The organism is Sphingomonas colocasiae (assembly GCF_019880585.1).
Taxonomy (GTDB): Bacteria; Pseudomonadota; Alphaproteobacteria; order Sphingomonadales; family Sphingomonadaceae; genus Sphingobium_A; species Sphingobium_A colocasiae.
Window position 1 is genome coordinate 57216 of the sequence record NZ_JAINVV010000012.1, and the last position, 55115, is coordinate 112330.

A 55115-nucleotide genomic window follows, 5' to 3' on the forward strand; every position below is an offset into this window, starting at 1 on the left:
CCTCAATCGTCAACCCGGTTTATCTATCGCGAAATATCGCTTCGATTTCCGGGCCTTGGATCAGCCCCGGCCGATAAAGGGCATGGTGGTCGGCATGATCGTGAGCGCCGCGATGTTCGCCTCGACGGGAAGCGCGGCCATCTGCGCGACCGCCTGGGCGACGAGGTCCACGGGGATCGTCGGTTCGCTGGCGATGCGTCCGTCCGCCTGCATCACGCCGGACACCATCTGGCCGGTCATCGCGGTCGCCGCGTTGCCGATATCGATCTGGCCGCAGGCGATGCCGTGGCGGCGCCCTTCGAGCGCCGTTGCCTTGGTCAATCCGCTGACCGCATGCTTGCTGGCGGTATAGGCCGCCGCGTCCGGACGTGGCGAATGCGCCGAGATCGATCCGTTGTTGATGATGCGGCCGCCCTGCGGATCCTGTGCCCGCATCAGCCGCATCGCGGCGCGCGTGCACAGGAAAACGCCGGTGAGATTGGTATCCACCACCCGGCGCCAGTCCGCCGGATCCAGGTCCGCGATCGGCGTCGGCGCCATGCCGGTGCCGGCATTATTGAACAGCAGGTCGAGCCGCCCGAACCGCGCCGAGATCTCGGCGAACAGCCGGTCGACCGAGTCCGCATCCGCCACATCCGCTACGATGGCGCATGCGCCGGATATCTCCTGCGCGGCCCGATCGATCGCCTCCCGCCGCCGTCCCGCGAGTACGCATGTGAAGCCGAGTTTCGCGAGTTCCGTCGCCGATGCCCGGCCGATCCCGCTGCCGCCGCCCGTTATCAGTGCCACCTTCATCCGCCACCTCCCTGATCGATCGCGAAGCGGTGGCATCGACGGCGGCGAATGTCGATCAAAAAGACATCCGGGTTGACGAATCGATATTCGGCGACATCATTCGGGTACAAGCGAGGGGAATGACGTGAACGAAAATCAAGGCGACCGGCGTTCGTCGGCATGGTTCGGGCTCGACAGTCCGACCGGGCTGATCCACCGATCCTGGCTGCGCAACCAGGGCATTCCCGCATCGATGCTGGATGGCCGGCCGGTCGTCGGCATCTGCAACAGCTGGTCCGAACTGACGCCCTGCAACGCCCATCTTCGGGATCTTGCCGATTATGTGAAGCGCGGGGTCTATGAAGCCGGGGGGCTGCCGCTCGAATTTCCGGTCATGTCGCTCGGCGAAACGCTGATGCGGCCAACGACGATGCTGTACCGGAACCTCGTCAGCATGGATGTCGAGGAATCGATCCGCGCCAATCCGATCGACGGCGTGGTGCTGCTATGCGGCTGCGACAAGACCACGCCGGCATTGGCGATGGGGGCCGCGAGCGTCGATCTGCCGACGATCGTGGTTTCCGGCGGCCCCATGCTCAACGGCAAGTTCGAAGGCGCCACCATCGGTTCGGGCACCAGCCTGTGGAGCATGTCGGACGATGTGCGTGCGGGGCGGATGACGATGGCGGAGATGGCGGGCGTCGAAGCGGCGATCTCGCGCTCGGCGGGAAGCTGCATGACGATGGGCACCGCCTCCAGCATGGCGGCGATGATGGAAGCCATGGGGCTGGCCTTGCCGCAGAACGGCGCCATCCCGGCGGTCGATTCGCGCCGCCGCATGCTCGCGCATGAATCGGGCCGCGCGATCGTCGATCTGGTTGAACGCGATGTCCGTTTGTCGGCCCTGCTCACGCGGAGCGCCTTCGAGAACGCGTTGCGGCTGAACGCGGCGCTCGGCGGGTCGACAAATGTCGCGATCCACCTGCTCGCCATCGCCGGGCGTGTCGGCGTAGCGCTCGATCTCGACGATATCGACCACCTCAATCGCGACATACCGCTGCTCGCGGACGTGATGCCGGGCGGAGGCCGGTTGATGGAGGATTTCTATTATGCAGGCGGCGTGCCCGCGGTGATGCGCCGGCTGGGCGAATTGATCGATCGCAGCGCCCCCACCGTCACCGGCACGATCGGCGACATGATCGCGGGTGCGCCCTGCTGGGACGACACGATGATCCGGCCGATGACGGACCCGATCAAGCCCGCGGGCGGGATCGCCGTGCTGCGCGGGAACCTCGCGCCCGACGGCGCCGTCCTCAAGCTGTCGGCGGTGACGCCCGCCTTGCTGACGCATCGCGGACCCGCGCTGGTGTTCGACGGCGTCGCCGATCTCAAACGCCGGATCGACGATCCGTCGCTCGGCGCAACGGCGGACAGCGTCCTGATCCTTCGCGGCGCCGGCCCGCGAGGCTATCCCGGCATGCCGGAGGCAGGCAGCATCCCCATTCCAGCCACCCTGCTTGCGCAGGGCGTGAAGGATATGGTGCGGATCTCGGACGCCCGGATGAGCGGAACCTCCGGGGGCACCGCCATTCTCCACGTCGCGCCCGAAGCGGCCGTCGGCGGACCGCTGGCACTGGTCCGCGATGGCGACATGGTCGAGCTCGACGTCGCGGCACGACGCCTGCATCTGGACATATCGCCGGAGGAACTGGCGAAGCGCGGCGCTGAATCCTGGCAGGCCCCATCACCCGTTTATACCGGCGGCTATGCCGATCTTTACCAGATGCATGTGCAACAGGCCGATCGCGGCGCGGATTTCGATTTCCTGATCGGCTGCCGCGGTTCGGATCCGCCGCCCGCCTACTGACCGTCCGCCCCGGCCGTCCGCTGCGTCAGGACCGGCTGGCGGCGACGGCGCGCGCCTGCCCACCCGATCGCGCAGGGCCCTGCTGCGTCACCTCCTCGATATTCCACGCGTCTTTGGCGAGGTTCGGCGCGGCGGCGATCTCGACCATCACCTCCGCCCATATCTCCATCTTCTCCTGGCCGACGCGTTCGGCGACCGTCTCGAGCACGCTTTCCTGGCAACGATCCAGCGCGGCTTCGAATTTCCGGCCGGCGGGTGTGAGCTTCACCGATTTGGCGCGCCGATGCAGCGGATCGACTTCGACCTGGACCAGATTTGCGCGAAGCAGCCCGTGAATTGATTTGTGCAGCGCCTGTTTCGACGTGCCGTTGCGCACCGCCAGTTCGCTGAGCGAACGAGCAACGCCCTTGCTCAGCGAATCCAGCACGCGATGATGATTGCGCCACAATTTACGGCGCGTGAGCAGAACATCCGATTCCTTCGCGACATTCATCAGCGCGAACCAGACGAGATGCACATAACGCTTGAGATCGTCGCTACCAGCGGTGCTCGGCACGGTTCATTGTCCTGTCAGACCAATATCATGAAATGCGATAGGGCAGTCGCATGCGGTTGTCGATTGGAGCGCATGGCGAAGCAGCTTGCGGCCTCTGCCGCCGCTCTTTCCATCACATCGCTCGACGGTTCACTCAGCTCGCGAAATAGCCGTACCACAAGAGAAGCAGGACCAGCCGGGGCGCGAAGGCCGAGCGGCTGAACCCCGTCAGCATCGCGGCAACCAATGCCGCGGCCAGACCCGTGGCCAGCGCGAGCAGCAACGGCACGGCAGAGAGTTGCGCGATCGCGGCGGGCAGCGCCATCAGCACCGCCCATGCCGTTCCCGCCAGGACGAAGGCGATCCGGCGCGGCATCGGCGCCAGCATCGCCACCCCGCCAAGCGTGCGGAGACGTTCGCTGCGCGCCGCATGCGCGACCAGGCCGAAGATCAACGGCAGCAGCGCCGCCGGGCTGCCGATATGGCGATAATCGCCGAGCAGGCCGAGCATCGCCGCACCCGCCGCCAGGATCAGGAACGGGCGCCCATCGCCGATCAGACGGAACTCCGCCTTGAACAGCCCGATCAACGGATGCGCGGTGAGTGGCGCGGGCGTCGTCGAGGGCGTCGCGGGCGCGGCGGGACGAAAGGCGAAGAGACGCGCGAAAAGCCCGGGTCTCGCCGCTTTCGGCCTGGCGATATGCGGGGCGTAGATCAGGCCGGACAGCGCGGCGAGCGCGACCGCGAGCACAGCCCAGGTCGCGCGCGACGCCAGATAGCCCGGGGCGGCCAGCCCCGCCATCGCATCGAGCGGCACGCGGCCCGGCAGGATGCGCGTGACGCCGATGCTGAAATCGCCCATCGCCAGCGGCTGCGGCCCGGTCAGCGGACGGACGAAACCCGTCAGGTCGAGCATGTTGGCCGCATAGGAGGATGGCAGGCTGCTGAGCACCGCCGGCACCGAGATCATCGCCAGCCAGATGATGAAGAACATGGTCTCGCCCCACCCGCCGCGCGTGAACCGCAGCGAATCGACGAGGCTGCGGATCGCCGCGAGCGCCATCAGGCTTGGCGCCGCGACGATCCACAATGTCAGCGCGACATGCCCGATATTGAGCGGACCGCTGCCGACCAGCCAAGCCAGGAACCAGCCCGCGACCGTCAGCGCGGCAAGCACCGCGAACAGCACCGCAACGTCGGCGCCGAAACGCCCGAGCGCGATCGCCACGCGCGAGGCCGGCGTGACTTCCTCGATCTGCCAGGGCTGGATGCGCGTGACGTTCGAGCGGAGATAGAGAAAGCCGACGGGCAGCAGCAATGTCGAGACGATGATGCCCAGCGTGACGCCCAGCGTGGCGGAGGTCATCACCGGCAGATGCCCACCGATCGCGACCTGCAGCCCCGTCCCGTCATCCTGCGCGACCATATAGCGCGCGCCGATCGGCGCGATCAGCAGCAGCAGCCACAGGCCGCGACTGGACGAATAGCGCGTGAGCGTGGTCCGGAACGCGGACGCCGTGACCGCCGCGCTCATGCCGGCTGCACGCGGCCGCCTTCGACGCGCAGCACGGCCGCCGCATGCGGCGCGAGTTCGTCGGCAAGATGGGTGGTCATCACGACCGCGGCGGTCCGCGCACGCTCGACGACGAGCGCGCCGAGCAGGCGGGCGGTCTCCCGGTCGAGTTCGGCGGTCGGCTCGTCCAGCGCCAGCAGCCGTGGCGCACCAAGTAGCGCCTGGGCGAAGATCAGCCGGCGCCGCATGCCGCCCGAATAGGTCCCGATGCGATTGCCGATATCGGCCCCCAGGCCGATCGCCTCGGCAATGCCCGCGAACTGCGCATCGGCCGCAGCGAGATCGAGCCCCTTCAATGCCGCCATATGCATCGCGAAGGCGCGGGCGCTCAGATCGTCGGGCAGATCGACCGCCTGCGGCGCATAGCCGAGCGACCGGCGCAGCGCCGCACGACCGGCGGGAAGCGGCGTCCCATCCCAGATCACCCGGCCCGCGCTGGGCCGTTCGGCGCTCGCGACAAGGCGCAGCAATGTCGATTTTCCGGCCCCGCTGGGGCCGGTGAGCAAGGTCAGCCCGATGGGGAAATCGATGGTCACGCCGTCGAGAACGCATTTGCGTCCATAGGACTTGCGAACCTGATCAAGCGCGAGAATTTTCATATCAGGTGTATTATATTGGCAAGACAGTTCAGACAAGCGCTATATGGCTATTCCCGCCCCGCCCGGATCGCCGCCCCGGCGGCGAATGGCCCCATGCCGACCAGGATCAGGCTCGATGCCGCGAGCAGCTTGAGCCCGCCGCCACCGAATTCGCCGAGCGAACCGGCGCCGAAGATGATCAACGGCACGGCGAGCGGCAGCAGCAGCAGCCCGGCAAGCGCGCCCGCGCCGCGCAGCCCGGCGGTGATCGCGCCGATCATCACGCCCAACGCGGCGAGCCCGGGCGTGCCCACCGCCAGTCCGAGTTCGAGCCGCCAGAGCGTCGCGCCGTCGAGATTGAGCAATGCGGAGGCCGGCAGCGTCGCCAGCATCAGCGGCGGGCCGAAGCTCAACCAGTGCGACAGGATCCGGGTGGCGGCGACGGCTTCGTCGCTGACGCCGCGAATCGCGATCTGGTCGAGCACGCCGGCGCGCGTATCGGGTTCGATCAGCCTTTCGATCGGCAGCAGTGCGGCGAGCAAAGCCGCGATCCAGACCACGCCGCCGCCGGTTCGCGCAAGCAGTTGCGCATCCGGGCCGACCGCGAAGGGAAACAGGGTGGCGACCAGCAGGAAAAAGGCGACGGGCAAGAGCGCCCCGCCCGCGCGATAGGCCAGGGCGACGTCGCGGCGCACGAGCAGCAGCAACAGCTTCATCGCGCCGCTCCCAGCGAAATCGTGCGCGCGCCATCCAGCTTCAGCGGCTGATGCGATGCGACGAGCAGCAGCCCACCGCCCGCGCGATGCGTGGCCATCGCGGCTTCGAGCCGGCCGATCGATTCGGCGTCGAGCCCGTTTCCGGGTTCGTCGAGCAGCCAGATCGGCGCGCCGCTCGCGATCGCGCGCGCCAGCGTCGCGCGCTTGCGCTGTCCGGTCGAGAGCATCCGCACCGGTACCGATGCGAGCCGTGCAAGCCCCATCGCGTCCAGCGCGGGCGCGACACGATCGATTCCACCATCCAATCGCGCCCAGAAAGCGAGCGCGTCACCAAGGCTCGCCTGCGGATCGAGCGCGGTATTCTCGTCGGCAAGCGCGATACCACCGTCGCGCTCCACGATGCCGGCGGCCGGCAGCAACAATCCGGCGGCCAGCCGCAGCAGGCTCGACTTGCCGATGCCGTTGGGGCCGGTCACCAGCGCCGCCTCGCCGGCGCCGAGCGCGAAGCCCAGTCCCTCGAACAGCAGCCGTCCGCCGCGCATGCAGGCGACGCCCCGGAATTCGAGCCGCGCGCCGGTCACCCGCGCTCGACCTCTCGAACCTCGTCCTCCAGCGCATGCATGTCGGCGTCCGACAGGCCGAAGTGATGGCCGACCTCATGGATCAGGACATGGGTCACCAGCGCTTCCAGCGACACGCCGGTTTCGACCCATTCATCGAGCAGCGGCCGGCGATAGAGATGGATGGTGGCGGGCATATCCCCGGTCGCGGCGGGCTGACCAACGGGACGGCCGGAATAAAGGCCGGTCAAGTCGAACGGATCCTCGATGCCCATCTCGTCGAGGATCACCTCTTCCGCGAAATCATCGACGATCAGCAGCACCCCCGAAAGATGGATGCGAAATCCCTCCGGCAATCGCTCCATCGCATCGCGCGCCAGCGCCTCGATATCCGCCGCGCTCGGCGCATGGCGCGCCTGTTGACCTGTTCCCGACATGCCGCGACATAAGCAGAATAGCCGAGAGATGCCTAGGGAGGGATGCATGGTGGATCAGCTCAGCGAAGCCGAACGTGAAGACGCACTCGACGGGCTGCCCGACTGGGATCATGACGAGGCGCGCGACGCGATCTCGCGCAGCTTCACCTTCGAGAATTTCTCCGAAGCCTTCGCGTTCATGACACGCGTCGCGCTGCTCGCCGAAGCGGCCGACCATCATCCCGAATGGTCGAACGTCTATAATCGCGTCGATATCCTGCTCACCACCCATGACGCGGGCGGACTTTCCGAACGCGATATCGAGATGGCCGAGGCGATCGACGCGCTGGTGGATTAACGCGCTCCCGCTGTTGCGCCTATTTCCTGCCCAGCCGCGTCCCAAGCTGCTTGCGCAGCACGCCCGGCATCCAGCGCGCGGCGAACGCCATCGACTTCGCGGTCTTGCCGACGACCGTATGAACGCGATCACCCTGCACGGCGTCCCAAGCCGCCTGCGCCACATCCTCGACGGGCGTGAATTCCAGCCCCGCCGCCGCGACATTCTCGCGCGCGGTGCCGTTGCTGCCCGCCGTCACCGCATCGAGCAAAGGCGTGTCGATAAAGCTGGGCATGATCGATCGCACCTTGATGCCGAACGGGCGCCATTCGATGTCGAGCGCTTCGGTGAAGCCGCGAACGCCGAACTTGCTGGCCGCATAGACGGCGAGCCCCGGCCCGCCATAGAGCCCGGCGGCCGAGCAGGTGTTGAGCATGCATGATCCCGGCGTTTGCTTGAGCAGCGGCAGCCCGGCATGCGCGCCGTTGATCACCCCTTTCAGGTTGATGTCGATCAGCCGGTCGCTGTCCGCCGGATCGCTGACATCGAACTGACCGCCCGCCGCGATGCCGGCATTGTTGAACAATATGTCGAGCCGTCCGCCGCTCGCCCTGGCGAAATCGTCAAGCGCCACCTGCCACTGATCCCGGTCGCGCACGTCCATCCGGTGCGTGCTCGACCGGTCCGCCGGCAGCATCGCCGCGGTTTCGGCGAGCCCGGCTTCGTTGATATCCGCGAGCCCCACGAACCAGCCGCGATCCGCGAACAGTTTCGCCGTCGCCCGCCCGATTCCCGATCCGCCGCCGGTGATGAAGATCGCCTTCATGCTCGCCTCCCAATCTCGCACGGCTACACGATGATGACGGTGCGATTCCGGCTATTACTTACATAATGGTCAGTTGGATCAAGCCGCGCGATGCAGGAATCGTGCGGCGCTGCCCTGCCCCTTGATATCGCTTCGCTTTGTGCGCCCAATTTTCCGTTCGATGCGTTAAACAATGGCGATGGCCGATGCCCCCGCAGTCCGTTTCGATGCCGTGACCAAGGCCTATGACGGCCGGCCGGCGGTCGATTCGCTCTCTCTTTCGATCGCGCGCGGCAGCTTCGTCGCACTGGTCGGCGGATCGGGATCGGGCAAGACGACGTTGCTCAAGACGGTCAACCGGCTGGTCCAGCCCGACAGCGGCGGTGTCTCGATCGACGGCGAAGATGTGGCCGGGCTCGAGCCGCATCTGCTGCGGCGACGGATCGGCTATGTCTTCCAGAATATCGGGCTGTTCCCGCACATGAGCGTCGCGGAGAATATCGCGATCGGCTTCCGCCTGGAACGGCGCGATCCCGGCGACCGGGTCGCGCAGCTGCTCGATCTGGTCGATCTGCCTCGCGACATGGCCGATCGCATGCCCGACGCGCTGTCCGGCGGGCAGCGCCAGCGCGTCGGCGTGGCGCGCGCGCTGGCGGCGGAACCCGCGCTGATGCTGATGGACGAACCGTTCGGCGCGCTCGATCCGGTGACGCGCGATCAGTTGGGCAACGCCTATCGCGCGCTCCATGAACGGCTGGGGCTGAGCACGATCCTCGTCACCCACGACATGGCGGAGGCGCTGCTCCTCGCCGATCGGGTGCTGGTGATGGCCAAAGGCCGGATCGTCGCCGACGCGACGCCACGCGATCTGCTGGCGGGCCAGGGTGGCACCGCCGCCGATGCATTGGTCGCGGTGCCGCGCGCGCAGGCCGAACGGCTATATCGGCTGGAGCATGGCGGATGAACGAAGCGCTCGCCCGCCTGCCCGGGCTGCTTGCCGCGCATGTCCTGCTGTCGGCGGCGGCGCTGGTGCTGGCGCTCGCGGTCAGCCTGCCGCTCGCCGTGATCGCGGCGCGGCGGCCGGCTGTCGCGCGGGTCGCGCTCGCCGCCGCCAGCCTGATCCAGACGATCCCGGCGCTGGCGCTGCTGGCGCTTTTCTATCCCATATTGCTGGGCCTCTCGGCGCTGGTCGGCGCGCATATCCCCGCGCTCGGCTTCCTGCCCTCGCTGCTGGCGCTCACCCTCTATGCGCTGCTGCCCATCCTCCGCAACGCGGTGACCGGATTGACCAGCCTCGATCCGGCGGTGATCGAGGCGGCGGACGGCGTCGGCATGACGCCGGGACAGAAATTGCGACTGGTCGAAGCCCCGCTCGCCGCGCCGGTGGTGATGGCCGGCATCCGCACGGCGGCGGTCTGGACGATCGGCGCGGCGACGCTTTCCACCACGGTCGGGCAACCCGGCCTGGGCGACCTGATCTTCGCGGGACTGCAAACGCAGGACTGGACGCTCGTGCTCACCGGCTGCCTCGCATCCGCCGCGCTGGCGCTGATCGCGGATGCACTGCTCGGCCTGATCGCGCTCGGCCTCGCGAAACGACGCCGGCTCGCGGTGTGGATCGGGTTTGCCCTGCTCGCCGGCGGCACCATCGCCGCCGCCCTGCCCCGGCTGCTCCCGGCGCCCGCGCGCGACACGGTGGTGATCGGCGCCAAGAATTTCTCCGAGCAATATATCCTCGCCCGGCTGATCGGCGAGCGCCTCACCGCGGCGGGCTACGCCGTCGAATATCGCGAAGGGCTCGGTTCGGCGGTGATCTTCCGCGCGCTCGCGGCGGGCGATATCGACGTCTATGTCGATTATTCGGGGACGCTCTGGACCAACGAGATGAAGCGCGGCGACGTGCCGGCGCGCGGCGCGATGATCGCCGCGATCGGGGATTGGGCAAGGCGCGAGCATGGCGTCGAACTGGTCGGGCCGATGGGTTTCGAGAACGCCTATGCACTGGCCGTGCGCGGCGCGGACGCCAAGCGGCTGGGCCTGCGCACGATCGACGATCTCGCACGGGTGAGCGCCGGAATGACGCTGGGCGCCGACCTCGAATTTCTCGATCGCCCCGAATGGGCGATGTTGCGCCGCGCCTATCCGCTGCACTTCGCGGCGCAGCGGGCCTATAGCCCCACCTTCATGTTCCGCGCACTCGAAAGCGGGCAGGCGGACGTGATCTCCGCCTTTTCATCGGACGGGCGGATCGCCGCGATGCAACTGACGGTGCTTGCCGATCCGAAGGGCGCGATCCCGGGCTATGACGCGCTGCTGCTCGCGGCCCCCCGGCGCGCCGGAGACGAACGCTTCCTTGCCGCGATCAGGCCGCTGGCGAACGCGATCCCAGTCGAGACGATGCGCGAGGCCAATTACCGCGTCGATCGCGATGCGGACAAGCAGAGCCCCGAAGCCGCAGCGCGCTGGCTGCAGACGCGCATCCGGCATTGACCGCAAGAAACAGGATGTTCCCCTCCTGTTCTTCTGATATATCGCGATCATGAGCACCGCACAGACCGAGCGCGCACGCGCCTTCGCCGCCCTCCACGTCAAGGGCGATCCCATCATCCTCTACAATATCTGGGATGCCGGCAGCGCAACCGTGGTCGCCAAGGCGGGCGCCAGGGCACTGGCGACCGGCAGCGCCTCGGTCGCCGGCGCCAACGGCTTCACCGACGCGCAAGGGCTGCCGATGGCTGCGGCGCTCGCCAATCTCGAACGGATCACGGCGGCGGTGGAGTTGCCGGTGACGCTCGATTTCGAGGGCGGCTACGCGACCGATCCCGCCGAAGTGGCGGCCAATGTCGCCCAAGTGGCGGCGGCCGGCGGCGTGGGCATCAATTTCGAGGATCAGGTGATCGGTGGAGAAGGCCTGCACGGCATCGCCGACCAGTCGGCGAAGATCGCCGCGATCCGCGCCGCGCTGGGTGCGGACTTCTTCATCAACGCCCGCACCGACATCTTCCTGAAGGCATCGGCCGACACGCATGACGAAGCGATGGTCGATGCCGCGCTCGAACGCGCACGCGCCTATGCCGACGCCGGGGCCAGCGGCTTCTTCGCGCCCGGCATGAAGGACGAGGCGCTGATCGCCCGGCTGACCGAGGGCACAACGCTGCCGGTCAACATCATGGACTATCCGGGCGTGCCCGCCGCCCAGCGCCTCGCCGCGCTGGGCGTGGCGCGGATCAGCCATGGCCCCTTCCCCTGGCGGCTGGCGATGAAGGCGCTGGAGGACGGCGCCAGGGCCGCTTTCGCCTGAATCTTGTCATTCCCGCGTGCGCGGGAATGACAAGGGAGGTCGCTATTTTCCGCTCACCCGCTCCAGCGGGTTGCTGTGGCTCCAGACGCGGACCGGCTTGCCGTCCTTGCCCATTTCGAAGGTGAGCGGCTCGGCGAGGGTGTCGTCCGGCCGCACGCGGCGGAAGACATTGCCTTCGACATGGCGGTAACGATCGAGATCCTCGACCGGATTGCCGGCATAGAGGCCGATGCCGACCAGTTCCTCGCCATAGGGCAGGATATAGGTGTCGTAATCATAACCCGGCCGGTTGTAGACGCCCTCATAGACCGACAGGTCGACCTTCGGCGCGGGCTTCGCCGGAGCCGGCGTCGCCGGCTTGTCGGGGAACGCCGCCTTGATGTCACCCGCGACCAGATCGTAGAGCCCGCGTGTGATCGCTTCCGGGCTGACATCGTTGACGTTGACCATCGCGATCACCGCCACCTTGTCCTGCGGACGCATCATCAGGCTGGTGCGATAGCCGGGGCAATAGCCGCCATGGCCGACCAGGGTCTTGCCCTTGTAATTATAGACCGCGAAGCCGAGCCCCCAGGTTTCGTCGGTCTTGTCGGGCGACATCCAGTGGACGCGCTGCATCTCGCGCAGCGTCGAGGATTTGATCACCGGATCGCCGCCATCGAGCACGCGGAACTGCCATGACGCGAAACGGCCGAGATCCTCGACCGTCGAGGCGAAGCCGGCCGCCGGCGCGATCGCGTTGACGGTGTAGAAGGGGAAGGTCGCACGCTCGCCCTTGCCGTTGCGCGCCTTGTAGCCGACCGCGAACGCCTTGCCGTGCAGCGCTCTCGGCAATTCGGAGGTCGTGCTCGAAAGCCCGATCGGATCGAGCAGCCGCGCCTTCACATAGGCGTGGTAATCCTGGCCCGACGCCGCCTCCACCTGCTGGCCCAGCAATGTCAGCCCCAGGTTCGAATATTGGAGATAATCGTAGGTGCGATAGAGATTGGTCTGTTCGGACAGCCGCTTCTTCACCGTATCGAGATCGGGGAAGGACGCGGTCGACCAATAGGGCGTATCCGATTCGCGCGGCAGCCCCGCGACATGCGACATGATCGCGCGCGCGGTGACCGGGCCGTCGGGCTTTTCGACGTCATGGATATTGTACCAGGGCAGGTAATCGCCGACGGGCTTGTCGATATCGAGCTTGCCCTGATCGCGCAGTTGCATCGCCGCAAGCGCGGTGAACAGCTTGGAGACCGAACAGATGCTGTAGCGCGTCTGCGGCGTCGCCGGCACTTTCGCGGCGAGATTGGCGTAACCGAAGCCTTTGGACCAGATGATCTTCTGATCATGGACGATCGCGACCGACGCGCCCGGCACCGCTTCCTGCTCCAGATAGGTTTCGAGCCATTTTTCCGCGGCGCGCAATTTCGCGTCGAGCTTCGCCTGGCCCGCCGCATCCTGCGCCTGCGCCGGAACCGCCAGGCCCAGCGCCGCCGTGGCCGACAGAAAATGCCCGAATTTCATGCCTCTTCCCCCGTTTGCCAAAGCCGGAGGCTAGGGCGGCGGGACGCCGTTGAGAAGTGGGCTTTGTTACAATTTGCGACAGAGGCTTTCGCGATGCTGACCGATCCATTCCCGGAACGTTCAGCGCGAATCGGGCATTCAGCATGCGTGCCGACGAAATCGCCCCGAAATCGGGACGCGCGCCGGCAGGAGAATGAGGAGTAAGATCATGCGTAAGTTGATCATCGGCATCCTGATGGCGGCCACCGTCATGCCCGCCACCGCAATGGCCCAGTCGCCCGGCGAACTGCGCCGCGACCGGCAGGACATCCGTCAGGAACAGCGGGAGTTGAACCGCTCGATCCGTCGCGGCGACCACCCGCGCGAGGTTCGCGAACAGGCGCGCGACGTGCGCGACGCCCGCCGCGAATATCGCGAGGACCTGCGCGACCGCGATCGCGCCTGGGGCCGCAACGACTGGCGCAACCATCGCCAGGGCAATCGCGCGCTTTATGCCCGCGGCAACTGGCGCGCTCCGTTCCGCTATCAGCAGTTCCGCACCGGCGTGCGTATCCAGCCGGTCTATTACAGCCAGCGTTACTGGATCGCCGATCCCTGGCGCTATCGCCTGCCGCGCCCCGGCATCAACCAGCGCTGGGTGCGCAACTATGACGATCTGATGCTCGTCGACGTCCGTCGCGGCATCGTGATCGACGTGATCCGCGGCTTCTACTGGTAACAGCGGAAGCACGCTGAACGGGCGGCCCCGGGGGAGCATCTCCGGGGCCGCTTGCCGTTCAAGGCCGTGGCGTTATATCCGGGCAATACACGAGTACCGGAGTTTCCCATGTCCAGTTTCCCCATCCGCGCGCTGCTGCTCGCCGCAGCGGCCGCCTTGCCCGTTCCGCTTCTCGCCCAGCCCGCCGCCCCCGCGCCGGCCGCCACCGAAACGCCGGACGCCGCGCTCAAGCGGCTGTTCGCCGAAAGCGACGAAGCCGGCCTGAAGCGCAACCCGATCTCCGCGATCTTCCGCGGCGACCTGCGCTATGCCGACCGGCTCGGCGATTTCGGTTCCGATGCCTATTTCGACGCCGAACGCGCCGCCGCGCAGCAGGATCTGAAGCGCCTGAAGGCGATCGACCGCGCCGCGCTGACCCCTGTCAACCAGATCGCCTATGACGTGTTCGAGTATAATATGCTCGACACGCTGGAGACGCTGACCCCCGAATATCTGGCGGTGACCGCGGTGCGGCCGATCGACCATTTCTTCGGCCTGCACGTCTTCTATCCCGGTTTCGCATCGGGCAAGGGCGCCGCGCCGTTCAAGACGCTGACGGACTATGAGAACAACCTGAAGCGCCACAAGGATTATATCGCGGCGCTCGACCGTTCGATCGCCCGTTTCCGCGAGGGCATGAAGAGCGGCGTCACCCAGCCCAAACTGATCGTCAACAACATGATCGATCAGTTCGACCTGCAGATCGCGCAGGGCGTGGAAGGATCGACCTTCTACGAACCGGTCAACCAGTTCCCGGCCGGCATCTCCGCCGCAGATCAGGCACGGCTGAAGCGCGATTACGCCGCCGCCATCCGCGACGGCATCCTGCCCGCCTATGTGCGGATGCGCGATTTCCTGAAGACCGAATATCTGCCCGCCGCGCGCGACGGCGTCGGCCTCGTCCATATGAAGGGCGGCGCCTGGCTCTACGAGAAGCTGATCAAGAGCAACACCACGCTGCCGATGACCGCCGAGCAGATCCATCAGCTCGGCCTGTCCGAAGTCGCGCGGATCCGGGGCGAGATGGACGCGATCAAGAACAAGGTCGGCTTCAAGGGCACGCTCGCCCAGTTCTTCGATCACATCCGAACCGATCCCAAGTTCAAGATGACGTCGCGCGACGCGATGCTCCAGCGCTATTACGATATCGGCAAGCGCGTCGACGCGCGGGTGCGCGAGCAATTCTCGACCATCCCCAAGATGCCGCTCGAGATCCGCTATTACGAAGCCTATCGCGAAAAAACCTCGGCGGGCGGTTCGTACGAGTCCGGCCTGGCGGACGGATCGCGCCCCGGCGTCTTCTATTTCAACGCCTACGACCTGCCCTCGCGCACGACGCCGGGCATGGAGACCCTGTTCCTCCACGAAGGCGTGCCGGGCCATCATTTCCAGATCGCGCTTTCGATCGAGAACACCGATCTCCCCGCCTTCATGCGCTTCGGCGGCAACACCGCGTACAACGAAGGCTGGGGGCTTTATGCCGAAACGCTGTGGAAGGAACTCGGCATGGAGACCGATCCCTATCAGCGCTTCGGCGGGCTGGACGACGAGATGCTGCGCGCGATGCGGCTGGTGGTCGATAGCGGCATCCACGCCAAGGGCTGGACCCGCGATCAGGCGATCCAGTACATGCTCGACAATTCGAGCATGGGGAAGACCGACGCCACCGCCGAGGTGGAGCGCTATATCGCCATTCCCGGCCAGGCGCTCGCCTACAAGGTCGGCCAGCTCACCATCTCGCGGCTGAAGGCCAAGGCGCGGCAGGCGCTGGGCGCGAAATTCGATCCGCGCGAATTCCATGCCGAGGTGCTGATGACCGGATCGCTGCCGATGCCGGTGCTGGAGAAGAAGATCGACGACTGGATCGCGTCTAAGAAATAAGGGCCTTCCGGACAAATCATCGTCGCTCCAGCGAAAGCTGGAGCCCATGCAATGCCTGTGGTCTCACTGAAGCCGACAGATCGCATGGGCCCCAGCTTTCGCTGGGGCGACGCGCCGTTTTCTGACCGCATTGCATTTCATCGACGCCTGTCCGCCGTCGATCGACCAGCGCTCCCGCTCTCCCGGCAACCGCACTATCCGCGCGCGATCATGAGACCGCAGCCTGCCCCGACCTCGCATCCGCTGATCCGCGCGCTGATCGCCGCGGCGTTGCTGCTGCCGATCGCCGCGCTGCCCTTGGTCTATCCGGACGATCGGCCCAGCGCGACGGTTCGCGGCTGAATCTACGCAAGCGCCGAACATGCGGCGCTTTCCCGTTCACTTCGAGCAGCATCGAGCGAAGTCGAGATGCGCCCGTCGAGAAGCGCTGCACCGGACTTCTCGACTGTGTTCTCGACAAGCTCGAACCTGCGCTCGAAGCAAACGGTGGGGGCCTCAAACCCGCTTGTAGAAGATCGTCGTCGCTTCCGGCGTGCCCGCCACGTTGAGCGCATAATCGGGAATGCCGCCGACCTCGATCCAGCCCATCCGTCGATAGATGCGTTCAGCCGCCGCGCCCGCTGTATCGAGCACGAGCAGTGTGAGCCCCATCGCGCGGGCCTGCGCCTCCGCCCCCGTCATCAGCGCCACGCCCGCCCCCTGGCCGCGTGCACCGGGATGAACGAGCAGCTTGGCGATATCGCCGCGATGCGGCTGATTGTCGGTGCCCGCGCGCACCACCATCACGGTGCCGACGGGCGCCTCGCCTTCGAAGGCGACAAGCAACGCGCATCCGCCATCCGCGACGCCGGCACGGCGCGCGCGCCAGAAATCGGCCGCGCGATCCTGAGTCAGATCGGCCAGGAAGCTGACCGAGGCCCCGTCCGCCACACAGGCGAGCAATATCGCGCCGAGCGCATCCGCATTGGCGTCGACCCATTCGGCATCGACGGCGCGGACCGCGATCACGCCGCCAGCGCCTCTGCGATCAGCTTGCGGCTGTTCTCCATGCCGTAAAGCGCGATGAAGCTGCCCATGCGCGGCCCCTGTTCGGCGCCCAGCAGCGTCTCGTACAGCGCCTTGAACCAGTCGCGCAGAGTGTCGAATCCGCCTTCCTTGCCGACGGCATAGACCTCGTTCTGGATCGTCTCCGCATCGGCATTCGCGGGCAATGCCGCCAGCCGCGCGTCGAGATCGCGCAGCGCCCCGGCCTCCAGCTCGGTCGGCGCACGGCGCTTGAGCGTCGGCGCGACGAAATCGCGGTGATAGGCGAGCGCATGGTCGATCAGCCGGTCGAGCGCCGGATATTTGGCGGGATCGGCGTCGGGCACATAGTTGCCCAGATAGCCCCAGACCTGATCCTTGCCCGCCTCTCCCATCACGCCGACCAGGTTGAGCAGCAGGCCGAAGGTGACCGGCAGCGCCTCCGCCGGCACGTCGCCATTGTGGATATGGTGAACGGGATTGCCGAGCTTCTGTTCGATCGGCTGGTTCGGCCAGTTGGCGCGGAACTGCCAATAATCGTCCACCGCGCGCGGGATCACGCCCATGTGCAGCGCCTTCGCCTTGCGCGGCTCGCGATAGATATAGAATGCCAGGCTCTCGTCGGGCCCATAGGTCAGCCATTGCTCCAGCGTCAGGCCGTTGCCCTTGGACTTGGAGATCTTCTCGCCCTTCTCGTCGAGGAACATCTCGTAGTTGAAGCCCTCGGGCGGGCGGGCGCCGAGCACGCGCGCGATCTTCGAGCTTTGCGTGACCGAATCGATCAGGTCCTTGCCCGACATCTCGTAATCGACGCCCAGCGCGACCCAGCGCATCGCCCAGTCGACCTTCCATTGCAGCTTGGCCGCGCCCGACAGGATCGATTGCTCGACGGTCTCGCCCTCATCCTCGAAGCGGACGATGCCGTTCTCCGCATCGATCACGGTGACGGGCACCTGAAGCACGATGCCCGACTTTTTCGAGACCGGCAGCACCGGCGAATAGGTCGCCTGACGTTCCTTGCCGAGCGTGGGCAGCATCACGCCCATGATCGCGTCGTAGTTCTTCAGGATCAGCTTCAGCGTCTCGTCGAAGCGGCCGGACGCATAGACCTCGGTCGAACTCATGAACTCGTAGTCGAAGCCGAACCGGTCGAGAAATTCGCGGAGCATCGCGTTGTTGTGATGCGCGAAGCTCTCATATTTGCCGAAGGGATCGGGAATCCGCGTCAGCGGCTTGCCGAGATGTTCGCGCAGCATCTCCTGATTCGGAACATTGTCCGGCACCTTGCGCAGGCCGTCCATATCGTCGCTGAACGCGATCAGCCGCGTCGGCACGTCCGAAATCGCCTGATAGGCCTGGCGCACCAGGGTGGTGCGCAGCACTTCGTTGAAGGTGCCGATATGCGGCAGGCCCGAAGGGCCATAGCCGGTTTCGAACAGGATATGGCCCTTGGCCGGCGCGCCGTCGGGATAGCGCTTGAGCAATTTGCGCGCTTCCTCGAACGGCCAGGCCTTCGAGTCCATCGCTGCGCCACGCAAGTCGCTCACTGGTGTTGCCCTTTCGTTCCTGGTCGTCATAACGGGGTGAATGGCGGCCTCTTTGCCCTATCCCGCGCTGCATGCAAGCCATGCCGGCATCTGGATCGCATCTCCCGACGGGGAGACGCGCGGCGTGAGCCGTGGCGAGGCGATCGCGCTGGCCGCGGAAACGCCGATGATCGTGCTCAACGCGCCGCTTGTCGGCCAGCGGCTGGGCTATCCCGAACTCTCCGGGCTCGACCTGCTGGAACTGTTCGCCTTCATCCATCCGGCGCGATTCGCGGTGCCGACACCCAAGGGGCTGGCGCGCGCGATCGGGCTGGCGCCACCCGAGGACGATGCAAGTGCCGCCGAATTCCTGCGCCGCGCCGCCCAGGCGCTGCTGGCGCGGTCGGACGATCCGCATTGGGCGGAGCGCGAAGGCGCCTATGGCATGGCGCAGTCGCTGCAACGGCTGCGCTGGCCTTGGGGCGGAATCCTGCTCGACACGCTGAAGCGGCCCGAGCGCAACGAACGCTGGCTGTTCGCCCGGCTTCCCGAATGGGAGGAAAAGGCGCCGCGCGCAGCACCGCGCTCCGTTTCGCTCGCCCTGCCCGACGTGATCGACCGGCTCGACCTGCTGACCGGCCACGGCGCGGAGGTTCGCCCGGGCCAGCGCGGCTATGCCGAGGTCGTGACCGAAGCGTTCGAACCGCGCGCGCGGCGCGACGAGCCCAATATGATCCTGGCCGAGGCCGGCACCGGCATCGGCAAGACGCTGGGCTATCTCGCCCCCGCCTCGCTCTGGGCCGAGCGGGCGGACGGCGCGGTCTGGATATCCACCTACACCAAGGCGTTGCAGCGCCAGCTCAATCGCGAGAGCGAAAGGCTGTTTCCCGATCCCAGGCTGCGCCGCCGCAAGGTGGTGGTGCGCAAGGGCCGCGAAAATTATCTGTGCCTGCTCAACCTGGAGGACGCGCTGCAGGGCGGGTTCGCCGGGCGCGCCGCGATCCTGGCGCAGCTTGTCGCGCGCTGGGCCGCCTATTCGGCGGATGGCGACATGGTGGGCGGCGATCTGCCCGGCTGGCTGCCCTCGCTGTTCCGCCGCAACGGATCGACCGCGCTGACCGACCGGCGCGGCGAATGCGTCTATGCCGGCTGCCCGCATTACCGGAAATGCTTCATCGAACGCGCGGCGCGCGCCAGCGCGGATGCCGATATCGTCATCGCCAACCATGCGCTGGTGATGGTCAACGCCGCGCGCGGGCGCGAGGCGGCGAACCGGCCGAGCCGAATCGTCTTCGACGAAGGCCATCATCTGTTCGACGCCGCCGACGCGATGTTCTCGACCGCGCTGTCGGGCCAGGAGGCGATCGAATTGCGGCGCTGGATCACCGGGCCCGAAGGATCGTCGCGCGGGCGCCGTCGGGGCCTTGCCGCCCGCCTGTCCGACGTCGCGAGCTATGACGACGAGGGCAGCCGTGCGATCTCCGCCGCCGTCAGCGCGGCACAGGCGCTGCCATCGGACGGCTGGCTCCAGCGGCTGAACGAAGGCGCGCCCTTCGGCGCGATCGAGGCGCTGCTCGCGGCGGTGCGCGGCACCGTGTTCGGCCGCGATGCCGGCGAGGATGCAGGCTATGGCCTGGAAACCGAGATGGCCGAACTCGACGGTGCGATCGTCGAAGCCGCGCAGCCCGCGGCGGCAGCGCTCGACGCGATCCTTCGCCCGCTCGTGGCGCTCGGGCGTCGGCTGGAAGCGGTGATGGAGGATGGCCCGGACTGGCTCGACGGCCAGGCGCGCGCGCGCGTCGAGGGCGCGATCGCCAGCCTCGGCTGGCGCGCCGACATGCTCGGCGGCTGGCTGTCGCTGCTCTCTCGCATCGGTGGCCCCGCCGATCCCGATTTCGTCGACTGGCTGGCGGTCGACCGGATCGAGGGCCGCGAGATCGATATCGGCCTGCATCGCCACTGGCTCGATCCGACGCGCCCGGTTGCGGAGATCGTGCTGAAACCGGCGCATGGCGTGCTCGTCACCTCGGCGACGCTCAAGGGCGGTGGCGACTGGGATACCGCCGAAGCACGCACGGGCGCCCCGCATCTCGCCCATCCGCCGCATCGATTCGAGGCGCCGAGCCCGTTCGACTATGCGACGCAGGCCGAAGTGCTGATCGTCACCGATGTGAAGAAGGGCGATATCGCGCAGCTCGCCGGCGCCTTCGGCAAGCTGATCGTCGCGGCCGAGGGTGGCACGCTCGGGCTGTTCACCGCAATCCGGCGGCTGCGCGCCGTCCATGCCCGCATTGCCGACCGGCTGGCGCGCGACCGGCTGCCGCTTTACGCCCAGCATGTCGATCCGATCGATACCGGCACCCTGGTCGATATCTTCCGCGACGATCCGCGCGCATCGCTGCTCGGCACCGACGCCTTGCGCGACGGCGTCGACGTACCGGGTGAATCGCTGCGGATGGTGGTGATGGAGGGGGTGCCGTGGCCGAAACCCACCGTACTTCACGCCGCGCGCCGCCTGGCCGGCGGTGGCAGCGCCTATGACGATCGGTTGATTCGTGCGCGGCTGGCCCAGGCATTCGGCCGGCTGATCCGCCGCGCCGACGATCGCGGCATCTTCGTCATGCTTTCCTCCGCCATGCCGTCGCGGCTGCTGACCGCCTTTCCCGCCGGCACCCCGATCAGCCGCGTCACGCTGGACGAAGCCGCCGCGCGCGTGCGCCAGCGACTTTCATCCGTCACGATTTCGGGGCAAGAGGCCGCGGAAAGGATCACGGAGAGGAAATGAAGACGCTCAGCCTGCTGCGCCACGCGAAATCGAGCTGGGACGATCCGGTGGCGCGCGATTTCGACCGCGCGCTCAACAAGCGCGGCATTCGCGGCGCGCGGCTGATGGGCGAATATATGCGGCGCGAGGGGCTGGAATATGACCATGTCGTCTCGTCCCCCGCCGTGCGTTGCACCGAAACGCTCGACTATCTGTGGGAAGGCATGGGCCGCACGCTGCATGCCACCTGGGACCGGCGCATCTATCTCGCATCGTGCGTCACCCTGCTCGACGTGGTCAACGACCGGCCCGATTCGGCCGATCACGTGATGATGTGCGGCCATAATCCCGGGCTGGAGGACCTGATCCTGCTGCTGGTGCCCGATCGCGCCGGCGATGCGCTGCGCGACTCGGTCGAAGAGAAATTCCCGACCGCCGCGCTCGCGGAAATCACCTTTGACGTGACGCGCTGGGCCGATGTGAAGGCGGGAACCGGCAATTTCGTCCGGCTGATGCGGCCGCGCGACCTGGATGCCGCACTGGGCCCCGAAATCGATGGCTGAGCTGCTGCTGCGCCGTGCCACAGCATCAGACGCCGACCGTCTTTCGCTGCTGGGTCAGGCGACCTTCCTTGTCGCCTTCGCGAGCGATCACCCCGGCGATGCGCTGGTCACGCATTGCCGCACCCAGCATTCGCCCGAACTCTATGCAGATTGGGCCGAACGGCGCGATCATGCGCTATGGCTGGTCGAAACCGAACTCGGCGCGCCGATCGGCTATGCGGCGCTGACCCCGCCCGCGCTCGACATTCCCGTCGATCAGGGCGATCTGGAACTCAAACGCATCTATGCGCTCACCGGCTGGCAGAATGCGGGGCTGGGACGGCGGCTGATGGACGCGGTGATCGCCGAAGCGCGCGCGCGCGGCGCGAAACGGCTCTATCTGTGCGTCTACGAGATCAACGAAGCCGCGCAGCGTTTCTATGCGCGCTGCGGGTTCGTCCGGGTCGGCCAGCAGGCCTTCAAAGTCGGCGAAGCGGTCTTCAACGACTGGATCCTGGCACTCGAGCTATAGAGCGAGTCGATCCGGCGCGCCGGATCAGGCGTCGGCGAGCGCGCGGGCCAGATCGGCGCGAACCTGGCGGATCGCCGGCAGCATGCCGGCGGCGACCGCCGGGGCGGATGGCTGGGGAGCGGCGGGCGCCGCGGCGGGCGCAGGCGCCATATCGGCCGAAGGGCCCATGCGCTGGCTCAGCAGCTTCTGGACGCCCTTGATCGTATAGCCTTCCTGGTTGAGCAGCCGATTGATCCGCTGCGCCAGCGCCACATCCTCAGGCCGGTAATAGCGCCGCTTGCCGGCGCGCTGGAGCGGCCGAAGCTGGGGAAAGCGCGTTTCCCAATACCGCAGGATATGCTGCGGCAGGCCGAGCGAATCGGAAAGCTCGCCGATGGTCAGGAACGCGCCGGCGGCCTTGTCGCTCACGGCGCGGTCACCCGGCCTTGACGATGCGGTCGCGCAGCATCTGGCTGGCGCGGAAGGTGAGAACGCGCCGGGGCGCGATCGGCACCTCTACGCCGGTCTTCGGATTGCGGCCGACGCGCTGGCCCTTGTCGCGCAGCACAAAGCTGCCGAAACCCGAAATCTTCACGTTCTGACCGTCGGACAGGGCACCGCACATATGCGCGAGGATCTGTTCGACGAGCTTGGACGATTCCGCGCGCGACAGCCCGATTTCGCGGTGTACCGAATCGGCGAGATCGGCCCGGGTCAAAGTGGGTGCAGCCATGGAGAATCCCTCAGTCTAAGCGCCGATTTTCATATTATCGTTACAGTGCCGCACGTCAATTCACCGACTGTCCCCATAGCGGGACTGTCTCACCAGCGGACAACCGCGGCGCCCCAGGTGAATCCACCGCCCATCGCTTCCAGCACCACGATATCGCCGCGCTTGATGCGGCCATCGGAAACCGCGGTATCCAGCGCCAGGGGGACCGACGCCGCCGATGTATTGGCATGCTGGTCCACCGTCACCACGACCTTGTCGGGCGACAGGCCCAGCTTGCGCGCGGTCGCATCCAGGATGCGCGCATTCGCCTGATGCGGCACCATCCAGTCGACATCTTCGGCCGAAAGCCCGGCGGCTTCGAGCGACTCGCCCAGCACCGACGCCAGATTGACCACCGCGTGGCGGAACACTTCGCGCCCCTTCATCCGCACCTTGCCGACGGTGCCCGTCGTCGAGGGGCCGCCATCGACGTACAGCAGTTCGTTATGACGGCCATCGGCGTGGAGCTTCGACGAAAGCACGCCGCGCTCACCCTCCTCCGCGCGCATCACCACCGCGCCGGCGCCGTCGCCGAACAGCACGCAGGTGTTGCGGTCTTCCCAGTCGAGAATGCGGCTGAAGGTCTCGGCGCCGATCACCAGCGCAGTGTTCGCCGCGCCCGAGCGAATCATGCTGTCGGCGACCGACACGGCATAAAGGAAACCCGAACAGACCGCCTGAACGTCGAACGCCACGCAATCGTCGATGCCCAGCGCCGCCTGAACCCTGGTCGCCGTGGCGGGAAAGGTCTGGTCGGGCGTCGCGGTGGCGAGCACGATCAGGTCGATCGCAGCGGCCTCCAGCCCGGCGGCGGCGAGCGCCTTGCGCGAAGCGTCGGTGGCAAGCGTCGAGGTGGTTTCGTCGGGACCGGCGATGTGGCGGAACCGGATGCCGGTGCGCTCGACGATCCATTCGTCCGAGGTATCGACCGTCTCCGCGAGCTCGGCATTCGATACACGGCGCTTGGGCAGTGCCGATCCAGTCCCAACAATCGCCGCGCGACGCGTCATGCCGTATGTGTCTCCGGGCGCTGATGCGCCTTGAAATTGGCGAGATCCTCGGTGATCCGCGCCGTCAGATTGTCCCGCACCATGCGCGCGGCGACGCCGATCGCATTGGCCACGCCGATTTCGTTGGCGCCGCCATGGCTTTTCACCACCAGCCCGTTGAGGCCGAGGAAAACCGCGCCATTGTGATTGTTGGGATCGAGATGATGGCGCAGCAGCTCGGCGGCGGGCCGCGAGATGATGAAGCCCAGCTTCGAGCGCAGCGAACTGGTGAAGGCGCGCCGCAGCAGGTCGGTTACGAAACGCGCGGTGCCCTCGGCGGTCTTCAGCGCGATGTTGCCGGAAAACCCGTCGCAGACGATCACGTCGACTTCGCCGCGCGACAGCCGGTCACCCTCGATGAAGCCGGTGAAGTTCATCGGCAGATGCGTCGCTTCGCGCAGCATCGCGGCGGCATCCTTGATCTCGTCGGTGCCCTTGAGTTCCTCGGTGCCGATGTTGAGCAGCGCGACGCGCGGGCGCTCGAGTTCGAGTGCGGACCGCGCATAGGCGGCACCCATCACCGCGAACTGGATGAGGTTTTCGGTGTCGCACTCGGTATTGGCGCCGAGATCGAGCATCACCACGTCATTCTCGCCCAGACTGGGGAGCAGCGCGGCCAGCGCCGGACGATCGATACCGGGCATGGTGCGCAGCGCGAGCTTGGACATCGCCATCAGCGCGCCGGTATTGCCCGACGACACGGCAGCGCCTGCCTCGCCCGATTTCACTGCCTGGATGGCAAGCCCCATCGACGTGGTCTTGGCGCGACGAATCGCCTGGCTGGGCTTTTCGGCGCCCGCCACGGTTTCAGGCGCGTGGACGATCTCCGACGCGGCACTGAGATTGGGATGAGTCTTCAGCCCTTCGCGGATCTGCGCTTCGTCGCCGACGAGCAGGAAGCGCATCCCGTCATTGGCGCGGCGCGCACGCGCCACACCCGCCAGCATGACCGCAAGGCCCTCATCGCCGCCCATCGCGTCGATTGCGATCCGCGGCGATGTGGACACCGGTCAGTGCTCCTCGAAAGGGTGCGGCGTCAGCCTTCGGCCGAGACGATCTCGCGACCGTTATAGTGGCCGCAGGCCGTGCACAGATTGTGCGGGCGCTTCAGTTCGCCGCAGTTCGGGCATTCCTGGTACGACTCGACCTTGAGCGCATCATGGCTGCGACGCATGCCGCGCTTGGACGGCGAGGTTTTTCTCTTGGGGACAGCCATTCCGGCACCTGTTCCAGTTCTTCAAAGCCTTGGGTGCGACTACGCCTGCGCCATGATAACCAACGGCGGATGAAGGCCGCAGGCCATGCGGCCGGCTCGTCGCGAGCGAACCGCGCCTATAGCGATTCTGGCCGGAGTTGCAAGGGCTCAGCATCCATGCGAGTTTCCCATCGCAACGGACGGGGGTGCGCGAATGATCATATTGCCGGTGACGCTGACGATCGCGGGCGCCGCGGCGCTGCTCAACATCTGGCTCGCAATGCGCACGGGGCGCCTGCGCGTAAGCGAGAAGGTGTCGATCGGGGACGGCGGCAATCCCAGGCTGCTCGCACGGATGCGCGCCCACGCCAATTTCGTCGAATATACCCCGTTCTTCCTGATTCTGCTTGGTCTGATCGAACTGGCGCGCGGCACCTCGCCCTGGCTGTGGGGAATCGGCGTGGTCTACATCCTCGCGCGAATCGCGCATGCGTTCGGCATGGATGCGGAGAAGCCGGGCAAGCTGCGGCTGATCGGCATCGCGGCGACCTTCATCGCCCTGATCGTTCTGGCGGGCTGGGCGCTCACCATCCCCTATTTCGGGTTCAAGCCGACGGTGACCGAGATCGCGGCGGTCGGCTGACGCTGGCTCAGGGATGCTGACGCATCCGCTCCCTGGAACGCTCAAGCGGCGCGCAGCCTGATATCACAACCGGAAAGCGATGCTCTCCAGCCGCCAGCGATCGTCGAGGCCGGGAATCTCGAACGTCTTCGAATCGAAATTCCGGGGCGGGCTGACGCCGACGACCTCCGCGCGGATATAGCGGCCGGTTTCGCGCATCAGGACGCGTGCGCCGGGGAAACGCTTGCGCAGCGCCTTTGCGACGGCGGCCGCCTCTTCCGACTGTTTCGAACTGTCCAGTGCGCAGGGCACGCCATCGACCAGTTCCGAGGTCGCGACACGCAGCGCCTTGATGCCGTCGGCGATGATGCTGAGCGAGATGATCGCCGCGGCGACCGAATCGGCCCACCACCAGCCCATGCCCAGCCCCGCCACACCCAGGAAGCCGGCGACGCCGGTCTGCCAGTTGGCCTTGTTCATCAGGGCGTCGGTATGGAGCAGCTTGTCGCGCAGCCTTTTGGCGAGCGGCAGTTCCATGTGGCCGATCACGAGCGGCGGGATGGTCGCATAAGCCTGCGCCGCGAGCATGAACCAGCCCAGCCAGAGGTCATGCCCGAACAGCCGGGCCGAACCGATCGAGACATGTTCGGCCGTGACCAGCGCGACCACGGCGTCGCGCAGCAGGAACAGGCCGACAGCCGCCAGCGCGACGGCGGCGATCAGGAAGCCCAGGCCGTTCACCCGATCGAATCCGTAATGGAAGCGCGCATTGGACGGGCGCCTCTCGAACCGCGCGGCGATCAGGAAAGCGATCGGGGGGACCAGGCCGAGCATATCCTCCACCCAGGCCGTCTTCATCGCCTGGCTCGATCCCATCGCCAGCCCCATCGCGACGATGATGCTGATCGACCAGCCGACATTCCACCATTCCAGGCGAACCGCCGCCGCCATGTCGGCACGGATCTCCGCCGGATGGCCGCGCCTCTCGCTCATGCGCCGTTCTTCGGGCGACCGTCGCGAACCGCACGTTCGAGCAGTATGATCCAGCGATTCTCACCGTTGCGCGCGATCGGGCTGAGCAGGATCCGGTCCTTGCCGAGCATCGTCTCCGCAATCGGCTCGATCACCATCGCATCAGCGATCCAGGGAGAGTCCTCCGTCATATCGCCGATCACAAGGTCGAGCTGCCCATGACCGAGCCGCAGCAGCAGAGGTTCGGCGGCGCCGCGCACGATCTCCGACCTCGCGCCCGCCGCCCTGCCGACCCGATCGAGATAGGCGGTGATCGCCGCGCGGTCGCGCGTTTCCGCCTCGCCCGCGACCAGCCCGACGCGCATCACCCGCTCGGCGCGGATATGATCGAGCGTTCCCCCGATATCGCGCGGATAATCCTGGCAGGCCGCCAGCGTCGCCAGAAGAAGGGCGGGCGCATATTTCATTGCGCAGGCCCAACGGCCCGCGCGCCATCCCGGTTCCGTCAGCGTCCGATCGCGGCGTCGCTCACATAGGGATTGGTGCGCCGCTCATGCGCGAAATTGCTCATCGGGCCATGGCCCGGCACGAAGGCGGTATCGCCGCCCAGCGGCCACAGCTTGCCGGTGATCGCGTCGAGCAGGTCCTGATGGTTGCCCATCGGGAAATCGGTGCGCCCGATCGATCCCTGGAACAGCACGTCCCCGACGATCGCCAGCTTCGATTCGGGGTGATGGAAGACGACATGGCCGGGCGTGTGGCCGGGGCAGTGGATGACGTCGAACACCAGATTGCCGACGCTCACGGTGTCGCCATCCTCCAGCCAGCGATCGGGCTCGAAGACCTTGCCGTTGACGCCATAGTTGCGGCCGTCATCCTCCAGACGCGAGATCCAGAACCGATCGGCCTCGTGCGGCCCCTCGATCGGCACGCCGAGTTCCTTCGCCAATGTGCCCGCTTCGCCGCAATGATCGATATGGCCGTGGGTGATCAGGATCTTCTCGATCTCGACGCCCGCCTGCGCGGCAGCCGCCTTGAGCCTCGACAGATCGCCGCCCGGATCGACGAACGCCGCCTTGTTGGTTTCGGTGCACCACAGCAATGTGCAATTCTGCTGGAGCGGCGTGACCGGTACGATCGCGGCCTTCAGTGGAGGCGTGGGCTTGTTCATGAGGGTGGACATGGCGGCGAACGCCATGGGATGCAAGCCGGGGCGGGAGGACGCGTCACCATGGGACTATTCGGGCCAAAACTACCGATCGACCGTGACGAATTCGACTGGCAGCTCGCCTGCTTCAAATGGATGATCGAAGAATTCGAGGATCTGGAACGCCACCGCGCGGCGCCGCTGGTCACCCCGACCGTCGATTTCTTTCCGGACAGCGCCGTCGCGGGCCATGCGCGCGCTGCCGAGTTGTTCGATCAAGTCCGAATGCATGCCGGGCTGGAGCAGGTCCATTTCCGCCTGGAAGCCGGCGCGGAGAATCGTCCGCACCGCGTGCAATCCGGCCTCGGCCTCGTGCATGACGGCAATGCGCCGCTGGGCACATATCGCGTCGAGGATCGCGGCGGCGGCGTTTACGAGCCGGTGATCACCTATAATCCGTCGCTGCTCGACAATCCGGCCGGATTGGTCGGCACATTCGCGCATGAATTCGCGCATTACATCGTCGACGGCGCCCGGCGCCTGCCGCCCGGCGGCCACGATCTTCACGAACATGCCACCGATCTGGCCGCGGTGTTCATCGGCTTCGGCATATTTCTCGCCAATGGCGCGAAGAATTTCCAGTCTCATCAAAGCTTCGACGAGATGAGCTGGTCATCCAGCCGATCGGGCTATCTGAGCGAAGCAGCATTGGTCACCGGCCTCGCGATCAGCGAGGGGCTGGCCGGTCGCGATCCGCTTGCGGCTGGCCAATGGCTCAAGCCGCATCTGGCGTCAGACCTCAAACGCGCGGCCATCTATCTCGCGAAGCGACATCCCGATATCGCCGCCGATGTCGCCGCCATCGACCTTACCGATTACGGCCTGCAGCCGATTTAGGGCGCGCTGCGCTCGGCATGCGCACCCGCCAGGATCAGCGCGAACATATTGTCGGGATCGGTCCATTCCCTGAGCGGGGTCCAGCCGCCCGCGCGCAGCAGCAGCCGGGCATCGCGCTCGCCATATTTATGGCTGTTCTCGGTATGGACGGTCTCGCCCGCCCGCATCGAGAAGAAAGCGCCCTCGATACGGAATTCGACATCGCGAACCGCCTCCAGATGCATCTCGATCCGGGCGTAGAGGTCGTTCCAGATCGCCAGATGGCGGAAGGCGTCGACCGGAATCGTCCCGTCGAGCTCGCGATTGATGCGGTGGAGCAGATTGAGGTTGAAGGCGGCGGTGACACCCTGCGCATCGTCATAGGCGGGCACCAGCACATCCTCGCCCTTCACCCGGTCCATCCCGATCAGCAGCAGCGATCCGACGCCGAGCGAGCGCCGCATCGCGCGCAGCAGGTCGACCGAGGTGCGCGCGATCATGTTGCCGATGGTCGATCCCGGAAAGAAGCCGAGCTTGGGCATCGCCTCGATCGCGGGGGGCAGCGGGATCGGCTGCATGAAATCCGCCTCGACCGGCTCGATCCTCAGCCCGGGAAAGTCGCGCGCGAGCGCGGCCGCCGATTCGCGCAGGAACGCGCCCGAAATATCGATCGGCACATAGGCGCCGGGATCGACCGCGCGCAGCAGATGCGGCGTCTTGGTCGACGACCCTGATCCGAATTCGATCACCGCGCGTCCCGGCCCGGCAATCTCTCCGACATCGGCGCAGTATCGCGCCAGCAGACCGGTTTCGATCCGCGTCGGATAATATTCGGGCAGCCTGGTGATCTGCTCGAACAATTCGGACCCGCGCCGATCATAGAACCAGCGCGCCGGAATGGCACGGCGGCGGGTGTCGGCGAAGCCCCTCAGCACATCGGCGCGAAAGGCGGGGTCGGCGGTCTCCGCCGGGCGCGGCGGGGCATCCTGCTCGAGCAACATGGCTAGAGATCCTTGGCGAGGCGGACGCCGGCGAATTGCCAGCGTTGATGGGGATAGAAGAAGTTGCGATAGGAGGCGCGCGAATGGCCGCGCGGCGTGGCGCAGCTCGCCCCACGCAGCACGCACTGCCCGCTCATGAACTTGCCGTTATATTCGCCGACCGCGCCGGCGGCCGCGCGAAAGCCGGGATAGGGCAGATAGGCCGATCCGGTCCATTGCCAGACATCGCCGAACATCTGCCGCAGGCCGGTACCGGCGGCGGCCGCGCGCGGGCGCACCGGCCCCGCCTGATCCAGCTGGTTGCCCGATGCGGAATCGACGGCGGCGGCCGCGCTTTCCCATTCCGCTTCGGTCGGCAGTCGCGCGCCCGCCCAACGGGCGAAGGCGTCCGCCTCATAAAAGCTGATATGTGAAACCGGGGCGGCGGGGCGGACGGGATGGAGGCCATCGAGCGCGAAATCGGCCCAGTCGCCATCGACGCGGCGCCAATGGAGCGGCGCTTCGATCCCTTCGCGCCGCACCCAGGCCCAGCCATCGGACAGCCAATGCTCCGCCCGTTCATAGCCGCCATCGTCGATAAAGGCGCGCCATTCGCTGTTGGTGACCGGCCGATCCGCCAGCGCGTGCCGGCGCAGCAAGGCCGGGTGGCGCGGCGCTTCGCAATCGAAGGCGAATTCCCCTTCACGCACCGGCATGTTCCGCCCGATCTCCACGATGCCGTGCGCGCCTTCGATCCAGCGGATCGGCGCGGGCGGCGGGGCGGGCGGATCGCGCTCGGCGCGCCACATCGCCGGCGCCAGCGGGTTGAGCGCGAACAGGCTCAATATATCGGTCTGCAACAATTCCTGATGCTGCTGCTCATGATGGCAACCCAGCTCGACCAGTGTGCGGACAGCGTCAGGAAGGCCGGGCAGCGCGACATCGACCGCGGCATCGACATGGGCACGCCACGCACGGATCTCGTCGAGCGAGGGCCGGGTGAGCATGCCGCGCATCGGCCGGGCATGGCGCGGCCCCTCCGCTTCGTAATAGCTGTTGAACAGGAAGGGCCAGCGTTCGTCGTACAGCCGGTAATTGGCGACATGATCGCGCAGCACGAAGGTTTCGAAGAACCAGGTGGTGTGCGCCAGATGCCATTTCGCGGGCGACGCATCCTCCATCGACTGGACGCTGGCATCGGCATCGGACAGCGGCGCCGCCAGCGCCTCGCTCAGCCCGCGCACCCGCCGGAACAGCGCGTGCAGCGCATCGGGAAACGCGGTGTCGAGACGAGTCGCCATGTCAGTCCCCTATTTCCAGGATCCCCGTTGCGCCGGTTTGGCCGCAAGATCAGTCATTTAACGCACGATCGATCCAAGGGGTCCTGCCATACGGCATAGCGGCGCTTCTAGCGCGTGAACATATCAAGAACAATAGGTTTGAGGAGCGGGCCTCGAATCAGCGCGACGCGCCAGGAATCCACAATATATCGCCACCATTCGCCGCATTGATCGCGCGCGTCATGACGAAAAGGTGATCGGACAACCGATTGAGATAGGCGAGCGCCTGAGGGTTGAGGCTGACGGCGCGCGCCGCGCCCACGGCAGTCCGCTCGGCGCGGCGCACGATTGCGCGGGCGAGATGGAGCGCCGCCGCTGCCTGGCTGCCCCCGGGCAGGATGAAGCTCCTGAGCGGTTCCAGCGCCGCGTTCATCACGTCGATCTCGGCCTCCAGCCGGGCGACCTGCGCGGGCACGATGCGCAATTCCATCTCGGACGGCTCGAAGCTTTCGCCCGGCGTCGCCAGATCGGCGCCCAGATCGAACAGATCGTTCTGGATGCGGCGCAGCATCACCGCGTGATCGCCCTCGCCCAGCGCGGCGACGGCGATGCCGATCGCGCTGTTCGCCTCGTCGACGTCGCCGATCGCCTGCATGCGCGGATCATGCTTGGCCGTGCGCGATCCGTCGACAAGGCCCGTCGTGCCGTCGTCGCCCGTCCGTGTGTAGATCTTGTTGAGCTTGACCAGCGGATCAGCCCTTGCCGCCCGCCGCCACCATCAGCAGCACCACCAGGATCACCGCAACCGCCTGGAACAGGATGCGCATCTGCATCGCCTTGTTCTGCTTGCGCCCGGAGATGCTCGGCCCCGTGCCGTTCAGATCCGCCTCGGTCGTGCGCAGGAAGATCACGATCCCGCGCACCAGCGCGCCGACCGTCGCGACCATGGCGAGGATGAGGAGGATGGTGAGGAATGTGCCCATCGTTTTGATGTAGGCGCTTCGGGGCGTGAATCCAAGCGGCTAGAGCATGCGGTAATCGTCGGGAAACCGACCCGCGCGCATCGCTTCGACCAGCGCCGCCGCGTCCGTCCCGCCCGCGCGCAGATCGGCGATCGCCGGTGCGCCATTGCGCTTGGCCAGCCGCTCGCCGGATGCGGTGCCGAGCAGCGGATGATGGATATAGACGGGCGTCGGCAGATCGAGCAGCGCCTGCAACAGCCGGTGGACATGCGTCGCCTCCAGCAGGTCGCGGCCGCGCACGACATGGCTGATCGCCTGCGCGGCATCGTCGATCGTGACCGCGAGATGATAGGAGACCGGCGCATCCTTGCGCGCCAGCACCACGTCGCCATGCGCCGCCGGGCTTGCCGGATGCGCCGCGCCGTCGCCGTCGATCCAGAGAAGCGGCCCGGCCTCGTCGATCGCGGGCGCCATGGCGAGCCGCCAGCAATGCGGTTCCGCCGCCATCCGGCGCATGCGGGTTTCGGGATCGAGTGAACGGCAGGTGCCGGGGTAGACCGGCCCATCCGGGCCATGCGGCGCGCTGGCGCTCGCCGCGATGTCCTTGCGCGTGCAGAAACAGGGATAAGCGAGGCCGCGCCGCTTCAGATCCTCCAGCGCCATCGCATAAAGCGCCGTCCGCTCGGACTGGAAGACGATTTCCCCTTCCCAGTCGAGCCCAAGCCACAGCAGATCCTCGATGATGCCCGAAACATGCTCGGGCCGCGCGCGGCCGGGGTCGATATCCTCGATCCGCAGCAGGAAATGGCCGCCCCGCGCCGTCGCGAAGTCATGCGCGCACAGCGCCGACCAGGCATGGCCGAGATGCAACCGGCCGGTTGGCGACGGCGCGAAGCGGGTGGCGATCTCGGTCAAGCGTCGATCGTCCAATTTGGCTCTTGACCACGAGTCGCGGGAAATGCTGTCATGACGGCGTCATCATTTTACCTGATTGGGACGATGGCAATGGGGGAGCGTGTGGCGTCATGTACCATCCCGACCTGATCCGACACCCGGACAGCTGTCCAGCGCTTGTGCTCAACGCGGACTATAAACCGCTGTCCTATTATCCGCTGTCGCTCTGGCCGTGGCAAACCGCCGTGAAGGCGGTGTTCCTCGATCGCGTCGCGATCATCGACGAATATCAGCGCGAGGTGCGAAGTCCCACCAGCGCGATGCGGCTGCCCTCCGTCATCGCGCTCAAACAATATGTGAAGCCGTCCGAACACCCCGCTTTCACCCGCTTCAACCTGTTCCTGCGCGATCGCTTCCAGTGCCAGTATTGCGGCGTCTCGAGCGACCTGACCTTCGATCATGTGATCCCCCGCGCGCAGGGCGGCCGCACCACCTGGGAAAATGTCGCCACCGCCTGTGCACCCTGCAACCTGAAGAAGGGCGGGCGCACCCCGCGCCAGGCGGGCATGCAGCTCCATATCGCGCCGATCCGGCCGACAAGCTGGCAGCTTCAGGAACATGGCCGCGCCTTCCCGCCCAATTATCTCCATGAAAGCTGGCGCGACTGGCTCTATTGGGACATCGAACTGCTCGCCTGAGCGGCACATATATTGTTTGATTATAATAATTGAACAATCAATAATATAATTTCACAATTAGATCGCATTGCAGTGCCGCAATGATATTGACGCCGAACGTGTTGCGGTGCAGCAACACGCCATGCCACGTCCAGCGATCAGCCAGAACCCCGACATCCGCTATCTCGGCAAGCTGCTGGGCGATGTGATCCGCGCCTATGGTGGGGAGACATTGTTCCGCCGCACCGAATATATCCGCTCTACATCGGTCGACCGCCATCGCGGCGTGGCGGGCGCCGATGCGATCGATCCCGGGCTGGACGCGCTCGACCTGGACGAAACCACCGCGTTCGTGCGCGGCTTCATGCTGTTCTCGATGCTCGCCAATCTGGCGGAGGATCGCCAGGGGATCGCGGCGGAGCCGGGCGCCGATCTGGCGCATGCGCTCGAACGGCTGGCAGACGAGGGCATCGACGGCGATCAGGCGATCGAACTGCTCGGCCACGCCCTGATCGCGCCGGTGTTGACCGCCCATCCCACCGAAGTGCGCCGCAAGTCGATGATCGATCATCGCAACCGCATCGCGGAGCTGATGAAGCTGCGCGACGGCGGCGCGACGGAAACAGCCGAGGGCGACCTGATCGAGGAGGCGATCCATCGCCAGATCGCGCTGCTCTGGCAAACGCGGACGCTGCGTCGCGAACGCCTGTTCGTCGCCGACGAGGTGGAAACCGCGCTCGCCTATCTGCGCGACACTTTCCTGCCGGTGCTGCCCGCGCTCTATGCGCGCTGGGAACGTGCGCTCGGCAAGCGGCCCGCCAGTTTCCTGCGGCCGGGAAGCTGGATCGGCGGCGACCGCGACGGCAACCCCTTCGTCACCGCGGACTCGCTGACGCTGGCGCTGTCGCGCTCGGCGGAAACGGTGATCGCCTGGTATCTCGACGCGCTGCACGGGCTGGGCGCCGAATTGTCGATCTCCACCGAACTCGCCGAAGCGAGCGACGCGGTGCTGGCGCTGGCCGACGCCAGCGGCGACACCGCCAAGAGCCGGCAGGACGAGCCTTATCGCCGCGCCATCACCGGCCTTTATGCGCGGCTGAGCGCGACCCATCTCGCGCTGACCGGCAAGGCACCACCCCGCCCCTCTCCGCTCCAGGCGGAAAGCTATGACGGGCTGGAAGCCTTCCGCGCCGATCTGGTCGAGATCGCGCACGGGCTGGCGGGCGCCGGCGGCGGTGCATTGTCCTCGGGCGGCGCGCTCGGCCGCCTCATCCGCGCGGTCGAAACCTTCGGCTTCCATCTCGCCACGCTCGACATGCGCCAGAACAGCGCGGTGCATGAGCGTGTCGTCGCCGAACTGCTCAGCGTGGCGGGAGTCGAAACCGACTATGCCGCGCTCGACGAGGAGGCGCGCGTCACGCTGCTGCGCCGCGAACTCGCGACGCCGCGCCCCCTTTCCAGCCCGCATTTCGCCTATTCCGAGGAAACGGCAGGCGAACTCGCGATCGTCCGCGCCGCCGCCGAGGCGCATCGCCGCTACGGCGCGGATTGCATCCGCAACTATATCGTCTCGATGGCGCAGGACGTGTCGGACCTGCTCGAAGTCCATATCCTGCTGAAGGAAGCCGGGCTCTACCGCCCCGGAGACACGCCCGAGGCGGACATCATGGCGGTGCCGTTGTTCGAGACGATCGGCGACCTGGAAAACGCCACCATCGTGATGGGCAAATGGTTCGCCCTGCCCGAAATCGCGACGATCACGCGCGCGCGCGGCCATCAGGAAGTGATGATCGGCTATTCGGACAGCAACAAGGACGGCGGTTATCTGACCTCGACCTGGGGCCTGCACCAGGCCAGCCGGGCGCTGGCGCCGGTCTTCGCCCAGGCAGGCATCGGCATGCAGTTGTTCCATGGGCGCGGCGGCGCGGTCGGGCGCGGCGGCGGATCTAGCTTCGCCGCGATCCTCGCCCAACCGCGCGGCACCGTGCAGGGCCGTATCCGCATCACCGAACAGGGCGAAGTGATCGCGGCGAAATATGGCACGCGCGAAAGCGCCGCCGCCAATCTGGAGGCGATCGCATCGGCGACGCTCCTCGCCAGCCTCGAGCCCGATGCGCTGGCCGAAGCCGATCGCGCGCGCTTCGGCGCCGCGATGGACACGCTCTCCGCCGACGCCTTCCGCGCCTATCGCGGACTGGTCTACGAAACCGAGGGTTTCCGGAGCTTCTTCCGCCAGATGACGCCGATCGCGGAGATCGCGACGCTCAAGATCGGATCGCGCCCGTCGAGCCGCAAGAAGACCGACGCGATCGAGGATCTGCGCGCGATCCCCTGGGTGTTTTCATGGGCGCAGGCGCGTGTGATGCTGCCGGGCTGGTACGGCGTCGGTGAGGCGCTGACCGGGTTCAAGGATCAGGGGTTGCTGCGTGAAATGGTCCAGAGCTGGCCGTTCCTGCAGGCGGCGCTCGCCAATATGGAGATGGTGCTCGCGAAATCCGACATGGGGATAGCCGCGCGCTATGCCGGGCTGGTCGAGGACAAGGCGGCGGGCGAAGCGATTTTCGGCCGGATCAAGGATGGCTGGCAAGCCGCGCATGACGGGCTGCTTTCGGTGACGCGCCAGACCCGCCTGCTCGCGAAATCGCCCGCGCTCGACGCGTCGATCCGGCTGCGCCTGCCCTATATCGAACCGCTCAACCTGCTCCAGGTCGAATTGCTCAAGCGCCACCGCGCGGGCGAGGCCGATCCGCGCATCGCCGAGGGCATCCAGCTTTCGATCAACGCGATCGCCACCGCGCTGCGCAACAGCGGCTGAAGCGGGAAAGCCGGAGCGGGCAGCATAAGATCCGGGTCGCGCAGCCCGATCCGGATGTTTGCGATCGCATCGCATTGCGGAAAACCTCCCACCGCCTTCGCGAAGCCAGCTTTTCCGCGCGATGCTCTATTTCTTCGCCGCGCCGCAATAGACCTGCCCCGATCCCAGCGCGGTCACCGTACAGGCAGGCGCGCCCGCGATGCGGACTTCGCCGGAACCCGTCGCCTTCACCGTCGCGCTGTTCCGGGCGCCGAGCGCAACGGTACCGGCGCTCTCGCTGCTGACATTGAGATCGTTGGCGACGAGCGCCGCCCCATCGATCGACGCTGAACCACGCACAATGGCGCTCGCGGATTTGACCGCGCCGGCAATCGCGATCGCGCCCGATCCGAGCAATGTCATGTCGAGCCGATCGGCTTCCGTCCGCCCTATCTTCAGTTGCCCCGAACCTTCGACGCCAAGCTGGACACGAGCCCCTCGAATCCGGTCGATCGAGATCGAACCGCTGCCACTGACCGACGCAGCCCGCAATTCGCCGGTGGTGACGCGGATCGTGACCGGTCCGGCCTTGTCCTCGCCCGGCCAACCGCCGGTCCAGCCGGTGCGGTTCGTGCGGATCGTCAGCGACGTACCCTGCACGTTCACCGTGATCCGATCGAGCGCTTCGCGCGATCCGGACAGTCGCGCGGAAGCGCCGCGACCGGTGATCACCTCCACCCGATACGGCCCGTCGATATGAATGCGATCGAAACTGGTGACGGTTTCGACGCGCTCGGCGGCGGTCAGCGGCGTCGCCGGCGCGAGGAGCATGAAGGCGACCGCGAATTGCCGGATGTTCATGCCCGCACCATGGCGGCGCAGCCGCTGGCGGGCAAGCAGGCTTATTGCTTGGGAGTCGATGGTGCGCCCGGCGTGCAGCGGACGTCGCCCGACCCCATTTTCGAAACCTTGCACTGGGCGTCGCCGATGATGTCGACATCGCCCGAACCGAGGATCGAAACGGCGGCGCGTTCGGAGACTCCGGCTTTCACGTCGCCCGATCCGGCGATCGAGATGTCGGCGGTGCGCGATGCGAGCCCGGCCGCATCGACATTGCCCGATCCCGCGATCGACATATCGGCATCGGTCGCCGTACCGGCGGCGAAATTGGCGTTGCCCGATCCCGCGATCGAGACATTCAGGCGATCGGCCTTGAGCGCGCCCACCTTGAGCGAGCCGGAGCCCGCGACCGACGCGCTGAATTTCGGCGCTTCGGCATGGTCGACATCCATGTCACCCGATCCTGCGACCGACGCGCCGGTCAACACCGGCAGCGTGACGGTGACGACGGCGCCCGAATTGTTGCCCCAGTTGAAATGGACGCCGTTGCGGCGTTTGCGACCGATACGGAGATCGCCATCGACCACTTCGATCTCCAGACGATCGAGGATCGCGATGTCGCCCACCGCCTTGACCGACATCGCCTTGCCGACCTGGACGATCACATTGTCCGGTCCGCTGAGCGAGACCGACTCGAAACCCTTCACGTCGAAACTGCGCGAACCCGAAACGCCGCTCAGCTTGCCCGCGCCGTCATCGGCGGATGCCGAGCAGGCCGTGGCGAAGGCGAGGATCGGAAAGGCGAGATAGCGCATGGCATCGGCTCCTACTGTATTGTGTTAATAATACAGCTCGGCGCGATCGGTGGCAAGCGCAAAAGAAAAGGCGGCCCGAAGACCGCCTTTCCCGTTTCTCGAAAGCAATGCTCGAGGGAGCCTTACTCGCCCTTGTCCTTGTTATGGATCAGCGCGGCCTTGTTGAGGATCTCGAGGATCTTCTGCTGCGCGCCAGGCTCGTCGGTTTCTTCCATCGCGGCCAGTTCGCGCGCCAGGCGGCTGGTGGCGGCTTCGAAGATCTGGCGCTCGGAATAGCTCTGCTCGGGCTGATCGTCGGCGCGGAACAGGTCGCGCACCACTTCGGCGATCGAGACGAGATCGCCCGAGTTGATCTTCGCTTCATATTCCTGCGCGCGACGCGACCACATGGTGCGCTTGATCTTCGGCTTGCCCTTCAGCGTGTCGAGCGCTTCCTTCAGCGTCTTGTCCGAAGACAGTTTGCGCATGCCGACACTCTCGGCCTTGTTGGTGGGCACGCGGAGCGTCATCCGCTCCTTTTCGAAACGCAGCACATAAAGTTCGAGCTGCATGCCCGCGATGTCGGTGCTCTGCAATTCGATGACACGGCCGACACCGTGCTTGGGATAAACGACATAATCGCCAACGTCGAAGGACAAGGCCTTGGATGCCATGCTTTACAACCTTTCCGTGGAATACCGCCGATATGGTGATGCCGGCCCGCTGTTAAAGCCAGTGGCCGGTCCAATCGGGGCTTGCAGGTGGTGAGTCTCCTCTAGCGGCGCGGTGACCCCGCGCGCTCACAGTGAGTCTCTTTAACAGAGTCGCAACAAAAATGCCAGCCCGCAGTCTTTTGTTGCGAAATTGTAATCGGCAGCGACCGGCCGGCTCAGAATCCGGCCGGCTCCGGCAAGACGGGATTACTTGCTGGCGATTATGCGCCGAGGATCGGCGACCTCAGTCGCCGGCGCCGGGCTCAGGCGAGAAATACTTGTCGTACTTGCCTTCTTCGCCCTTGTGTTCGTCGGCGTCGGCAGGCGTCTGATCGGCCTTGCGCGTGACATTGGGCCATTGCGACGAGAAGGTCGCATTGAGCTCCAGCCACTGTTCCAGGCCGTTCTCGGTATCCGGCAGAATCGCTTCGGCGGGGCATTCGGGCTCGCAAACGCCGCAATCGATGCACTCGCTGGGATTGATCACCAGCATATTCTCGCCCTCGTAGAAGCAATCCACGGGGCACACCTCCACGCAATCCATATATTTGCAGCGGATGCAGGCATCGGTGACGACGTAAGTCATGGAATAGCTCCCTCCAATTCGGCCCTGCTATGGATGCGATTCGTCCGCGTCAATATTCCCCGCACTGCTGCAAGTCGTTCTCATTTCGGGAGCCGCGGCAAGGTCGGTGTAGCAGGCCTGCGCTTCGGGCGCGGGTCCACGCCGCACGGGCAGCCTGTCGATCCGGATCGCCCGGACGCGGCCTTGGACGAACAGGCTGACGACATTGCCCACGCGCACGGGCGCATGCGCCCGCTCGATGCGGCGTCCGTCGACGCGGATATGCCCCTCCTCGCACAGCGCCTGGGCCTGGCTGCGCGTCTTGGTCAGCCGCGTGAACCACAGGAAGCGATCGATACGCTGACTGCTCCCCGCATCAGCGGCCATGCGCGACCAGCCTTTCCAGATCGGCGAAAGCGCTGCCGGGACGTACCGCACGCACCGTTCGCGGCTTGACCCGGCCGCGATAGCGCCAGGCCTGCTCGTGCGCCTCGAATCCAAGCAGGCGCATCAATCGCGCCAGCGCGTCCGCGCCCAGCCCCATCGACACCGCCAGCGACGGATCGGGCACGAAGGGGCGTCGGCCATCGCGCGCGTCGTGCGCCGCGCGGGCGATCCGCTCGACCAGGTCGACGCGGAGCGCCTGGCTGCCCAGCATCCGAAAATCCGATCCGGGCGATGGCGCCGCGACGACCGCCGCCCCCGGCGGGGCGGTCAGCGGCATCGCCGCTTCCGCGCGAATCGCGGCCAGGGCGGCACGCCAGCGCATCGCTTCCGGCTTCAGCAGTTGCGCATGAAACAGGTCGAGCGCGCCGATGGTCAAGCCCAGCCTGCGCGCGCCATGACGCCCGGCCTTGTCGAGCGCGCCGAGCGCAGTTTCGAGCGCCGCCCGCTCGATCACGCCGCCCGCCTCGGCCAATGGCGCGAGCAGCGCGCGCAACGGCGGCGGCGTCGCCGGATCGGCGGCGGCCGCCGTCATCCGCACAAGGGGCCGCAGTACATGATCGATCCGCCCGGCCAGCCAGCGATCCAGCCGTGCCGAGACGGCCTTGCGGTCCGCCCCGTCGAGCATGTCGAGCGCGCGATCCAGCCGGAGCCGCGGCGCGAGCAAGGAACGGCCGGCCTGCGGCTGTGCGACGACATGCCCGTCCCAGACGATCGCCGGCCGCTCGCCGGCGAGCGTGATCAGGGTCAGCGCGGCATCCGGCGCATCGGCGAGCAAGCGCGCGCGCCGCGCCAGTTCGCGCCCAAGCCGGCGTTCGGCGACGGCGAGCAGCTTGCGCCGGTCGGCCAGCCGCGCATCGGGCGCCACGCTGAAGCGGAAGCCGACCAGCCGGCCGATCGGTTCGTCATCGACAGACACCTCGCCATCTTCCGCGATCGTCACCGGCATGGCATCGGGATCGCTGCCGATCTCGCGCATCAGCACCGCCGTCCGTCGATCCACGAAGCGCTGGGTGAGCTTGGCATGCAGCGCGTCGGACAATTTCTCCTCCACCGCGCGCGTCCGCTCCGCCCAATGCGCGGGATCGGCCAGCCAATCGTTGCGATGCGCGATATAGGCCCAGGTGCGCGCCGCCGCGATCCGGTCCGCCAGCGTCTCGACATCGCCCTGGATGGTATCGAGCCGGGCGATCTCGTCGGCGAACCAGGATACCGGAACATGGCCGGCGCCTTCGCTCAGATGCCTGAACACCCGCCCGACCAGCCGCGCATGGTGATCGGCGCCGGTCTTGCGGAAATCGGGCAGGCCGCAGGCGGCCCATAGCCGGCGGACCAGTGCGGGCGCGCGGACGCGATCGCGCACCCATGGTTCGTCGGCCAGCCGGCGCAATACCGCCAGGTCCACCGCCTCGGGCGCCGCGCGCAACAGCGGCTCGGTCGGCCGCGTCTCCAGCGCGGCGATCAGCGCGTCGAGGCTCGACAGATCGGGCAGGCCGTCGCGCCAATAGAGATGGTCGAGCGGCGGGAAGCGATGCTCCTCGATCCGTTCGATCTCCTCGGGGGTGAAGGCGATGCCGCCTTCCTCCGCCCCCAATGTACCGAATGTGCCGTCGCGCTGATGGCGGCCGGCGCGGCCCGCGATCTGCGCCATTTCGGCAAGCGTCAGCCGCCTGCGGCGATGGCCGTCGAACTTGGCGAGCCCGGCGAACGCGACATGCGCCACATCCATGTTGAGGCCCATGCCGATCGCGTCTGTCGCGACCAGATAATCGACCTCGCCCGCCTGGAACATCGCGACCTGCGCGTTGCGCGTGCGTGGCGACAAGGCCCCCATCACCACCGCCGCACCGCCCTTGGTCCGGCGCAGCATCTCCGCGACGGCATAGACTTCCTCGGCCGAGAAGGCGACGATCGCCGAACGCGGCGGCAGCTTGGAGAGCTTCTTCGCGCCGGCATAGCTGAGCGTCGAGAAACGCGGGCGGCCGATGATCTCCGCATCGGGCACCAGCGCGCGGATCAGCGGCTTCAGGCTCTCCGAGCCCAGGATCATCGTTTCCTCGCGTCCCCGCGCGCGCAGCAGCCGATCGGTGAAGACATGGCCGCGCGAGGGATCGGCGCCCAGTTGCGCCTCGTCGAGCGCGACAAAGGCGACGTCGCGGTCGATCGGCATGCTTTCCGCAGTGCAGAGGAACCAGCGTGCCTTGTCGGGCAGGATCTTCTCCTCGCCCGTGATCAGCGCCACCTGTTCCCTGCCCTTGATCGCGACGACGCGATCATAGACCTCGCGCGCCAGCAGGCGCAGCGGGAAGCCGATCATGCCGCTGGCATGACCGCACATCCGCTCGACGGCGAGATGGGTCTTGCCGGTATTGGTCGGCCCGAGAATGGCGGTAACCGGCGAACGCGCGAAACGGCTCATACGGCCAAGATCGGCAATCACGCGGCTGTGCGCAAGCACCGGCGAGAAAGATTTGCACCCGCCGACCGATCGGCACGGCCCGCCGCACTTCTTGCAGAAACATACCGGCTTAATTTGACTTTAACCCTCTGCCTTCACAGACATGCTATAGCTCATTGGGAGTCGCGGTGTGCGGGCACCGCTTTTGAGGGGCGCAACTTGTACCAGCGCAACGACCATGGTTTCGGTGACGGAGGGCCTGTCGCGGCCCTGACGCTCGACAACGCGCTTTCGGGAACCGCGCTCTCCCGGCCGTTCGGCCGCAAGGCCCAGCCCGAAGGCCGTTGGAACAAGCTTGAAGCGCGGCTCGCCGATGTCGAGCTGGTTCCCGATCTGGGCGCCGGTATCGGATCGCGCGAATGGTTCCGCGGTCTTGCCACCTGCGTCGTCTTGATTTCCGCCGCCTGGGCGCTTTCGCCCGGCTTCCGTCCGGTCGCCGGGCTCAGCCCGCAGCCGATGAGCCCGGATAGCTGGGACGAAGCCCGCGCCCAGTCGATCGCGCCGCTGGCGCTCGGCGGCGACACCGGGCGCCGCATGTCGTCGACCGACGCGGTCGTTCCGCTGACGAACACGCCCGAACGCCCATCGATCGATCTTGTCGCGACGCTCGGCCAGGGCGACGGTTTCAAACGCGTGCTCGAACGCGCCGGCATCGCCGAGAACGAAGCCGCCAGGGTTTCGGACATGGTCGCCGGCGTGGTCGCGTTGGGCGATATCAAGCCGGGCACGCGCATGGATGTGACGCTGGGCCGCCGCGCCAACCGCAACGTCGCCCGGCCGCTCGACTATCTGGCGTTCCGCGCCCGCTTCGACCTTCGCCTGGAGATTTCGCGCGTCAACGGCGTGCTCGTGCTCAACCGCGTGCCGATCGCCGTCGACAATACCCCGCTGCGCATCCAGGGCCGCGTGGGCGACAGCCTCTATCGATCCGCGCGCGCGGCCGGCGTACCCGGCAAGGCGGTCGAGGCCTATATCCGCGCCTTGGCCACCAAGGTTTCGATCGGCGGCGACGTCCGTTCCGACGACCGGTTCGACATCATCGTCGAACAGGCCCGCGCCGAAACCGGCGAGGTCGAGATCGGCAAGCTGCTTTATGCCGGGCTCGACCAGGGCCGCCGGCGCATCCAGTTGCTCGAATGGACGATCGGCGGACGCACCGAATGGTTCGAGGCGTCGGGCGTCGGCCAGAAGCGCGGCGTGATGGCGACGCCGGTCGCGGGGCGCATGACCTCCGGCTTCGGCATGCGGCGCCATCCGCTGCTCGGCTATTCGCGCCTGCACAAGGGCATCGATTTCGGCGCGCCTTCCGGCGCCCCGATCTACGCCGCCACCGACGGCGTCGTTTCCTTCGCCGGTCGCCATGGCGGCCACGGCAATTATGTGCGCCTCAACCATGTCGGCGGGCTGGGCACGGGCTATGCGCATATGAGCCGGATCGCCGTGGGCGTCGGCACGCGCGTCCGCCAGGGCCAGGTGATCGGCTATGTCGGCTCGACGGGCCTCTCGACCGGTCCGCACCTCCATTACGAACTCTACAAGAACGGCGTCGCGATCAATCCGCGTTCGGTGTCGTTCATCCAGACCTCGCTGCTCGCCGGCGCCGATCTCGCTGCCTTCCGCAGCAAGCTCGGCAAGCTGCTTTCGGTGCGCACGGGCGGCGGCAGTGCGCCGCAACCGGCGCAGGTGGCGGCGCGCTGAATCCGCTCCGGCGGGAATGACAGCGCGCCGAAATTCGCCTATCGGCCTCGCCATGGCTTTTCCCTTCACACCCTCGCGTCCGCTCTGGCTGCTCGGCTGCGGCAACATGGCCGGCGCCATGCTCTCCCGCTGGCTCGAATCGGGGCTCGATCCCGCCGCCGTCACGATCGTCGATCCGATGCGCACCGATGCGCCCGAGGGTGTCCGCCTGTGCGCCGTACCACCGGCCGACGAGCCCGCCCCTGCCGCGCTGCTCATCGGCATCAAGCCGCAGATCTTCATTGAGACCGCCGGCACGATCGACGCGCTCACCGGTCCGGAAACCGTGGTGATCTCGATCATGGCCGGCATCGACGGCGCAACGCTCGGCGATCGCTTCGCGCGGGCCGGCGGCATCGTGCGGCTGATGCCCAATCTGCCCGCGGCCCTGGGCCAGGGCGCCTCGATCCTCCACATCTGCCGCGATGGCGCCAACGCTCATGACGTGGCGGACGCATTGGCGCGACCGCTTGGCCTTGCATTATGGGTCGATCGCGAAGCGCTGATCGATGCCGGTACGGCCGTCTCCGGATCGGGGCCGGCCTTCGTCTATCGCTTCATCGACGCGATCGCCAAGGGTGCGGAGAAACTGGGGTTCGCGCCCGATCAGGCGGCGGCGCTCGCGCTGGCCACGGTGGGCGGGGCGGCGGCGCTTGCCGCAGCGTCGGATGTCAGCCCCGCAACGCTCGCCGACCGCGTCGCCAGCCCCGGCGGCACCACCCGGGCCGGACTCAACATACTCGATGCCGATCAGTCGATCGACTCGCTGGTGGCGCGCACGCTGCAGGCGGCGTCGGATCGTGCCGTCGAACTGGCGGAAATGGCGCGCAACTAGAGCATCGTGCGGAAAAGTGGGAACCGATTTTCCGCAACAACGATGCGATCACAAATATTTAGAGCAGGCTGCGTGATTCGGATTTCGCACAACCTGCTCTAGATCTTACTGGCCACGAACTTCATCGCGGTGCCGTTCATGCAATAGCGCTTGCCCGTCGGGCGCGGGCCGTCGTCGAAGACATGGCCGAGATGGCCGCCACAGCGGCGACAATGCACCTCGATGCGCAGCACGCCCAGGTCGAAATCGCGGCCCGTGCCCACCGCGTCGGGCAACGGCGCCCAGAAGCTGGGCCAACCCGTGCCACTGTCGAACTTGGTCTTCGAAGAGAAAAGCGGCAGTGCGCACCCCGCGCAGACGAAAGTGCCGGCGCGCTTTTCCTTGTCGAGCGGGCTGGTGAACGCCCGCTCGGTATGCGCCTGACGCAACACCGCATATTGGGCGGGGCTCAACCGCTTGCGCCATTCGGCATCGCTGAGCGTCAGCGGAAAGCGCTGCTGGGGCGCCGCCAATGCGCGCAAGCCGAGAAAACCGGCGCCCGCACCCATGGCGACCGCCGATCCGATCAACACGCGCCTGCTCATCACCGCCATCATCGACCGTCTCCGCCGGTCAGATCCACGTTTTTGTTGTCGCATCGCTTTGCGGAAAACCGGTTCCCACTTTTCCGCGCGGTGCTTCAATAACGACTGAGCGTCACCGGCAGTTTCTTATAGCCGTTGACGAAGCAGGCCGGAACCCGCTCGACCGCTCCCGAGACATTCACGCGCATCCGCCGCTTCGCCATCTCCTCCAGCAGGATCGAGATCTGGAGTTCGGCGAGCCGCGCGCCGACGCAGCGGTGGATGCCGTAACCGAACGACAGATGCCGCCGCGCATTCTCGCGATCCACCTTCAGCCGATCGGCATCCTCGAACACGCTCTCGTCGCGATTGCCGGAAATATACCAGAGCGCCAGCTTGTCGCCCTTGGCGATCCTGTGGCCGAACAGCTCGCTGTCCTCCGCCGCCGTCCGGCGCATATGCGCGAGCGGCGTCTGCCAGCGGATGATCTCCGCGGTCGCATTGGCGATCAACCCCGGATCCGCCTCCAGCTTGGCGCGCTCGTCCGGAAACTGGTCGAGCCCATAGACGAGGCCCGACATCGAATTGCGCGTCGTATCGTTGCCGCCGACGATCAGCAGCACGAGATTGCCGATGAATTCGTTCTGCTCCATGTGGCTCATCGCTTCGGAATGCGCCATCATCGAGATCAGGTCCGGCTGGGGCGGCGCGCCGGCCTTCGCTGCCCAGAGCCGCGCGAAATAGCCCGCCATCTCGAACATGATGTCGAGCCGCTGCTTGCGCGTTTCCTCGTTATGGACAAGCTCGATATTGCCGGCCCAGTCCGACCAATAGGGCAGCAGCCGGCGATCCTCCCATGGGAAGTCGAACAGGATCGCCAGCATCTGCGTGGTCAGTTCGATCGAGACGGTATCGACCCAGTCGAATTCCTTGTCCCAGGGCAGTTCGTCGAGCAGGTCGCCGGTGCGGTGCCGGATCGAATCGGCAAGCCGGGCGATCTCGCTGGGGGTGAAGGCGGGAGCGACGGTGCGGCGCTGCTCGGTATGTTTGGGCCGGTCCATCGCGATGAACATCGGCATCGAGAAATTGGCGGTTTCCTTGGGATCGGCCAGCGTGATCCCGCCATATTGCCAGGACGACGAATAGAGTTCGGGCAGCGATTCGACATGAACGATCGGCTTGTAGGTCGAGATCGACCAGTAAGGGCCGAAAGCGCTATCCTCGCAGCGATGGATCGGCGCTTCTGCGCGCAGCCGCCGGAACGGTTCCTGCCAGCGATGTTCGGTATAGAGCTCGGCGCGGCTGACATCGAGCGGATCTGCGGGCGCGAGCGGCGTGGCTGCGGGGGCGAGCGTGGCCATCGGCATTTCTCCTATATCGCGTGTTCATGACCTGGGCGGATGCGATCCGCCCGGGCAACGCGTTGAGTTGCAGAATGCCACTATTTACATCTGTGTCAACGAGTCCGGATCGGCTTCGGCAAGATCTCCGTCGCGCTTGCGCCCGAACAGGAACTTGAAGCCGCCCGAACCCGATTTGAGCACGCCGCGACGGAACAGGCGGGCCGCGACGGTGATGGTAAGCGCCACCCAGAACAGTTGCCAGCCCAGGGCCAGGAGATGCGGCCAAAGCCGCGGATCGGTGGCACCCCGCGCCGCCATCGCGAAGGGGGAACTGAGCGGAAAGATCTGCGCGAAGAAGGCGAGCGTCGATCCCGGCGACGATGCGGCGGCCGAGGAAAGGCCGAACATGCCGACCTGGACGATGGTGATCGGGAGCGACAGCATCTGGATTTCGCGCACCGTCGAGGCCTGGGCGCCAACCCCCAGGAACACCGCGCCGAGCAGCATATAGGCCATGGTGAAATAGGCGGCGCCCAGCAGGAAGAAGAGCGGAAAGCCGATGGCCGGGACCGAGGCGGCGATCGACGCGGCGTCGGGCTGGATCAGGACCGCGCCACCGGCGATCGTGCCCCAAAAGGCGATGAACAGCAGCGCCACCCCGAACATGCCGATCAGCTTGCCGAGGAACACCGCCTCCAGCGGCACCGCCGCCGCCAGGATCTCGATCACCTTGTTGCCCTTTTCCTCCGCCATCATGCCGACGGCCTGACCGGCGAGCAGCAAGGTCAGAAAGAAGATCACGAAGACCGCACCGAAGCCGATGCTCTGGCGGCCGCTGCGGCTGGGCGCCTCGCGCGTGACGGCGGAGATATCGGGATGGCTCAGCCGTTCCCCGGCGACGATGCCGGCCCGATCGTTGCGCAGCGCCTGTTCGGCCAGTTCGGCCAGATAAGGCGCCGAAATCTCGCTGGTCGACGCGCGCAGGATCGTCGGGCGATCGAGCGGCCCGTAAAGCACGGCATAGACGTCGGTCTCCTTGTCCGCCATCAGCGCACGCGCCTGCGCATCGGGATCGGCGGCCGGCGCCAGCACCCGCAGTTCGGCCGGCTTGTTCTCCGACCGATAGGTGGCGCGCAGCGTCGCATCCGCGCGCTGCAGTTTCGCGCCATCCACGGCGGGCACGAGCGCCGCGATCGCCGCCCGCTCGGTGACGTTCGACGCCATTTTCGATGCGCCCAGGCCCCCGACCAGGCCGAAACCGATCATGAAGAGCGGCGCGAGCAGGAAGACAAGGAAGGTCGGCGTCGCCACCGTGGCGACGAAATCGCGCCGTGCGATCACCGCGGTCTGGCGGAACAGGCGCTTCATTCGACGTCCCCGATATTGGCCTGGCCGACGATGCGTACAAAGGCGTCGTGCAGGCCCGGCCGCTCGATCGACAGACCGGCAATGCCATGGCCCCGCGCGATCAGCTTCTCCAGCAACGGCTCCACCCCATTATCGGGCACGATGAAACGCCAGCGATCGTCGCGATGCTCGGCGCCGGGGGGCAGCAGCGCCGCCACACCCTCGCTATCGTTGCGCGGGGTGTAGGTGGCGCGCATCGGCAGCATCGCGCGCGCATCGTCGACCGTGCCCTCGAAGCGCCGCTTGCCGCCGGCGATGATCGCCAGCCGATCGCAGAGGCGTTCGGCATGCGCCATGACATGGGTGGAGAAAAGGATTGTGGCCCCCCGCGCGCGCTCCGCCACGATCAGCGCCTCGAGCCGTTCCTGATTGACGGGGTCGAGCCCCGAAAAGGGTTCGTCGAGGACGATCAGATCGGGGCGATGCACCAGCGAGCCGAGCAACTGGACGAGCTGCGCCATCCCTTTCGAAAGCTTGCGGATCTTCTCGTCCACCGCATGGCCGAGACCCGCATTCTCCAGCAGCGTCGCGGCGCGGGCGCGGCCCTCCTGCCAATCCAGCCCACGCAGCGCACCCATGAACGCGATCGCCTCGCGCGCTTTCATCGCGGGATAGAGACCGCGCTCCTCGGGAAGATAGCCGATCCTGTCGCCCACCGCGCGCGGGCGCGGATTGCCGAAGATGGCGCGCGTGCCGCGATCGGGCTCGATGATGCCGAGCACCATGCGCAGCGTCGTCGTCTTGCCCGCGCCATTGGGGCCGAGCACGCCGTAGATCATGCCCTGCGGCACCGAAAGATCGACGCCGTCCACCGCGGTGCGGCTGCCGAAATATTTGGTGAGCCCCGATGCGCGGACCGCCGGCTGATCGGCCATCAAATCTCCCTGGACGCGTGCCCGCCGATTGACGGTTTGGCCACTCCGCCGGCATAATGGCGGATCGCGGCGATGATCGCCAGCCCGGCGACGAGCAGTGAACAACCGCCGAACAGCCACCATTTGGCCTGGGTCACCAGCGTCTTGGCCGGAATCACCGCCGTATCGCCCTGAAGCATCAGCGCGATCAGCACATTCTCGGTCAGATCGACCAGGATCAGCGCCAATCCGGGCGCCGCGACCAGCAGCTTGTTGCGATCGACCAGCCGTGCCGAAAGATTGGCGAAGCCGCCGCCATAGGCGATCGGATAGATCATATCGAGCGTCAGCGTGATCAGCAGGTGAGTCGAGCGCTGGTCCGCCGTCATCGCCGCCAGCCGCGCCTCGTTCGCCGCCGGATCGGACAGCATGTCGAGCAGCGGCCCGCCAAGCCCCGCGCCAAAATAACCGAACGCCATGCCGACCAGAATCGCCACGGCAAGTAGAAAGATCAGGAAGCGGCCGCTTCCCACATACGAAATACAGGCCTTCATCGTCCGTTTGTGTCCCCACACACATCCGCGATCGGGCGGATCAACCGGCTGGTCTCGAACCGTTGTCGCGTCTTATGCTAGCAAGCGGTTAGTTTATGATAAACAGCGACTTCCAATCCGCCCTGAAAAAGGAAGCGGCCCGGATCGGTTTTGCCGCATGCGGAATCGCGCGCGCCGACGCCGCGCCCGAAAGCGCGGCGCGGCTGCATCAATGGCTGGCGGAAGGCCGGCATGGCGACATGATCTGGATGGAAAGCCGCGCGGCGGAGCGCGCACGGCCGCAGGGATTATGGGCACAGGCGCGATCGGTGATCATGCTGGGCATGAGCTATGCGCCCGGCGCCGATCCGCTTCGACTGGAGGCGGAAGGCGGCATCGGCCGGATCTCGGTCTATGCGCAGGGCGGCGACTATCACGATGTGGTCAAGCGCGCGCTGAAGGAACTCGCGCGCTGGATCGTCGCCAATGCGACGAGCGACGACTCCGCGCCCGAACTCAAGGTGTTCGTCGACACTGCCCCGGTGATGGAGAAGCCGCTCGCGGAAGCCGCCGGGATCGGCTGGCAGGGCAAGCACAGCAATCTCGTCAACCGCGCGCATGGCAGCTGGCTGTTCCTGGGCGCGATCTATACGACGCTGGAACTGGCGCCCGACGCGCCCGGCGGCGGCCGCTGCGGATCGTGCGACGCCTGTCAGCGCGCCTGCCCGACCGATGCCTTTCCGGCACCGTATCGCGTCGATGCGCGGCGCTGCATCTCCTATCTCACGATCGAGCATAAGGGGCCGATCCCGGAGGAGTTCCGCGCCAGGCTGGGCAACCGCATCTATGGCTGCGACGATTGCCTGGCGGTCTGCCCCTGGAACAAGTTCGCCGCCGCCGCCGCCGCCAATCGCGCCTTCCTGCCGCGCGCGGAACTGGCGGCGCCGGCGCTCGCCGATCTGCTCGCGCTCGACGATGCCGGTTTCCGCCAGGTCTTCGCGGGCTCGCCGATCAAGCGGATCGGCCGCAACCGCATGGTGCGCAACGCCGCGATCGCGGCGGGCAACAGCGGCGACCCGGGCCTGCTCGAGCGCCTGTCACCCTTGACGGAGGACGAGGATGAAGCGGTGGCCGACGCCGCGCGCTGGGCGATCGCGAGGTTGGCTTGCGATCCGGCTTGAACTGCTTCAGCGGCGCGCGAACGAGGCGACGCACGACGCGCGATCGACGTCCGAACCGTCGAGCTGGCGTGCGTCGACATAGGTGACCACCGGTTCCTGCCCGTTGCGGCGCGCATAGAGATAGGCGTCGAGCACGCAGACGCCGCTGCCGAACTGGAGCTTGCGGCCATTGGCCTCCCGCACATCCTGATCGGGGCGGCCGAACATGCTGGTCAGCGACTTGGCGGTCTGCCCCATCACGCGTTCCAGTCCCGCCGTCGGGATCGGCGCCGGGCGAGACGGCGGGGGCACGGGCGCCGCAACCGGCCGGACCGGGGCGCCGCCGCCACATCCCGCGAGCAGCGCCAACATGGCGCCACAGGCCCAGCGGGCTATCCTCATTCATCCCTCCCGTGAAACAGATGCGTCGCCATCGCCGCTCCCAGGATCGGCGCCAGCAGACCGGCGACAGGAACCACGAACAACCCGGTCACGACAAGCCCCAGCGCGAAGCGGCTGGTTCGCGTCGTCCCGAGCCAGCCCCGGATCGCCGACGAATCCATGTGGCGGGCGGCGACCATCTCGCCCAGATCGCGGCCGAGCAGCAGCGCGTTGACCACCACGAACAGCGCGACGGTGCCGATGCCGGTGACGAGCAACGCCAGATAGACGGGCAGCGCCAACAGGTTGAACAGCAGCGCACGACCGGCCGAGGCCAATCCCATATGCACGGTCCGCGCGAGCGAAACCGGGCGCGCACGCGCCAGCGCTTCGGGATAGTGCCGCCGCTCGACCGCCTCGACCACCGCATCGGCGAACAGGCCGATCACCGCAACGGCGACGACGCGGAACAGCAGCCAAGCCGAGATCACTGCGATCATCGCGGCGCCGGCCGCGACCGCGAAGCCGCCATTCGCACCCCACCCCCATGATGCGGCCAGGCTGGTCACCGCCCACCAGAACGCCGCGCCGAGGAGAATGACGATGGCGAGCGTGGCGGCCAGGCTTTTCCCCAACACCTTCAGGATCGGCGGATCGGCGAGCTGACCGAGCGAAGACAGGAAAGCACGAAGCATGACAGAGGGATGCGGCATCATGGCCGCCCCCGTCAACGTGCGGTTGCACCGGTCACCCTCCCTCACTAGAGGCCGGAAAATATACGCATCGCGCAGGAGTTTTCGAATTGAGCCAGCCCAGTCATGACATCGTCGCCATCGGCAACGCGATCGTCGACGTGATCGCCCGCGCCGACGATGGCTTTATCGCGCAGGAAGGGCTGGCCAAGGGCTCGATGCAATTGCTCTTCACCACCGAAGAAGCGGAAGCGCTCTACGCCAAGATGGGCGCCGGCCTGGAAGCGAGCGGCGGATCGGCGGCCAACACCGTCGCCGGGCTCGCGGCGCTCGGGCGCAAATGCGGTTTCATCGGCCAGGTCGCGCCGGATCAGCTCGGCGCGGTGTTCGCGCACGATATCCGCGCGCAGGGCGTCTCCTTCACCACCGAAGTCCGCGCCGAAGCCGAACCGCCGACGGCGCGCTGCCTGATCCTGGTGACCCCCGATGGCCAGCGCACTATGAACACCTTTCTGGGAGCCTCGCAGTTCCTGCCGGCGGCAGCGCTGGACGAGGCGCTGATCGCCGATGCGGCGATCCTCTATCTCGAAGGCTATCTCTGGGATCCCGAGGAACCCCGCGCCGCGATGCGCAAGGCGATCGCGATCGCGCGCGGCGCCGGCCGCAAGGTGGCGTTCACCTTGTCCGACACCTTCTGCATCTCGCGCCATCGCGCCGATTTCGTGAAGCTGATCGAGGATGGCGATATCGACATCCTGTTCGCCAACGAGGCTGAGATCACCGCGCTGACCGAACTCGACGATTTCGAGGCGGCGGTGGCCAAGGCGAGCGCGAGCGTGCCGCTGCTGGTGGTGACGCGCAGCGAGAAGGGCGCGATCGCGATCAAGGACGGCGCGCGCTTCGCGGCGCCGGCCGAACCGATCGACACGGTCGTCGACACCACCGGCGCCGGCGACCTGTTCGCCGCCGGCTTCCTGGCCGGGCAGGCCGAGGGCCGCTCGGTCGAGGACAGCCTGACCATGGGCGCGATCTGCGCCGCCGAGATCATCTCGCATTATGGCGCCCGTCCCGAGGCCGATCTCAAGGAACTGGTGACGAAGCGCTTTGGCTGAAGTCAGCACAGTTCGGTAAAGCAAAAAAAGGGGAGGCCGAGGCCTCCCCTTTTCTTTTTGCGTTCAAGCCCGATCAGAATTTGGGAACGGGCGGGACCGGCTGCTGCGGCGTGTCGGCATCGGTTTCATGCACTTCGTCATGGCCCAGGCCGACATGGCTCCGGCGACGGCCGTACAGGAAATAGACGACAAGGCCGATCGCCGCCCAGCCGAGGAACATCAGCTTGGTTTCATGACCCAGGCTGATGAAGAGATACATGCAGCCCGCAACCGCGATCGGTGCGGTGATGATGACGGCAGGCGTGCGGAACGGACGGCGGCGGCCAGGATCGGTCCGGCGCAGGATCAGAACCGCGATCGACACGGCGGCAAAGGCGAACAAGGTGCCGCTGTTCGAGATATCCGCCAGCTTCCCGACGGGGAAGAAAGCGGCGAACAGCGCGACGAAGACACCGGTCAGGATCGTGATCACGTGCGGCGTGTGGAACTTCGGATGGATCTTCGAGAAGACCGGCGGCAGCAGGCCATCGCGGCTCATGACGAAGAAGATGCGGGTCTGGCCGTACATCATCATCAGGATGACCGAGGGCAGCGCCAGGCCGGCGGCGAGGCCGATCAGGTTGCCGATCTGCGGCCAGCCGATTTCACGCAGCGTCCAGGCCAGCGCTTCCTTCGAGCAGACCACCGCTTCGCTGCCGGTGCTGGCGGCATGCGCGACGCAGGCCTTGGCGAGGTCGGTGCTGCCCGGGGGCAGCGCGGCGCCGTCGGGGCCAAGCAGCGGCTGCGCACCGACGCTGCCGATCACGCCAGACGCGACGAGCAGGTAGAAGATGGTGCAGATGGCGAGCGAGCCGATCAGGCCGATCGGCATGTTGCGCTGCGGATTCTTGGTTTCCTCGGCAGCGGTCGAAACCGCGTCGAAGCCGACATAGGCGAAGAAGATGGAGGCTGCGGCCGCCGAAACGCCGGCAAAACCGAGCGGCGAGAAGGGCGTGAAATTCTCCATGTTCATCGCGGGCAGCGCCAGGATGATGAACAGCGTCAGCGCGGAGACCTTGATCGCGACGAGGACTGCGTTGACGAACGCGCTTTCCTTGGTGCCGATCACGAGCAGCCAGGTGACGAGCCCGGCGATCGCCATGGCGGGCAGGTTGACGATACCACCGTCATAAGGCCCGCGTACCAGCATATCCGGTATGTCTATCGAAAAGGCGTTTTCTATCAGCCCGACGACATAGCCCGACCATCCGACCGAGACGGCGCCCGCCGCCACGGCATATTCGAGGATCAGGGCCCAGCCGACCATCCAGGCGATCAACTCGCCCATCACGGCATAGCTATAGGTGTAAGCGGAACCGGAAACCGGCACCATCGCCGCCATTTCGGCGTAGCAGAGTGCCGCGACCGCGCAGACCACGCCGGCGATGACGAAGGAGAGCATCATGCCCGGCCCCGCCTTTTGCGCGGCTTCGGCGGTCAGCACGAAGATGCCGGTTCCGATCACGGCGCCGATGCCGAGCATGGTGAGCTGGAAAGCCCCCAGCGAGCGCGTCAGCGATTTTTTCTCGGCGGTTGCAAGAATTGCATCGAGTGACTTGATGCGCCCAAATATCATCAATGATTCCCCCACGCCTTTATCAGGCGCTTTCCTCGTGGTTGTGATGGCGGCGGAGCCTAGTGGCTAATGACCTGAGCGCAATAGTCTATATGGCATAGCCTATCGCGCGATCATCAGCCCCAGCGGCTTGCCTGCGAAGATATGGATATGCAGGTGCGGAACCTCCTGCCCTCCATCCGCGCCGATATTCGCCAGCAGCCGGTATCCCGGCTCGACCATACCGGCTTCGCGCGCGACATGGCCGACCGCGCGAATGAAGCCCGCAATCTCCGCGTCCGAAGCCTTGGCGGAGAAATCGTCCCACGAAACATAGGCTCCTTTCGGGATCACCAGGATATGATGGGGCGCTTGCGGATTGATGTCGTGAAAAGCGAGCGCGTGATCGTCTTCATAGACGGTCCGGTTCGGGATTTCCCCACGCAGGATCTTCGCGAAGATATTCTGGTCGTCATAGGGCCGGGTGACGTCGATCGGCATGTTCGGTCCTTATGTTTTCGATCGCTCTCTGGCGATCAATCCTTCGGGCGCGCCGCTTTTTCCGCCAGCCCCGAAACGCCCTCGCGCCGGTCGAGCTCGGCGAAGACGTCGGCGAAGGACAGATCGAGATCGGCGAGGAGCACGGCGAGATGGAAGATCAGGTCCGCCGCTTCCGAGGTGACCCCCGCGCGGTCGTCCGCGATCGCAGCGATCACGGTCTCCACGGCTTCCTCGCCGAGCTTCTGCGCCATCTTTGCGCGGCCCTTGGCGGTCAGTTTCGCGACATAGGATGTATCGGGATCGGCGGCGCGGCGCGCGCGGATCACCGCTTCCAGCCTGTCGATCGCGTCGCTCATGCCCGTGCGTCTGCCGCGATGCGCGCATCATGTAAAGG

General features: G+C 66.6%; 60 protein-coding genes (1 of these 60 only partly in view). 19 read left to right on the forward strand and 41 right to left on the reverse strand.

Annotated elements, in window-relative coordinates; all coding sequences use genetic code 11:
* Positions 1-60: 60 nt before the first annotated feature.
* Positions 61-795, reverse strand: coding sequence for an SDR family oxidoreductase (locus K7G82_RS24090; protein ID WP_222992517.1), 735 nt, complete (start codon positions 793-795; stop codon positions 61-63).
* 124 nt (positions 796-919) lie between these two features.
* Here K7G82_RS24090 and K7G82_RS24095 point away from each other — a divergent pair, with 124 nt between their 5' ends.
* The gene (locus K7G82_RS24095; protein ID WP_222992518.1) at positions 920-2641 is read left to right on the forward strand and encodes an IlvD/Edd family dehydratase; all 1722 of its coding nucleotides are present in this window, start codon (positions 920-922) and stop codon (positions 2639-2641) included.
* A 25-nt stretch (positions 2642-2666) separates the two neighbouring features.
* On the opposite strand, the gene K7G82_RS24100 is transcribed toward K7G82_RS24095, so the two are convergent.
* From K7G82_RS24100 to K7G82_RS24125, 6 genes are all read right to left on the reverse strand, one after another.
* Complete coding sequence (locus tag K7G82_RS24100) at positions 2667-3197, reverse strand: MarR family winged helix-turn-helix transcriptional regulator (RefSeq protein WP_222992519.1); 531 nt, start codon at positions 3195-3197, stop codon at positions 2667-2669.
* Positions 3198-3330: 133 nt separating this feature from the next.
* Complete coding sequence (locus tag K7G82_RS24105; protein WP_222992520.1) at positions 3331-4710, reverse strand: hypothetical protein; 1380 nt, start codon at positions 4708-4710, stop codon at positions 3331-3333.
* Positions 4707-5285: an ATP-binding cassette domain-containing protein gene (locus K7G82_RS24110; protein ID WP_343228634.1), complete on the reverse strand. Its 579-nt coding sequence runs from the start codon at positions 5283-5285 to the stop codon at positions 4707-4709. Before K7G82_RS24110 ends, K7G82_RS24105 begins: the two co-directional genes overlap by 4 nt.
* A gap of 110 nt (positions 5286-5395) precedes the next feature.
* Positions 5396-6043, reverse strand: a complete 648-nt coding sequence (locus K7G82_RS24115; RefSeq protein WP_222992521.1) for a heme exporter protein CcmB — start codon at positions 6041-6043, stop codon at positions 5396-5398.
* Positions 6040-6624 (reverse strand): heme ABC exporter ATP-binding protein CcmA, encoded by a 585-nt coding sequence (gene ccmA, locus K7G82_RS24120; RefSeq protein WP_222992522.1) that lies wholly within the window; start codon positions 6622-6624, stop codon positions 6040-6042. The genes K7G82_RS24115 and ccmA overlap by 4 nt, the downstream gene beginning before the upstream one ends.
* Entirely contained in the window at positions 6621-7040 is a 420-nt protein-coding gene (locus K7G82_RS24125; RefSeq protein ID WP_222992523.1) for a metallopeptidase family protein, read from the reverse strand. Before K7G82_RS24125 ends, ccmA begins: the two co-directional genes overlap by 4 nt.
* A 46-nt stretch (positions 7041-7086) precedes the next feature.
* On the opposite strand from K7G82_RS24125, the gene K7G82_RS24130 reads away from it, so the two are divergent.
* On the forward strand, positions 7087-7377 hold the full coding sequence (locus tag K7G82_RS24130; protein WP_222992524.1) for a 4a-hydroxytetrahydrobiopterin dehydratase: 291 nt from the start codon (positions 7087-7089) through the stop codon (positions 7375-7377).
* 19 nt (positions 7378-7396) lie between these two features.
* Here K7G82_RS24130 and K7G82_RS24135 read toward each other — a convergent pair whose 3' ends face one another.
* A complete protein-coding gene (locus K7G82_RS24135) occupies positions 7397-8182 on the reverse strand; it encodes an SDR family oxidoreductase (RefSeq protein ID WP_222992525.1) in 786 nt (261 codons plus the stop codon).
* Positions 8183-8354: 172 nt separating this feature from the next.
* On the opposite strand from K7G82_RS24135, the gene K7G82_RS24140 reads away from it, so the two are divergent.
* Genes K7G82_RS24140 through K7G82_RS24150 form a run of 3 tightly spaced genes read left to right on the forward strand, consistent with a single transcriptional unit; the run spans position 8355 to position 11462 of the window.
* Positions 8355-9125, forward strand: coding sequence for an ATP-binding cassette domain-containing protein (locus tag K7G82_RS24140; RefSeq protein WP_222992526.1), 771 nt, complete (start codon positions 8355-8357; stop codon positions 9123-9125).
* Positions 9122-10651, forward strand: coding sequence for an ABC transporter permease/substrate-binding protein (locus K7G82_RS24145; protein WP_222992527.1), 1530 nt, complete (start codon positions 9122-9124; stop codon positions 10649-10651). The genes K7G82_RS24140 and K7G82_RS24145 overlap by 4 nt, the downstream gene beginning before the upstream one ends.
* 49 nt (positions 10652-10700) lie before the next feature.
* Complete coding sequence (locus tag K7G82_RS24150) at positions 10701-11462, forward strand: isocitrate lyase/PEP mutase family protein (protein WP_222992528.1); 762 nt, start codon at positions 10701-10703, stop codon at positions 11460-11462.
* Between the two features lie 42 nt (positions 11463-11504).
* On the opposite strand, the gene K7G82_RS24155 is transcribed toward K7G82_RS24150, so the two are convergent.
* Entirely contained in the window at positions 11505-12971 is a 1467-nt protein-coding gene (locus K7G82_RS24155; protein WP_222992529.1) for a serine hydrolase domain-containing protein, read from the reverse strand.
* A gap of 208 nt (positions 12972-13179) precedes the next feature.
* On the opposite strand from K7G82_RS24155, the gene K7G82_RS24160 reads away from it, so the two are divergent.
* The 3 genes from K7G82_RS24160 to K7G82_RS24170 all read left to right on the forward strand — a co-directional run bounded on the left by K7G82_RS24160 (position 13180) and on the right by K7G82_RS24170 (position 15951).
* On the forward strand, positions 13180-13689 hold the full coding sequence (locus tag K7G82_RS24160; protein WP_222992530.1) for an RcnB family protein: 510 nt from the start codon (positions 13180-13182) through the stop codon (positions 13687-13689).
* 108 nt (positions 13690-13797) lie between these two features.
* Positions 13798-15609, forward strand: coding sequence for a DUF885 domain-containing protein (locus K7G82_RS24165; RefSeq protein ID WP_222992531.1), 1812 nt, complete (start codon positions 13798-13800; stop codon positions 15607-15609).
* A 51-nt stretch (positions 15610-15660) separates the two neighbouring features.
* Entirely contained in the window at positions 15661-15951 is a 291-nt protein-coding gene (locus K7G82_RS24170) for a hypothetical protein (protein WP_222992532.1), read from the forward strand.
* A 153-nt stretch (positions 15952-16104) separates the two neighbouring features.
* Here the strand turns inward: K7G82_RS24170 and K7G82_RS24175 are convergent, their stop codons facing one another.
* The gene (locus K7G82_RS24175) at positions 16105-16617 is read right to left on the reverse strand and encodes a GNAT family N-acetyltransferase (protein ID WP_222992533.1); all 513 of its coding nucleotides are present in this window, start codon (positions 16615-16617) and stop codon (positions 16105-16107) included.
* Positions 16614-18209, reverse strand: coding sequence for a lysine--tRNA ligase (locus K7G82_RS24180; RefSeq protein WP_222992534.1), 1596 nt, complete (start codon positions 18207-18209; stop codon positions 16614-16616). The genes K7G82_RS24175 and K7G82_RS24180 overlap by 4 nt, the downstream gene beginning before the upstream one ends.
* A gap of 10 nt (positions 18210-18219) precedes the next feature.
* Between K7G82_RS24180 and K7G82_RS24185 the strand changes: the two genes are divergently transcribed.
* From K7G82_RS24185 to K7G82_RS24195, 3 genes are read left to right on the forward strand one after another with little or no spacing between them, the layout of a single operon-like run.
* The gene (locus tag K7G82_RS24185) at positions 18220-20943 is read left to right on the forward strand and encodes an ATP-dependent DNA helicase (RefSeq protein WP_222992535.1); all 2724 of its coding nucleotides are present in this window, start codon (positions 18220-18222) and stop codon (positions 20941-20943) included.
* On the forward strand, positions 20940-21485 hold the full coding sequence (locus tag K7G82_RS24190) for a SixA phosphatase family protein (RefSeq protein WP_222992536.1): 546 nt from the start codon (positions 20940-20942) through the stop codon (positions 21483-21485). The genes K7G82_RS24185 and K7G82_RS24190 overlap by 4 nt, the downstream gene beginning before the upstream one ends.
* Positions 21478-21996, forward strand: coding sequence for a GNAT family N-acetyltransferase (locus K7G82_RS24195; RefSeq protein WP_222992537.1), 519 nt, complete (start codon positions 21478-21480; stop codon positions 21994-21996). The genes K7G82_RS24190 and K7G82_RS24195 overlap by 8 nt, the downstream gene beginning before the upstream one ends.
* 24 nt (positions 21997-22020) lie before the next feature.
* On the opposite strand, the gene K7G82_RS24200 is transcribed toward K7G82_RS24195, so the two are convergent.
* The 5 genes from K7G82_RS24200 to rpmF form a co-directional block, all read right to left on the reverse strand.
* Positions 22021-22404: a MerR family transcriptional regulator gene (locus tag K7G82_RS24200; protein ID WP_222992538.1), complete on the reverse strand. Its 384-nt coding sequence runs from the start codon at positions 22402-22404 to the stop codon at positions 22021-22023.
* Positions 22405-22411: 7 nt separating this feature from the next.
* Positions 22412-22708, reverse strand: coding sequence for an integration host factor subunit alpha (locus K7G82_RS24205; protein ID WP_222992539.1), 297 nt, complete (start codon positions 22706-22708; stop codon positions 22412-22414).
* A gap of 89 nt (positions 22709-22797) precedes the next feature.
* Positions 22798-23757, reverse strand: coding sequence for a beta-ketoacyl-ACP synthase III (locus K7G82_RS24210; protein WP_222992540.1), 960 nt, complete (start codon positions 23755-23757; stop codon positions 22798-22800).
* A complete protein-coding gene (gene plsX, locus K7G82_RS24215; protein WP_222992541.1) occupies positions 23754-24803 on the reverse strand; it encodes a phosphate acyltransferase PlsX in 1050 nt (349 codons plus the stop codon). The genes K7G82_RS24210 and plsX overlap by 4 nt, the downstream gene beginning before the upstream one ends.
* A 29-nt stretch (positions 24804-24832) precedes the next feature.
* On the reverse strand, positions 24833-25012 hold the full coding sequence (rpmF, locus tag K7G82_RS24220; RefSeq protein WP_222992542.1) for a 50S ribosomal protein L32: 180 nt from the start codon (positions 25010-25012) through the stop codon (positions 24833-24835).
* A gap of 193 nt (positions 25013-25205) precedes the next feature.
* On the opposite strand from rpmF, the gene K7G82_RS24225 reads away from it, so the two are divergent.
* Entirely contained in the window at positions 25206-25634 is a 429-nt protein-coding gene (locus K7G82_RS24225) for an MAPEG family protein (RefSeq protein WP_222992543.1), read from the forward strand.
* Between the two features lie 63 nt (positions 25635-25697).
* On the opposite strand, the gene K7G82_RS24230 is transcribed toward K7G82_RS24225, so the two are convergent.
* From K7G82_RS24230 to K7G82_RS24240, 3 genes are read right to left on the reverse strand one after another with little or no spacing between them, the layout of a single operon-like run.
* Positions 25698-26606: a cation efflux transmembrane domain-containing protein gene (locus K7G82_RS24230; RefSeq protein WP_222992544.1), complete on the reverse strand. Its 909-nt coding sequence runs from the start codon at positions 26604-26606 to the stop codon at positions 25698-25700.
* Complete coding sequence (locus tag K7G82_RS24235) at positions 26603-27052, reverse strand: hypothetical protein (protein WP_222992545.1); 450 nt, start codon at positions 27050-27052, stop codon at positions 26603-26605. The genes K7G82_RS24230 and K7G82_RS24235 overlap by 4 nt, the downstream gene beginning before the upstream one ends.
* 38 nt (positions 27053-27090) lie before the next feature.
* Complete coding sequence (locus K7G82_RS24240; protein ID WP_222992749.1) at positions 27091-27756, reverse strand: MBL fold metallo-hydrolase; 666 nt, start codon at positions 27754-27756, stop codon at positions 27091-27093.
* A gap of 60 nt (positions 27757-27816) precedes the next feature.
* Between K7G82_RS24240 and K7G82_RS24245 the strand changes: the two genes are divergently transcribed.
* A complete protein-coding gene (locus K7G82_RS24245; RefSeq protein WP_222992546.1) occupies positions 27817-28629 on the forward strand; it encodes a hypothetical protein in 813 nt (270 codons plus the stop codon).
* Here the strand turns inward: K7G82_RS24245 and egtD are convergent.
* The 5 genes from egtD to gluQRS all read right to left on the reverse strand — a co-directional run bounded on the left by egtD (position 28626) and on the right by gluQRS (position 32745).
* Entirely contained in the window at positions 28626-29606 is a 981-nt protein-coding gene (gene egtD / locus K7G82_RS24250) for an L-histidine N(alpha)-methyltransferase (RefSeq protein WP_425517308.1), read from the reverse strand. The two genes, K7G82_RS24245 and egtD, sit on opposite strands and share 4 nt — an antisense overlap.
* 5 nt (positions 29607-29611) lie before the next feature.
* Entirely contained in the window at positions 29612-30889 is a 1278-nt protein-coding gene (gene egtB, locus K7G82_RS24255; protein WP_222992548.1) for an ergothioneine biosynthesis protein EgtB, read from the reverse strand.
* A 157-nt stretch (positions 30890-31046) separates the two neighbouring features.
* The gene (locus tag K7G82_RS24260; RefSeq protein ID WP_222992750.1) at positions 31047-31616 is read right to left on the reverse strand and encodes a cob(I)yrinic acid a,c-diamide adenosyltransferase; all 570 of its coding nucleotides are present in this window, start codon (positions 31614-31616) and stop codon (positions 31047-31049) included.
* A 4-nt stretch (positions 31617-31620) separates the two neighbouring features.
* Positions 31621-31851, reverse strand: coding sequence for a twin transmembrane helix small protein (locus K7G82_RS24265; RefSeq protein ID WP_222992549.1), 231 nt, complete (start codon positions 31849-31851; stop codon positions 31621-31623).
* Between the two features lie 39 nt (positions 31852-31890).
* The gene (gene gluQRS / locus K7G82_RS24270; protein ID WP_222992550.1) at positions 31891-32745 is read right to left on the reverse strand and encodes a tRNA glutamyl-Q(34) synthetase GluQRS; all 855 of its coding nucleotides are present in this window, start codon (positions 32743-32745) and stop codon (positions 31891-31893) included.
* A 110-nt stretch (positions 32746-32855) separates the two neighbouring features.
* On the opposite strand from gluQRS, the gene K7G82_RS24275 reads away from it, so the two are divergent.
* Both K7G82_RS24275 and ppc read left to right on the forward strand, forming a co-directional pair.
* Positions 32856-33422, forward strand: coding sequence for an HNH endonuclease (locus tag K7G82_RS24275; RefSeq protein ID WP_222992551.1), 567 nt, complete (start codon positions 32856-32858; stop codon positions 33420-33422).
* A gap of 121 nt (positions 33423-33543) precedes the next feature.
* Positions 33544-36216, forward strand: a complete 2673-nt coding sequence (ppc, locus tag K7G82_RS24280; protein ID WP_222992552.1) for a phosphoenolpyruvate carboxylase — start codon at positions 33544-33546, stop codon at positions 36214-36216.
* A 126-nt stretch (positions 36217-36342) separates the two neighbouring features.
* Here the strand turns inward: ppc and K7G82_RS24285 are convergent, their stop codons facing one another.
* The 6 genes from K7G82_RS24285 to K7G82_RS24310 all read right to left on the reverse strand — a co-directional run bounded on the left by K7G82_RS24285 (position 36343) and on the right by K7G82_RS24310 (position 41970).
* On the reverse strand, positions 36343-37056 hold the full coding sequence (locus tag K7G82_RS24285) for a GIN domain-containing protein (protein ID WP_222992553.1): 714 nt from the start codon (positions 37054-37056) through the stop codon (positions 36343-36345).
* 41 nt (positions 37057-37097) lie between these two features.
* Entirely contained in the window at positions 37098-37850 is a 753-nt protein-coding gene (locus tag K7G82_RS24290) for a head GIN domain-containing protein (protein WP_222992554.1), read from the reverse strand.
* Between the two features lie 122 nt (positions 37851-37972).
* A complete protein-coding gene (locus tag K7G82_RS24295; RefSeq protein WP_222992555.1) occupies positions 37973-38503 on the reverse strand; it encodes a CarD family transcriptional regulator in 531 nt (176 codons plus the stop codon).
* Between the two features lie 283 nt (positions 38504-38786).
* A complete protein-coding gene (gene fdxA / locus K7G82_RS24300; RefSeq protein ID WP_222992556.1) occupies positions 38787-39128 on the reverse strand; it encodes a ferredoxin FdxA in 342 nt (113 codons plus the stop codon).
* Positions 39129-39155: 27 nt separating this feature from the next.
* Positions 39156-39494 (reverse strand): RNA-binding S4 domain-containing protein, encoded by a 339-nt coding sequence (locus K7G82_RS24305; RefSeq protein ID WP_222992557.1) that lies wholly within the window; start codon positions 39492-39494, stop codon positions 39156-39158.
* On the reverse strand, positions 39484-41970 hold the full coding sequence (locus K7G82_RS24310; protein ID WP_222992558.1) for a helicase-related protein: 2487 nt from the start codon (positions 41968-41970) through the stop codon (positions 39484-39486). Before K7G82_RS24310 ends, K7G82_RS24305 begins: the two co-directional genes overlap by 11 nt.
* 198 nt (positions 41971-42168) lie before the next feature.
* Here K7G82_RS24310 and K7G82_RS24315 point away from each other — a divergent pair, with 198 nt between their 5' ends.
* Positions 42169-43707 carry a M23 family metallopeptidase gene (locus K7G82_RS24315; RefSeq protein WP_246623839.1) on the forward strand — a complete coding sequence of 513 codons (1539 nt, stop codon included), beginning with the start codon at positions 42169-42171 and terminating at the stop codon, positions 43705-43707.
* Positions 43708-43759: 52 nt separating this feature from the next.
* Complete coding sequence (locus K7G82_RS24320) at positions 43760-44581, forward strand: pyrroline-5-carboxylate reductase family protein (RefSeq protein WP_222992559.1); 822 nt, start codon at positions 43760-43762, stop codon at positions 44579-44581.
* Positions 44582-44679: 98 nt separating this feature from the next.
* Here the strand turns inward: K7G82_RS24320 and msrB are convergent, their stop codons facing one another.
* The 5 genes from msrB to K7G82_RS24345 all read right to left on the reverse strand — a co-directional run bounded on the left by msrB (position 44680) and on the right by K7G82_RS24345 (position 49302).
* Positions 44680-45165 carry a peptide-methionine (R)-S-oxide reductase MsrB gene (gene msrB / locus K7G82_RS24325; RefSeq protein ID WP_246623840.1) on the reverse strand — a complete coding sequence of 162 codons (486 nt, stop codon included), beginning with the start codon at positions 45163-45165 and terminating at the stop codon, positions 44680-44682.
* A 95-nt stretch (positions 45166-45260) separates the two neighbouring features.
* Entirely contained in the window at positions 45261-46505 is a 1245-nt protein-coding gene (locus tag K7G82_RS24330) for a cytochrome P450 (RefSeq protein WP_222992561.1), read from the reverse strand.
* Positions 46506-46589: 84 nt separating this feature from the next.
* Positions 46590-47855, reverse strand: coding sequence for an ABC transporter permease (locus K7G82_RS24335; protein ID WP_222992562.1), 1266 nt, complete (start codon positions 47853-47855; stop codon positions 46590-46592).
* Complete coding sequence (locus K7G82_RS24340) at positions 47852-48769, reverse strand: ABC transporter ATP-binding protein (protein ID WP_222992563.1); 918 nt, start codon at positions 48767-48769, stop codon at positions 47852-47854. The genes K7G82_RS24335 and K7G82_RS24340 overlap by 4 nt, the downstream gene beginning before the upstream one ends.
* Positions 48769-49302 carry a hypothetical protein gene (locus K7G82_RS24345; protein WP_222992564.1) on the reverse strand — a complete coding sequence of 178 codons (534 nt, stop codon included), beginning with the start codon at positions 49300-49302 and terminating at the stop codon, positions 48769-48771. Before K7G82_RS24345 ends, K7G82_RS24340 begins: the two co-directional genes overlap by 1 nt.
* Before the next feature lie 95 nt (positions 49303-49397).
* Between K7G82_RS24345 and queG the strand changes: the two genes are divergently transcribed.
* Complete coding sequence (gene queG / locus K7G82_RS24350) at positions 49398-50462, forward strand: tRNA epoxyqueuosine(34) reductase QueG (RefSeq protein WP_222992565.1); 1065 nt, start codon at positions 49398-49400, stop codon at positions 50460-50462.
* Between the two features lie 6 nt (positions 50463-50468).
* Here the strand turns inward: queG and K7G82_RS24355 are convergent, their stop codons facing one another.
* Together K7G82_RS24355 and K7G82_RS24360 are read right to left on the reverse strand one after the other, a co-directional pair.
* Entirely contained in the window at positions 50469-50843 is a 375-nt protein-coding gene (locus K7G82_RS24355) for a hypothetical protein (RefSeq protein WP_222992566.1), read from the reverse strand.
* Positions 50840-51517: an EI24 domain-containing protein gene (locus K7G82_RS24360; protein WP_222992752.1), complete on the reverse strand. Its 678-nt coding sequence runs from the start codon at positions 51515-51517 to the stop codon at positions 50840-50842. Before K7G82_RS24360 ends, K7G82_RS24355 begins: the two co-directional genes overlap by 4 nt.
* Before the next feature lie 107 nt (positions 51518-51624).
* Between K7G82_RS24360 and K7G82_RS24365 the strand changes: the two genes are divergently transcribed.
* The gene (locus tag K7G82_RS24365; protein WP_222992567.1) at positions 51625-52626 is read left to right on the forward strand and encodes an adenosine kinase; all 1002 of its coding nucleotides are present in this window, start codon (positions 51625-51627) and stop codon (positions 52624-52626) included.
* Between the two features lie 73 nt (positions 52627-52699).
* On the opposite strand, the gene K7G82_RS24370 is transcribed toward K7G82_RS24365, so the two are convergent.
* The 4 genes from K7G82_RS24370 to hisF all read right to left on the reverse strand — a co-directional run.
* The gene (locus tag K7G82_RS24370; RefSeq protein WP_222992568.1) at positions 52700-54241 is read right to left on the reverse strand and encodes an amino acid permease; all 1542 of its coding nucleotides are present in this window, start codon (positions 54239-54241) and stop codon (positions 52700-52702) included.
* 102 nt (positions 54242-54343) lie between these two features.
* A complete protein-coding gene (locus K7G82_RS24375) occupies positions 54344-54721 on the reverse strand; it encodes a histidine triad nucleotide-binding protein (RefSeq protein WP_222992569.1) in 378 nt (125 codons plus the stop codon).
* 35 nt (positions 54722-54756) lie between these two features.
* Positions 54757-55077, reverse strand: a complete 321-nt coding sequence (locus K7G82_RS24380; protein ID WP_222992570.1) for a phosphoribosyl-ATP diphosphatase — start codon at positions 55075-55077, stop codon at positions 54757-54759.
* Positions 55074-55115, reverse strand: partial view of an imidazole glycerol phosphate synthase subunit HisF gene (gene hisF, locus K7G82_RS24385; RefSeq protein ID WP_222992571.1) — the 3' portion only. The gene runs 759 nt beyond the window's last position; 42 of the gene's 801 nt are visible here — the last part of the coding sequence; the start codon falls outside the window, past its right edge; the stop codon is at positions 55074-55076. The genes K7G82_RS24380 and hisF overlap by 4 nt, the downstream gene beginning before the upstream one ends.

Coding starts and splice junctions, on each gene's coding strand:
- K7G82_RS24235 (WP_222992545.1), bottom strand. CDS start 27,052: ATGAAATATGCGCCCGCCCTTCTTCTGGCGACGCTGGCGGCCTGCCAG.
- egtB (WP_222992548.1), bottom strand. CDS start 30,889: ATGGCGACTCGTCTCGACACCGCGTTTCCCGATGCGCTGCACGCGCTG.
- K7G82_RS24180 (WP_222992534.1), bottom strand. CDS start 18,209: ATGACGACCAGGAACGAAAGGGCAACACCAGTGAGCGACTTGCGTGGC.
- K7G82_RS24210 (WP_222992540.1), bottom strand. CDS start 23,757: ATGACGCGTCGCGCGGCGATTGTTGGGACTGGATCGGCACTGCCCAAG.
- K7G82_RS24105 (WP_222992520.1), bottom strand. CDS start 4,710: ATGAGCGCGGCGGTCACGGCGTCCGCGTTCCGGACCACGCTCACGCGC.
- K7G82_RS24090 (WP_222992517.1), bottom strand. CDS start 795: ATGAAGGTGGCACTGATAACGGGCGGCGGCAGCGGGATCGGCCGGGCA.
- K7G82_RS24330 (WP_222992561.1), bottom strand. CDS start 46,505: ATGGCCACGCTCGCCCCCGCAGCCACGCCGCTCGCGCCCGCAGATCCG.
- K7G82_RS24310 (WP_222992558.1), bottom strand. CDS start 41,970: ATGAGCCGTTTCGCGCGTTCGCCGGTTACCGCCATTCTCGGGCCGACC.
- K7G82_RS24290 (WP_222992554.1), bottom strand. CDS start 37,850: ATGCGCTATCTCGCCTTTCCGATCCTCGCCTTCGCCACGGCCTGCTCG.
- K7G82_RS24150 (WP_222992528.1), top strand. CDS start 10,701: ATGAGCACCGCACAGACCGAGCGCGCACGCGCCTTCGCCGCCCTCCAC.
- K7G82_RS24190 (WP_222992536.1), top strand. CDS start 20,940: ATGAAGACGCTCAGCCTGCTGCGCCACGCGAAATCGAGCTGGGACGAT.
- K7G82_RS24155 (WP_222992529.1), bottom strand. CDS start 12,971: ATGAAATTCGGGCATTTTCTGTCGGCCACGGCGGCGCTGGGCCTGGCG.
- K7G82_RS24240 (WP_222992749.1), bottom strand. CDS start 27,756: ATGAACAAGCCCACGCCTCCACTGAAGGCCGCGATCGTACCGGTCACG.
- K7G82_RS24170 (WP_222992532.1), top strand. CDS start 15,661: ATGCCTGTGGTCTCACTGAAGCCGACAGATCGCATGGGCCCCAGCTTT.
- K7G82_RS24230 (WP_222992544.1), bottom strand. CDS start 26,606: ATGAGCGAGAGGCGCGGCCATCCGGCGGAGATCCGTGCCGACATGGCG.
- ppc (WP_222992552.1), top strand. CDS start 33,544: ATGCCACGTCCAGCGATCAGCCAGAACCCCGACATCCGCTATCTCGGC.
- fdxA (WP_222992556.1), bottom strand. CDS start 39,128: ATGACTTACGTCGTCACCGATGCCTGCATCCGCTGCAAATATATGGAT.
- K7G82_RS24295 (WP_222992555.1), bottom strand. CDS start 38,503: ATGGCATCCAAGGCCTTGTCCTTCGACGTTGGCGATTATGTCGTTTAT.
- K7G82_RS24195 (WP_222992537.1), top strand. CDS start 21,478: ATGGCTGAGCTGCTGCTGCGCCGTGCCACAGCATCAGACGCCGACCGT.
- K7G82_RS24165 (WP_222992531.1), top strand. CDS start 13,798: ATGTCCAGTTTCCCCATCCGCGCGCTGCTGCTCGCCGCAGCGGCCGCC.
- K7G82_RS24225 (WP_222992543.1), top strand. CDS start 25,206: ATGATCATATTGCCGGTGACGCTGACGATCGCGGGCGCCGCGGCGCTG.
- K7G82_RS24130 (WP_222992524.1), top strand. CDS start 7,087: ATGGTGGATCAGCTCAGCGAAGCCGAACGTGAAGACGCACTCGACGGG.
- K7G82_RS24380 (WP_222992570.1), bottom strand. CDS start 55,077: ATGAGCGACGCGATCGACAGGCTGGAAGCGGTGATCCGCGCGCGCCGC.
- K7G82_RS24340 (WP_222992563.1), bottom strand. CDS start 48,769: ATGGCCGATCAGCCGGCGGTCCGCGCATCGGGGCTCACCAAATATTTC.
- K7G82_RS24375 (WP_222992569.1), bottom strand. CDS start 54,721: ATGCCGATCGACGTCACCCGGCCCTATGACGACCAGAATATCTTCGCG.
- K7G82_RS24285 (WP_222992553.1), bottom strand. CDS start 37,056: ATGAACATCCGGCAATTCGCGGTCGCCTTCATGCTCCTCGCGCCGGCG.
- K7G82_RS24275 (WP_222992551.1), top strand. CDS start 32,856: ATGTACCATCCCGACCTGATCCGACACCCGGACAGCTGTCCAGCGCTT.
- msrB (WP_246623840.1), bottom strand. CDS start 45,165: ATGAGCAGGCGCGTGTTGATCGGATCGGCGGTCGCCATGGGTGCGGGC.
- queG (WP_222992565.1), top strand. CDS start 49,398: ATGATAAACAGCGACTTCCAATCCGCCCTGAAAAAGGAAGCGGCCCGG.
- K7G82_RS24335 (WP_222992562.1), bottom strand. CDS start 47,855: ATGAAGCGCCTGTTCCGCCAGACCGCGGTGATCGCACGGCGCGATTTC.
- K7G82_RS24185 (WP_222992535.1), top strand. CDS start 18,220: ATGGCGGCCTCTTTGCCCTATCCCGCGCTGCATGCAAGCCATGCCGGC.
- K7G82_RS24135 (WP_222992525.1), bottom strand. CDS start 8,182: ATGAAGGCGATCTTCATCACCGGCGGCGGATCGGGAATCGGGCGGGCG.
- K7G82_RS24305 (WP_222992557.1), bottom strand. CDS start 39,494: ATGGCCGCTGATGCGGGGAGCAGTCAGCGTATCGATCGCTTCCTGTGG.
- K7G82_RS24245 (WP_222992546.1), top strand. CDS start 27,817: ATGGGACTATTCGGGCCAAAACTACCGATCGACCGTGACGAATTCGAC.
- K7G82_RS24370 (WP_222992568.1), bottom strand. CDS start 54,241: ATGATATTTGGGCGCATCAAGTCACTCGATGCAATTCTTGCAACCGCC.
- K7G82_RS24140 (WP_222992526.1), top strand. CDS start 8,355: ATGGCGATGGCCGATGCCCCCGCAGTCCGTTTCGATGCCGTGACCAAG.
- K7G82_RS24160 (WP_222992530.1), top strand. CDS start 13,180: ATGCGTAAGTTGATCATCGGCATCCTGATGGCGGCCACCGTCATGCCC.
- K7G82_RS24345 (WP_222992564.1), bottom strand. CDS start 49,302: ATGAAGGCCTGTATTTCGTATGTGGGAAGCGGCCGCTTCCTGATCTTT.
- K7G82_RS24265 (WP_222992549.1), bottom strand. CDS start 31,851: ATGGGCACATTCCTCACCATCCTCCTCATCCTCGCCATGGTCGCGACG.
- K7G82_RS24320 (WP_222992559.1), top strand. CDS start 43,760: ATGGCTTTTCCCTTCACACCCTCGCGTCCGCTCTGGCTGCTCGGCTGC.
- K7G82_RS24205 (WP_222992539.1), bottom strand. CDS start 22,708: ATGGCTGCACCCACTTTGACCCGGGCCGATCTCGCCGATTCGGTACAC.
- rpmF (WP_222992542.1), bottom strand. CDS start 25,012: ATGGCTGTCCCCAAGAGAAAAACCTCGCCGTCCAAGCGCGGCATGCGT.
- K7G82_RS24125 (WP_222992523.1), bottom strand. CDS start 7,040: ATGTCGGGAACAGGTCAACAGGCGCGCCATGCGCCGAGCGCGGCGGAT.
- K7G82_RS24360 (WP_222992752.1), bottom strand. CDS start 51,517: ATGCTTCGTGCTTTCCTGTCTTCGCTCGGTCAGCTCGCCGATCCGCCG.
- K7G82_RS24355 (WP_222992566.1), bottom strand. CDS start 50,843: ATGAGGATAGCCCGCTGGGCCTGTGGCGCCATGTTGGCGCTGCTCGCG.
- K7G82_RS24145 (WP_222992527.1), top strand. CDS start 9,122: ATGAACGAAGCGCTCGCCCGCCTGCCCGGGCTGCTTGCCGCGCATGTC.
- K7G82_RS24115 (WP_222992521.1), bottom strand. CDS start 6,043: ATGAAGCTGTTGCTGCTGCTCGTGCGCCGCGACGTCGCCCTGGCCTAT.